56 protein-coding genes, 2 tRNA genes and 1 pseudogene (2 of these 59 only partly in view) are annotated in these 56,620 nt (G+C 67.8%); 32 read left to right on the forward strand and 27 right to left on the reverse strand.

What is annotated here, in order from left to right; genetic code table 11:
* Positions 1-431, forward strand: partial view of an ATP-binding protein gene (locus ABD331_RS47340; protein ID WP_344491015.1) — the 3' end only. It extends 2,422 nt beyond the left edge of the window; only the last 431 of its 2,853 coding nucleotides appear in the window; the start codon falls outside the window, past its left edge; it ends in the stop codon at positions 429-431.
* Here the strand turns inward: ABD331_RS47340 and ABD331_RS47345 are convergent.
* From ABD331_RS47345 to pstS, 8 genes are all read right to left on the reverse strand, one after another.
* Positions 428-997 carry a TMEM165/GDT1 family protein gene (locus ABD331_RS47345; RefSeq protein WP_344491019.1) on the reverse strand — a complete coding sequence of 190 codons (570 nt, stop codon included), beginning with the start codon at positions 995-997 and terminating at the stop codon, positions 428-430. The two genes, ABD331_RS47340 and ABD331_RS47345, sit on opposite strands and share 4 nt — an antisense overlap.
* A gap of 228 nt (positions 998-1,225) precedes the next feature.
* Entirely contained in the window at positions 1,226-2,263 is a 1,038-nt protein-coding gene (locus ABD331_RS47350; RefSeq protein ID WP_344491022.1) for a UDP-N-acetylmuramate dehydrogenase, read from the reverse strand.
* Between the two features lie 11 nt (positions 2,264-2,274).
* Positions 2,275-3,345 (reverse strand): glycosyltransferase family 2 protein, encoded by a 1,071-nt coding sequence (locus tag ABD331_RS47355; protein WP_344491025.1) that lies wholly within the window; start codon positions 3,343-3,345, stop codon positions 2,275-2,277.
* A gap of 105 nt (positions 3,346-3,450) precedes the next feature.
* Positions 3,451-3,879, reverse strand: coding sequence for a MaoC family dehydratase (locus ABD331_RS47360; protein ID WP_344491028.1), 429 nt, complete (start codon positions 3,877-3,879; stop codon positions 3,451-3,453).
* A 1-nt stretch (position 3,880) separates the two neighbouring features.
* Entirely contained in the window at positions 3,881-4,330 is a 450-nt protein-coding gene (locus ABD331_RS47365; protein ID WP_344491031.1) for a MaoC family dehydratase N-terminal domain-containing protein, read from the reverse strand.
* 220 nt (positions 4,331-4,550) lie between these two features.
* On the reverse strand, positions 4,551-4,715 hold the full coding sequence (gene rpmG / locus ABD331_RS47370) for a 50S ribosomal protein L33 (RefSeq protein WP_019632658.1): 165 nt from the start codon (positions 4,713-4,715) through the stop codon (positions 4,551-4,553).
* A gap of 71 nt (positions 4,716-4,786) precedes the next feature.
* Positions 4,787-4,860, reverse strand: a tRNA-Met gene (locus ABD331_RS47375).
* Positions 4,861-5,037: 177 nt separating this feature from the next.
* Positions 5,038-6,108 (reverse strand): phosphate ABC transporter substrate-binding protein PstS, encoded by a 1,071-nt coding sequence (gene pstS / locus ABD331_RS47380; protein ID WP_344491035.1) that lies wholly within the window; start codon positions 6,106-6,108, stop codon positions 5,038-5,040.
* 170 nt (positions 6,109-6,278) lie between these two features.
* Between pstS and ABD331_RS47385 the strand changes: the two genes are divergently transcribed.
* Positions 6,279-6,542, forward strand: a complete 264-nt coding sequence (locus tag ABD331_RS47385; RefSeq protein WP_344491038.1) for a hypothetical protein — start codon at positions 6,279-6,281, stop codon at positions 6,540-6,542.
* A 31-nt stretch (positions 6,543-6,573) separates the two neighbouring features.
* Here the strand turns inward: ABD331_RS47385 and ABD331_RS47390 are convergent, their stop codons facing one another.
* From ABD331_RS47390 to ABD331_RS47410, 5 genes are all read right to left on the reverse strand, one after another.
* Positions 6,574-7,635, reverse strand: a complete 1,062-nt coding sequence (locus ABD331_RS47390) for a WD40 repeat domain-containing protein (RefSeq protein WP_344491041.1) — start codon at positions 7,633-7,635, stop codon at positions 6,574-6,576.
* Between the two features lie 57 nt (positions 7,636-7,692).
* A tRNA-Thr gene (locus ABD331_RS47395) sits at positions 7,693-7,765 on the reverse strand.
* Positions 7,766-7,804: 39 nt separating this feature from the next.
* Positions 7,805-8,035 (reverse strand): transposase, encoded by a 231-nt coding sequence (locus tag ABD331_RS47400; RefSeq protein WP_344491044.1) that lies wholly within the window; start codon positions 8,033-8,035, stop codon positions 7,805-7,807.
* A gap of 84 nt (positions 8,036-8,119) precedes the next feature.
* Positions 8,120-8,641, reverse strand: a complete 522-nt coding sequence (locus tag ABD331_RS47405) for a C40 family peptidase (RefSeq protein WP_344491047.1) — start codon at positions 8,639-8,641, stop codon at positions 8,120-8,122.
* Between the two features lie 43 nt (positions 8,642-8,684).
* On the reverse strand, positions 8,685-9,689 hold the full coding sequence (locus tag ABD331_RS47410) for a lysozyme (protein ID WP_344491050.1): 1,005 nt from the start codon (positions 9,687-9,689) through the stop codon (positions 8,685-8,687).
* A 414-nt stretch (positions 9,690-10,103) separates the two neighbouring features.
* Between ABD331_RS47410 and ABD331_RS47415 the strand changes: the two genes are divergently transcribed.
* Genes ABD331_RS47415 through ABD331_RS47425 form a run of 3 tightly spaced genes read left to right on the forward strand, consistent with a single transcriptional unit; the run spans position 10,104 to position 12,315 of the window.
* Positions 10,104-11,045 carry an ATP-binding cassette domain-containing protein gene (locus tag ABD331_RS47415; RefSeq protein ID WP_344491053.1) on the forward strand — a complete coding sequence of 314 codons (942 nt, stop codon included), beginning with the start codon at positions 10,104-10,106 and terminating at the stop codon, positions 11,043-11,045.
* A complete protein-coding gene (locus tag ABD331_RS47420; RefSeq protein WP_344491056.1) occupies positions 11,026-11,769 on the forward strand; it encodes an ABC transporter permease in 744 nt (247 codons plus the stop codon). The genes ABD331_RS47415 and ABD331_RS47420 overlap by 20 nt, the downstream gene beginning before the upstream one ends.
* Positions 11,770-11,811: 42 nt before the next feature.
* Positions 11,812-12,315 (forward strand): NUDIX domain-containing protein, encoded by a 504-nt coding sequence (locus tag ABD331_RS47425; protein ID WP_344491059.1) that lies wholly within the window; start codon positions 11,812-11,814, stop codon positions 12,313-12,315.
* Between the two features lie 42 nt (positions 12,316-12,357).
* Here ABD331_RS47425 and ABD331_RS47430 read toward each other — a convergent pair whose 3' ends face one another.
* Entirely contained in the window at positions 12,358-13,017 is a 660-nt protein-coding gene (locus tag ABD331_RS47430; RefSeq protein WP_344491062.1) for a type 1 periplasmic-binding domain-containing protein, read from the reverse strand.
* 169 nt (positions 13,018-13,186) lie between these two features.
* Here ABD331_RS47430 and ABD331_RS47435 point away from each other — a divergent pair, with 169 nt between their 5' ends.
* The 5 genes from ABD331_RS47435 (at position 13,187) to ABD331_RS47455 (ending at position 19,562) form a co-directional block, all read left to right on the forward strand.
* On the forward strand, positions 13,187-14,386 hold the full coding sequence (locus ABD331_RS47435) for a HupE/UreJ family protein (protein WP_344491066.1): 1,200 nt from the start codon (positions 13,187-13,189) through the stop codon (positions 14,384-14,386).
* A 159-nt stretch (positions 14,387-14,545) separates the two neighbouring features.
* A complete protein-coding gene (locus ABD331_RS47440; RefSeq protein WP_344491069.1) occupies positions 14,546-16,015 on the forward strand; it encodes a purple acid phosphatase family protein in 1,470 nt (489 codons plus the stop codon).
* A gap of 73 nt (positions 16,016-16,088) precedes the next feature.
* Positions 16,089-17,024, forward strand: a complete 936-nt coding sequence (locus ABD331_RS47445) for a WxL protein peptidoglycan domain-containing protein (protein ID WP_344491072.1) — start codon at positions 16,089-16,091, stop codon at positions 17,022-17,024.
* A 93-nt stretch (positions 17,025-17,117) separates the two neighbouring features.
* Positions 17,118-19,262 (forward strand): RNA polymerase recycling motor ATPase HelR, encoded by a 2,145-nt coding sequence (gene helR, locus ABD331_RS47450; protein ID WP_344491075.1) that lies wholly within the window; start codon positions 17,118-17,120, stop codon positions 19,260-19,262.
* A gap of 3 nt (positions 19,263-19,265) precedes the next feature.
* Positions 19,266-19,562, forward strand: a complete 297-nt coding sequence (locus ABD331_RS47455) for an SCO4225 family membrane protein (RefSeq protein ID WP_344491078.1) — start codon at positions 19,266-19,268, stop codon at positions 19,560-19,562.
* Here the strand turns inward: ABD331_RS47455 and ABD331_RS47460 are convergent.
* The 3 genes from ABD331_RS47460 to ABD331_RS47470 all read right to left on the reverse strand — a co-directional run bounded on the left by ABD331_RS47460 (position 19,501) and on the right by ABD331_RS47470 (position 22,858).
* Entirely contained in the window at positions 19,501-20,562 is a 1,062-nt protein-coding gene (locus ABD331_RS47460) for a methyltransferase (protein WP_344491081.1), read from the reverse strand. The genes ABD331_RS47455 and ABD331_RS47460 overlap by 62 nt on opposite strands.
* Positions 20,563-21,088: 526 nt before the next feature.
* The gene (locus ABD331_RS47465; protein ID WP_344491084.1) at positions 21,089-22,348 is read right to left on the reverse strand and encodes a serine/threonine-protein kinase; all 1,260 of its coding nucleotides are present in this window, start codon (positions 22,346-22,348) and stop codon (positions 21,089-21,091) included.
* Positions 22,349-22,429: 81 nt separating this feature from the next.
* Positions 22,430-22,858, reverse strand: coding sequence for an HIT family protein (locus ABD331_RS47470; protein ID WP_344491087.1), 429 nt, complete (start codon positions 22,856-22,858; stop codon positions 22,430-22,432).
* 471 nt (positions 22,859-23,329) lie between these two features.
* Here ABD331_RS47470 and ABD331_RS47475 point away from each other — a divergent pair, with 471 nt between their 5' ends.
* The 6 genes from ABD331_RS47475 to ABD331_RS47500 all read left to right on the forward strand — a co-directional run bounded on the left by ABD331_RS47475 (position 23,330) and on the right by ABD331_RS47500 (position 26,872).
* On the forward strand, positions 23,330-23,728 hold the full coding sequence (locus ABD331_RS47475) for a VOC family protein (RefSeq protein ID WP_344491090.1): 399 nt from the start codon (positions 23,330-23,332) through the stop codon (positions 23,726-23,728).
* A gap of 22 nt (positions 23,729-23,750) precedes the next feature.
* Entirely contained in the window at positions 23,751-24,089 is a 339-nt protein-coding gene (locus ABD331_RS47480; protein WP_344491093.1) for a YciI family protein, read from the forward strand.
* A gap of 12 nt (positions 24,090-24,101) precedes the next feature.
* Entirely contained in the window at positions 24,102-25,346 is a 1,245-nt protein-coding gene (locus ABD331_RS47485; protein WP_344491096.1) for an RNA polymerase sigma factor, read from the forward strand.
* Between the two features lie 70 nt (positions 25,347-25,416).
* A complete protein-coding gene (locus ABD331_RS47490; protein WP_344491099.1) occupies positions 25,417-25,983 on the forward strand; it encodes a TetR/AcrR family transcriptional regulator in 567 nt (188 codons plus the stop codon).
* Positions 25,980-26,276, forward strand: coding sequence for a YciI family protein (locus ABD331_RS47495; protein ID WP_344491102.1), 297 nt, complete (start codon positions 25,980-25,982; stop codon positions 26,274-26,276). Before ABD331_RS47490 ends, ABD331_RS47495 begins: the two co-directional genes overlap by 4 nt.
* A complete protein-coding gene (locus ABD331_RS47500; protein ID WP_344491104.1) occupies positions 26,273-26,872 on the forward strand; it encodes a DNA-3-methyladenine glycosylase I in 600 nt (199 codons plus the stop codon). Before ABD331_RS47495 ends, ABD331_RS47500 begins: the two co-directional genes overlap by 4 nt.
* Positions 26,873-26,885: 13 nt before the next feature.
* Here ABD331_RS47500 and ABD331_RS47505 read toward each other — a convergent pair whose 3' ends face one another.
* On the reverse strand, positions 26,886-27,449 hold the full coding sequence (locus tag ABD331_RS47505) for a carboxymuconolactone decarboxylase family protein (protein ID WP_344491107.1): 564 nt from the start codon (positions 27,447-27,449) through the stop codon (positions 26,886-26,888).
* On the reverse strand, positions 27,449-28,048 hold the full coding sequence (locus ABD331_RS47510; RefSeq protein ID WP_344491110.1) for a TetR/AcrR family transcriptional regulator: 600 nt from the start codon (positions 28,046-28,048) through the stop codon (positions 27,449-27,451). The genes ABD331_RS47505 and ABD331_RS47510 overlap by 1 nt, the downstream gene beginning before the upstream one ends.
* Positions 28,049-28,427: 379 nt before the next feature.
* Here ABD331_RS47510 and ABD331_RS47515 point away from each other — a divergent pair, with 379 nt between their 5' ends.
* Positions 28,428-28,811, forward strand: coding sequence for a VOC family protein (locus ABD331_RS47515; protein ID WP_344491113.1), 384 nt, complete (start codon positions 28,428-28,430; stop codon positions 28,809-28,811).
* Positions 28,812-28,941: 130 nt separating this feature from the next.
* On the opposite strand, the gene ABD331_RS47520 is transcribed toward ABD331_RS47515, so the two are convergent.
* Positions 28,942-31,461 carry an FG-GAP-like repeat-containing protein gene (locus ABD331_RS47520; protein ID WP_344491116.1) on the reverse strand — a complete coding sequence of 840 codons (2,520 nt, stop codon included), beginning with the start codon at positions 31,459-31,461 and terminating at the stop codon, positions 28,942-28,944.
* A gap of 223 nt (positions 31,462-31,684) precedes the next feature.
* Between ABD331_RS47520 and ABD331_RS47525 the strand changes: the two genes are divergently transcribed.
* The 5 genes and pseudogenes from ABD331_RS47525 to ABD331_RS47545 all read left to right on the forward strand — a co-directional run bounded on the left by ABD331_RS47525 (position 31,685) and on the right by ABD331_RS47545 (position 41,889).
* Positions 31,685-35,653, forward strand: a complete 3,969-nt coding sequence (locus tag ABD331_RS47525; RefSeq protein ID WP_344491119.1) for a hypothetical protein — start codon at positions 31,685-31,687, stop codon at positions 35,651-35,653.
* Between the two features lie 262 nt (positions 35,654-35,915).
* A complete protein-coding gene (locus ABD331_RS61150) occupies positions 35,916-36,149 on the forward strand; it encodes a hypothetical protein (RefSeq protein ID WP_425566230.1) in 234 nt (77 codons plus the stop codon).
* 702 nt (positions 36,150-36,851) lie between these two features.
* Entirely contained in the window at positions 36,852-38,150 is a 1,299-nt protein-coding gene (locus ABD331_RS47530) for a 5'-nucleotidase (protein WP_344491122.1), read from the forward strand.
* A 477-nt stretch (positions 38,151-38,627) separates the two neighbouring features.
* Positions 38,628-39,409: pseudogene (locus ABD331_RS47540) on the forward strand (transposase family protein).
* A 1,115-nt stretch (positions 39,410-40,524) separates the two neighbouring features.
* On the forward strand, positions 40,525-41,889 hold the full coding sequence (locus tag ABD331_RS47545; protein ID WP_344491125.1) for an NsdA family TPR-like regulatory protein: 1,365 nt from the start codon (positions 40,525-40,527) through the stop codon (positions 41,887-41,889).
* A 64-nt stretch (positions 41,890-41,953) separates the two neighbouring features.
* Here the strand turns inward: ABD331_RS47545 and ABD331_RS47550 are convergent, their stop codons facing one another.
* Together ABD331_RS47550 and ABD331_RS47555 are read right to left on the reverse strand one after the other, a co-directional pair.
* Entirely contained in the window at positions 41,954-42,664 is a 711-nt protein-coding gene (locus ABD331_RS47550; RefSeq protein ID WP_344491221.1) for an SDR family oxidoreductase, read from the reverse strand.
* A 624-nt stretch (positions 42,665-43,288) separates the two neighbouring features.
* Positions 43,289-43,744: a GntR family transcriptional regulator gene (locus ABD331_RS47555; protein ID WP_344491128.1), complete on the reverse strand. Its 456-nt coding sequence runs from the start codon at positions 43,742-43,744 to the stop codon at positions 43,289-43,291.
* A gap of 210 nt (positions 43,745-43,954) precedes the next feature.
* On the opposite strand from ABD331_RS47555, the gene ABD331_RS47560 reads away from it, so the two are divergent.
* From ABD331_RS47560 to ABD331_RS47575, 4 genes are all read left to right on the forward strand, one after another.
* Positions 43,955-44,500 carry a winged helix-turn-helix domain-containing protein gene (locus ABD331_RS47560; protein ID WP_344491131.1) on the forward strand — a complete coding sequence of 182 codons (546 nt, stop codon included), beginning with the start codon at positions 43,955-43,957 and terminating at the stop codon, positions 44,498-44,500.
* Positions 44,410-45,036: a transposase gene (locus tag ABD331_RS47565; RefSeq protein WP_344491134.1), complete on the forward strand. Its 627-nt coding sequence runs from the start codon at positions 44,410-44,412 to the stop codon at positions 45,034-45,036. Before ABD331_RS47560 ends, ABD331_RS47565 begins: the two co-directional genes overlap by 91 nt.
* 917 nt (positions 45,037-45,953) lie before the next feature.
* A complete protein-coding gene (locus ABD331_RS47570; RefSeq protein ID WP_344491138.1) occupies positions 45,954-46,769 on the forward strand; it encodes a GntR family transcriptional regulator in 816 nt (271 codons plus the stop codon).
* A protein-coding gene (locus ABD331_RS47575) for an IS3 family transposase (protein WP_425566231.1) occupies positions 46,708-47,924 on the forward strand; the annotation gives its coding sequence in 2 pieces (ribosomal slippage) (positions 46,708-47,017 and positions 47,017-47,924; 1,218 coding nt in all). The genes ABD331_RS47570 and ABD331_RS47575 overlap by 62 nt, the downstream gene beginning before the upstream one ends.
* Here the strand turns inward: ABD331_RS47575 and ABD331_RS47580 are convergent.
* From ABD331_RS47580 to ABD331_RS47595, 4 genes are all read right to left on the reverse strand, one after another.
* Positions 47,869-48,681, reverse strand: a complete 813-nt coding sequence (locus ABD331_RS47580; protein WP_344491144.1) for a zinc-ribbon domain-containing protein — start codon at positions 48,679-48,681, stop codon at positions 47,869-47,871. The two genes, ABD331_RS47575 and ABD331_RS47580, sit on opposite strands and share 56 nt — an antisense overlap.
* 1,150 nt (positions 48,682-49,831) lie before the next feature.
* A complete protein-coding gene (locus ABD331_RS47585; protein ID WP_344491147.1) occupies positions 49,832-51,073 on the reverse strand; it encodes a GmrSD restriction endonuclease domain-containing protein in 1,242 nt (413 codons plus the stop codon).
* Entirely contained in the window at positions 51,066-51,671 is a 606-nt protein-coding gene (locus ABD331_RS47590) for a hypothetical protein (protein WP_344491150.1), read from the reverse strand. The genes ABD331_RS47585 and ABD331_RS47590 overlap by 8 nt, the downstream gene beginning before the upstream one ends.
* 137 nt (positions 51,672-51,808) lie before the next feature.
* Positions 51,809-53,098, reverse strand: coding sequence for an NsdA family TPR-like regulatory protein (locus ABD331_RS47595; RefSeq protein ID WP_344491153.1), 1,290 nt, complete (start codon positions 53,096-53,098; stop codon positions 51,809-51,811).
* Between the two features lie 346 nt (positions 53,099-53,444).
* On the opposite strand from ABD331_RS47595, the gene ABD331_RS47600 reads away from it, so the two are divergent.
* Both ABD331_RS47600 and ABD331_RS47605 read left to right on the forward strand, forming a co-directional pair.
* Positions 53,445-53,729, forward strand: a complete 285-nt coding sequence (locus ABD331_RS47600) for a hypothetical protein (RefSeq protein ID WP_344491155.1) — start codon at positions 53,445-53,447, stop codon at positions 53,727-53,729.
* Positions 53,730-53,979: 250 nt separating this feature from the next.
* On the forward strand, positions 53,980-54,714 hold the full coding sequence (locus ABD331_RS47605; protein ID WP_344491157.1) for a GntR family transcriptional regulator: 735 nt from the start codon (positions 53,980-53,982) through the stop codon (positions 54,712-54,714).
* 12 nt (positions 54,715-54,726) lie between these two features.
* Here ABD331_RS47605 and ABD331_RS47610 read toward each other — a convergent pair whose 3' ends face one another.
* Entirely contained in the window at positions 54,727-55,146 is a 420-nt protein-coding gene (locus ABD331_RS47610) for a hypothetical protein (protein ID WP_344491159.1), read from the reverse strand.
* Positions 55,147-55,312: 166 nt separating this feature from the next.
* Between ABD331_RS47610 and ABD331_RS47615 the strand changes: the two genes are divergently transcribed.
* The 4 genes from ABD331_RS47615 to ABD331_RS47630 all read left to right on the forward strand — a co-directional run.
* A complete protein-coding gene (locus ABD331_RS47615; RefSeq protein ID WP_344491163.1) occupies positions 55,313-55,732 on the forward strand; it encodes a plasmid replication, integration and excision activator in 420 nt (139 codons plus the stop codon).
* Positions 55,732-55,998, forward strand: a complete 267-nt coding sequence (locus ABD331_RS47620; protein ID WP_344491166.1) for a hypothetical protein — start codon at positions 55,732-55,734, stop codon at positions 55,996-55,998. Before ABD331_RS47615 ends, ABD331_RS47620 begins: the two co-directional genes overlap by 1 nt.
* The gene (locus ABD331_RS47625) at positions 55,995-56,309 is read left to right on the forward strand and encodes a hypothetical protein (protein ID WP_344491169.1); all 315 of its coding nucleotides are present in this window, start codon (positions 55,995-55,997) and stop codon (positions 56,307-56,309) included. Before ABD331_RS47620 ends, ABD331_RS47625 begins: the two co-directional genes overlap by 4 nt.
* A gap of 86 nt (positions 56,310-56,395) precedes the next feature.
* Positions 56,396-56,620, forward strand: partial view of an FtsK/SpoIIIE domain-containing protein gene (locus ABD331_RS47630; RefSeq protein WP_344491172.1) — the 5' end (the start) only. It continues 1,194 nt past the right edge of the window; the window shows 225 of its 1,419 coding nt (coding positions 1-225); it begins with the start codon at positions 56,396-56,398; its stop codon lies beyond the right edge, outside the window.

The raw sequence follows: 56,620 nt of genomic DNA on the forward strand, positions 1-56,620 counted from the left end.
GCGACTTCGACGCCGCGGCGGCGGCCTGGGAGCGGCTGCGACGCCCGCACAACCAGGCCAAGGCGCTGCTGCGGGCGGCCGGGGTGGCCGCCCGCGACGGTGACAGGGAGGGCGCGGCGACCCGGCTGAAGGCGGCGCTCCCGCTGGCGCAGGCGCTGCGCGCGGCCCCGCTCGTGGCCGACATCGAGGCGCTGTCGCGCCGGGTGGGCGGCCTCCAGCAGGCGCACGAGCCGTCCGAGCTGCTCACGCCGCGCGAGCTGGAGGTGCTGCGCCTGGTCACCCAGGGGCGCACCAACCGCGACATCGCGGCCGAGCTGTTCATCTCGGCGAAGACGGTGAGCGTGCACGTGTCGAACATCCTGGGCAAGCTCGGCGTCACCACGCGCGGCGAGGCGGCCGCGGCCGCCCACCGGCTCTCGCTGCTCTCCTAGAGGAACGCTTCCACGAGGAGGATCACTCCGAAGACGGCGAACGCGGCGGCGGCGCCGTACCTGATGGCCTTCTCCGGCAGGTGCTTGCCCAGCAGCCGCCCCACGAGGATGGCCAGCGCGTCGGCCGCGACCATGCCCACCGTCGAGCCGATCCACGTGCCGACCCAGTCGTCGTAGCGCGTCGCCAGCGTGATGGTCGCCAGCATCGTCTTGTCGCCCAGCTCACTCAGGAAGAACGCCACGGTCACCGCGATCAGCGCGTTCCTGGTGGTGCGCTGGGCCTTCTTCGACTCCTCCTCGGTCAGCTCGTCGCCGCGCAGCGTCCACGCCGCGAAGCCGAGGAAGGCCAGGCCCGCCACGATGGAGATCGCCGTCGTCGGCAGCCAGTCGCCGACCAGCCCGCCCAGCGCGACGCTGAGGAGGTGCACGACGGCCGTGGCGACCGTGATGCCCAGGATCACGATCCACGCCTTGAAACGGGTGGCGAACGTCATCGCCATGAGCTGGCTCTTGTCACCGAGCTCGGCCACGAAAATGGCGACGGTGCTGATCCAGAACGCTTCCAACGGTCCTCTTCCGCGCGACCGGGCCGGAAGCAGGCACCCGGGGAGATCTTCGGGCACGACTCTCGGCCCGGCAGCGTCTTCATCGCATGACTGCCAGGCCGAAGGTCTCGTCCGCCCGTCAAGGCCCGCGCGACCGGGCGCCACTCAGGGCGCCAGTGTGTCGATCACGCGATTGGGACTACTCCCCCTCGGTAATTCCAACCCACCATAACAGCCCCGCCCAGGTGCTTATTCCCCTAGCGCGCAGCCCACCAGCACCGGCTCGTTGACCAGCGTGACCCCGAACTTCTCGCGCACCCCGTCACGCACCTCCCTGGCCAGGGCCAGCAGGTCGGCGGCGGTGGCGCTGCCGGTCGGGTTGGTGAGGGCGAGCGTGTGCTTGGTGGAGATGCGCACGGGGCCGCGCGTGTAGCCCTTCGGGTAGCCCGCCTGCTCGATCAGCCACGCGGCCGGCACCTTGACCAGCCCGCCGGGCAGCTCCCAGTGCGGATGCCCAGGCGCGCGCACGGCCAGCTCCGCCGCCTGCTCCGGCGTCAGCACCGGGTTGGTGAAGAACGAGCCCGCGCTGCGCGTGTCCGGATCGTCCGGGTCCAGCACCATGCCCTTGCCCCTGCGCAGCTCCAGAACGGCCGCACGCGCCCGGTCGAGCGGCACCCGGCCACCGGCCTCGGTGCCCAGCCTGCGGGCCAGCTCCTCGTACGCCAGCGGGCCGGACAACTCGGACAGATCCAGCGCGTACGTCACCGCCAGCACCACGTACCTGGACAGGTCGCGCTTGAAGAGGCTGTCGCGGTAGGAGAAACCGCACTGCCGGGCCTCCAGGTCCACCACCTGCCGGGTGCGCCGGTCGTAGGCGCGCACGCACCTGATGGTCTGGGCGACCTCCTGGCCGTACGCCCCGACGTTCTGGATGGGCGTCGAGCCCACCAGGCCGGGCACGCCGGACATGCACTCGATGCCCGACCAGCCCTCGGCCACCGCGCGGGCCGCCAGCCGATCCCAGTCCTCGCCCGCCGCGACCACCAGCACGACCTCCTCGCCGTCGCGCGAGACGGTCACGCCCTCGGTGGCGACCTTGACGACCAGCCCGTCGAACCCCTCGTCGGCCACCACGACGTTGCTGCCCCCGCCGAGCACCAGCGTGGGGACGCCGTTCATGTCGGCCTCGGCGATCAGTGACACGAGCTGCTCCGCCGAGGTCGCCTCGGCGAAGTCACGGGCGGGGCCGCCCAGGCGCAGCGTGGTGTACGGCGCGAGCATCTCCATGAGCAACTAGCTTAGGAGGCACTCAGCATGCGCAGCACCCCGTCGTAGTTGCGCCGGGACTCCCGGTCCAGGTAGCCGGACGGCACCTCGTGCCTGCCCAGCCACTCCACGGGCGGCTGCTCGTCAGGGACGACCAGGTCGCCGCGCAGGGCCAGCGAGAGCTCCAGATCGGCGTACGCGCCGAAGCAGGCGTCCTCCGGCAGCGCCCCGATCGCCTGCGCGCGGCGCACCGCGAACAGCCCGCCGGTCAGCGCCCGCACCTTCCCCGGCCCCGCCTGCCGCCACTCCGGCCCCGCGCCGCCCGGCCCCTCCTGCCACTGCGGCATGATGCCGATACTCGTCTGCTCCGTGGCGCCGTCCGACGGCTCCAGGCCGCGCCAGCCCGCCGCCACCGCGCCCTCCACGACCGCCGCCACCAGCGGGGTCAGCGCGTCGCCGCGCAGCGCAACGTCCGTGTCCATCAGCACGTGCACCTCGGACTCGTCCAGCCGCAGCAGCTTCGCCCTGCCCTCGCCCCACGTCGCGGTGCCACCCCGCCAGTGCGGCTGCTCGGCGACGTGCCAGGCGGCGATCCGCTCCGGGTACCCCTCGGCCAGCTCGCGCAGCACGTCGCCGGCGCCGTCCACGTTCCCCAGGTCGATGGCGAAGATCCGGGCGTTCGTGTGGTCCACGAGCGACTGCAGGCACCTGCGCACGTCCTCCGGCCAGCCGTCCACGAGCAGGCCCACGCCCACCGTGACGTCCTTGGTCTCCACGCGTTGCCGCTCGGCGTCGATGCCCAGCTCGTCGAGCCGGTTGGTGGCCAGCGTGCCGTCCCAGACGCGCTGGGCGTGCAACATCTCGTCACCCGGGTCGCCGTGCTGGCCCGGATCTCCGGAGAAGCCCAGCTCGGCGGCTGGGTTCATCCTGGCGTGCTCACCCTCATTCCTGGGGCGGGGGCTGCCCGCCGTGCCGACCCCGGGGGCCCGCCCGCCGCCGCCCAGGGTCGCGCCGCCCGCCGTGTCCCGGCCTGTGCCGGTGCCGCCCGCCACCCCTCCTGGACGCGCGGGGCGCAGGTGGGCGGGCGGCTTGGCGTCGGTCACCGCGGAGACGGGGATCGATTGGATCGTCGGCCAAACCTGTCGCGCAGCATCAGTCATACCGACACGCGCTACCCGCCAGCCGCCCGCCTTATCACACCCGCCCTCTCAAGAGAGCTGCACCACGGCCCGTGCCTTGGACAGCACCTTCGCGTCCCCGGACCTCGCGGTGAGCCCCACCACCACCCTCTTGTCCTCGAGCTTCTCCTCCACGACCCCGCTCACCGAGATCGTCGCCCCGCGATCGTCGTCCGGCACGACCACCATCGACGAGAACCGCACCCCGAAATCCACCACCGCCCCCGGATCCCCCGCCCAGTCGGTGACGAACCGCCCGGCCTGCGCCATCGTGTACATGCCGTGCGCGATCACGTCGGGCAGCCCGACCATCTTGGCGAAGCGCTCGTTCCAGTGGATCTGGTTGAAGTCGCCGGACGCGCCCGCGTACATCACCAGGTTGACCCGCCGCACGTTGTACTCCGCGGCCGGCAGCTCCTGCCCGACCTCGACCTCGTCGTACCTCACCGTGGCAGTCATCTCAGCCGGCCCCTCCACGCTCGACGATCGTGTTGTACGTCACGCAGACCGGCTCGCCCTGCACCGTCCGCACGTCGCTCCTGACCGTCAGCAGCTCGTTGCGCCCGGCCGTGCGGATGTCGGTGATGGTGGACGAGATGACGAGCTCGTCGCCGGCGTGGACGGGCCGCACGTACTCGAAGCGCTGCTCGCCGTGCACCACCATGGCCAGGTTCAGACCCAGGTCGGGGTCCACCAGCGCCTCGCCGCCGCTCTGCAGGCTGAAGACGATGGGGAAGGTGGGCGGCGCGATCACGTCGGGGTACCCGGCGGCCTGGGCGGCCTCCCTGTCGCGGTAGAGGGGGTTGTTGTCGCCGATCGCGGCCGCGAACTCCTTGATCTTCACCCTGCTGACCTCGTACGGGGCACTCGGCGGATAGGTTCTGCCCACGAAGTCACGATTCAAGGCCATCGCTGCTCCCTTGCATGTCTCCGTCCCAGCGCTGATGGGGCCGACGCTAACAGAACAAGGTTCGGCTGTCGCTGGGGATGGCCTGCTTTTTGCCCGGCCCATGCGAGGGCCCAGAAGAGGCCCATAAAACACGACAAACCGGCGCCCTGCTAGGGGACGCCGGTTGTGCGATATGTCGCTAGGTATGTCTGTAGGAGGGCAGAAGCCCTGCCCGGAGGCCCTATCGGGTCTCGCGGTGCGCGCGGTGGCAGCGGCAGTTGGGGCAGTACTTCTTCAGCTCAAGCCGATCCGGGTCGTTGCGCCGGTTCTTCCGCGTGATGTAGTTGCGGTGCTTGCACTCCTGGCAGGCCAGCGTGATCTTAGGCCTAACGTCGGTGGCAGCCACTTGGGAGTGCCTTTCTACGTTCGGGACATGGACACGCCCATACCCAGGCCTGGCGACCTGGGATTGGGCAGTAGCGGAGGCCGGACTTGAACCGGCGACACAACGATTATGAGCCGTTTGCTCTGCCTGACTGAGCTACTCCGCCTTTGAGCCGGAAAGGCCCGGCCCGTAGAGGATACCCGACACGGCGAGCACATTCGTAACTCACCCGGTCAGGTGGGGTGCTCCCAGTATGCCTCAGGAACCCCGACAACCGAAATCAACCGCCCGGCAGCCCCGCCCGCCGCGGCCCTCCCCCGAGGGGTGATCAGCGTAGCAGCCTTCAGGTGGTGCTACCGAGCCGCCCGCGGACCTTGGCCAACAGGTCGTCGGGAAGCGGCGCGTAACCGTACAGGGACAGGTAGGACTGCCCGGCGTCGCTCGCCGTGTAGCCGAGGAAGGTGAGCACCAGCGGGTCCGTGTCCCGCGCGCAGATGATCTCGTACGTCGTCAGGACCAGCGGGTAGGCCCCGGAAACCATGGTCGTGTAGTCGATCCGCACCACGAGATCGTCCGCCCGCCCGGCACTCTTCGCCCCCTTCAACGCCTTGCTCGCACTCTGCGGCGACAGCGCGACGAACTGCCCCGCCGCGTTGCGAATCCTCGCCACCGTCAGCCGCGCGCTGCTCGCGAACCCGTACTCCACGTACCCGATGGAGTCCCGCGTGTGCTTGACGGCCCGCGTCATGTCACTGGAGCTCATCACCCCGCGCCCGGGCCCGTGCCACCGCCTCGACGGCGGCTGCGGCCACCGCCCGGCCGCCCGCAGGTAGGACAGGAAGTTGTAGGTGGTGCCAGAGTCGTCAGAACGGCGAAAAGTGTGAATCTTCGTATCCGGCAGCCTGCCGCCCCGGTTGTCCGCCACGATCCGCGGATCGTCCCACCTGGTGATACGCCCGCTGAAGATGCCGGTCAACGTCCCCGGCGACAACCTCAGATCCGGCACCGACGGCAGGTTGTACGCCACCGCGATCGGCCCCACCACCATCGGCAGATGCACCGCCCGACCACCACACCGCCGATCCGCCCGCACCTGCTCCTCGGGCGTCATCGGCACATCGGACCCCGCGAACGCACTCCGCCCCTCGACGAAATCCCTGATCCCGGCCCCGGACCCGTTGGCGTCATAGGTCACCCGCAACCCCGGATGCATCCGCGCGAAGTCCGCCCGCCACGCGTCCATCGCGCCCTTCTGCGCCGTCGACCCCGAACCGCGCGCCGCATCGGTGACCGGCGGCTCCCGCCGCTCACCCTGGCCGCCGAGCAGCACCATTCCGCTCGCCACGGCGACACCGATCACCACGATGATGGCGGCGACCACGGCCGCTGAGGCGATCCAGGTTGACCTTGCCATCTTTCTCAGGCTACGGACGCGGCGGCTCGGGGCCCATCAGCCTCGTCTCAAATCTCGGGCTTGATCGAACAAGGAGCACCCGCACCCCGGCCACCATGCGACGTGACGGGCGCAGCGGAACAGGACGGATCAGCCGCCCGAATAGCGGAACCGCGTGGCATGCTGAGGGCGTGGCACTGATCGAAACAGCCCGCCGGCAGACCGGAACCGCCGTGAACTGGTACGGGCAGCAAGTCGCCGCCCGCCCCGTCCTCACCCTCGCCACCAGCGGCGCCGTCGCCGGCCTGGGCATGTTCGCCATCGGAGCAGCGTTCTCCCTGCTGGTCGGCGACGACCCGATCCCGTGGGGCTGGTACGCCAAGGCGGCGATCGTCCAGGCAGCGGCCTGGTGGGTGATGGCCCTGCTCGTACGCGGTCGCCGCTCCAGCCGGTAAACGCCGCGTGCCGCACCCCTCGGCCGCCGACTCAGCCGGAAAGGCCGGCCAGGTCCCAGATCCGGACGCTGCCGTCACGCCCGCTGGAGACGGCGACCGGTTCGCCTTCGAGCGTGGTCACCGCGACCCCGCTGACGGCGCCGTGATGGCCGGAGAAGGGCGGCAGGAGCGGTTCCATCGTCCGCGGGTCCCACACGATCACCGTCCCGTCCTCGTGCCCGGTGACGAGCACGGTGCGGGATCCGGCGCGCGTGACGGCCATGGCGGTGGAGCGGAAGCTCAGGGCCTTGCCGTACGGCTCGCCCGTGGCGGCGTCCCAAAGGCGGATGCCGCCCCGGCCGGGCGCGTACTTGCGCCAGAAGAAGACGATGGTCCTGCCGTCGACCTGCCCGATCGCCAGGGCTTCCGCCTGGCCGCCGCTGGCGATCGGCTTGCCGGCCGGCTGGCCGGTGGTCCGGTCCCAGAGCCTGATCTGCGTGCCGGAGGCGGTGGCGATGAGCCGGTCGCCGAGCGCGACGGTGTCCACTTGGGACGCGTCCACCGGCCGGGCGTGGCTTCCCTCGGACAGTTCCCAGAATGCGACGTCGCCGTCCTCCGTCGTGGTGGCCACGAGGGAGCCGTTCACGGAGAGCTCACCGGGTGCGACGAGGACCTCTTTGCTGTCCACCCGCTTGCCCGTCGCCGCGTCGCGGGCCACCAGCCCGTGCTCGCCGTCCCCGTACACGATGACCGGCTTCCCTGCCCGGGTGGCCGTCGCCATGGGCGAGTACTCGACGCACGCGCAGGAGAGGGGCGGGCGGAACGGCTTGCGGGTGGCCAGGTCCCACGTGCGGATCGTGTCGTCGTTGCCGGCGGTCACGGCTATGGCCTTGCCCCGGACCTGGGTCACCGCGAGTGTCTCGACGCCCCCGCCGTAGCCGGGGAGCGGTTCGCTGCGGTGCCCGTACATGGGAGGCCCGAGATCGCGGCCTGGCTCGGGCGACGGGTAGGCGGTGATCTCCTGGATCGCAGGAGGAGATGGGGCGGGTTCGGGGGGTGGGGCCACGGTGCAGGAGGCGGCGAGGAGGAGTAACCCGAGAGCGCGGGAGGTCATCAAAAAAGCCCGACCTGAGAGATTCTCAGACCGGGCGTTCCACTTGCTCACGATGCGAGCCCCCAAACGGAATCGAACCGTTGACCTTCTCCTTACCATGGAGACGCTCTGCCGACTGAGCTATAGGGGCCTGTCCGGCGCTGCGGACAGGTGTAACCATACACGGCACTCAGCGATGATGCGAACTCGTTCCGGCCGCCATCGAGCTCTCCGCCCGCCGCCGCGCGGGCATCTCGATGACCTCGCACAGGTCGGCCAGATCAACGTGCCTGGCCACCTCGGCCACGGAGGTGCAGTCGGCGACCAGCCACCCGTTCCTGCGCACCCGGAGCACCTGCTGCCCCGCCCGCACCGCGCCGACGACCTCGTACCCGTCGAGCCCGACCCATCGCCTGTCCATAGCGGCACACACTAGCCGTGGGGTCTCTCATTTTTCGCCGCGCCACAGGCGTTACAGGCATACCGATTCGGCACAGGTCCCCGTTCAGTACCGGAAGAACCCGGCGAAGTCCTTCTTGCGGCCGATCTCGTCCACCCGCACCACGGCCCCGGTCTCGGGCGCGTTCATCATCTTGCCGCCGCCCAGGTAGATGCCGACGTGATGGGTCTTCACCGACCGTTTGGTGATCTTGCCGAAGAAGACGAGATCCCCCGGTCGGGGCGAGGAGACGCGGCGCATCTTCCGTACGTGGTCGTCGGTGTTCCCCGGCCCGAGCACGTCCTCGCCGTGCGCCAGCGCGTACACCCACCGCGCGAACCCCGAGCAGTCGAGCCCGCGCGTCCTGGCCGCCGGGCAGGGCTTGATCCGCCCCTTGTAGCCCCGGCAGGTGCCCTTGGACGGCCCGGGGGAGGCGGAGTGGCCGCCGCCCCACGAGTAGACGATCCCGCGCTGTTCGATCTCGTACGAGAGCCGCACGATCAGCGGCGGCATGGACAGCCCGAGGGGCACGGAGGCCGTGGCGGTCAGCAGGAGCAGCGTCGCTGCCAGCGCTGACCGCCGCCTCATCCTCTGCCCTCCCAAAAGCCCTGCTCTTGGGATTTATCCTGCCCTATCGAGACTTAAGAGTGAGTTTCACCGAACCAACCGTCACGTACATGCCGACGGCGCCCTTCGACTTCCTCGGCTTGGTGGTGAACGTGAAGGTCTTGTTCTGCCCGCGCGGCAGCTCGCCGATCGTGCAGCGCACCGCCGTGCCGCTGAAGTCGCAGCCCGGCGCCCGGACCACGGTCTGGCCGCCGAACGCCCTGCCGGACAGCTTGATGTCCTTGACCGGGTGCGGCCCCGTGTTCTTGATGGTGACCGTGTAGGTCTTCCTGTTCTTGGCCTGGCCCGACACGCTCACCGACGCGGGCGGGTTGGCCAGCGTGGCGAGCTGCGACTCCGTGCCGTTGAACGTGTTCCCGCCGCCGACCAGCGGCCCCTTGTCGGCCGACTGCCAGAACGTCCACCTCTTCCAGCTCTTCGGCAGCTCACCGGGGTCGCCGCCCCAGCGGGCCAGCCAGAGCGGGTTGGACTTGAACTTGGCCGAGTTCCCCGTGCATGTCTGCCACCAGCTCGTGGTGGTGTAGATGATCGCGTGCCGGCCGGTGGCGTCGCGGTACTTCTTCGTGAAGTCCTTGAGCCAGGTGACCATGTCCTCGACGGACAGCCCGTAACAGTTGTTCTTGCCGTTCGTGTCCTTGTACGGATTGTCCTCGATATCGAGCACTCCCGGCAGGGTTTGGCCGTCGCTGACCCAGTTGCCGCCGTGCTGCAGGAAATAGTCGGCCTGCGTTGTCCCATCGGTTTCGTGCGGTTGCGCAAAGTGATAGGCGCCCCGGACGAGCCCTGCCGCGGCGGCCCCGTCGTACTGAGCGGCGAAACGCGGGTTGGTGTAGTCAGCACCCTCGGTGGCCTGCACGAACGCGAATTTTCCGCCTCCGGCGGCAACGCTCGCCCAGTCGATGTCGCCCGTCCAGTTGCTGACGTCGACCCCGGGCACTCCGTCGGCCGCGTGCGCGACGCCGGTCATGCCGACCGTGGCAATTGCCGCTAATAACAAGAGACGTTTCACGCGGGAGATCATTGCGGAGCCACGCTCAATTCCGCAAGTCCAGAAATATCAATTACCTCCGAGGTGCGCACCCGATAGACGGGGCCGAGCCCCAGGGGCCGCGCCCCGGCCGGTTGCTCCACACGCGCGGCGGCACGGCCGGCGTGGTCTTGCCGGAGCCCGGCAGCCCGTTGACGAGCACGACCCGTTCGCACCTGCGCGAAATATTCGCAGAACGCGATGAAACCGCACTTCGGAGCCACGAAATTGGCCACGTCAGAGACACCGCTCCCGACGGTGTCAGCGCAGGTCAGAGCCGTTCATGAACGTCACATTCGCGTTTGCCAAATCAGCTCAAGGCTGCACAAACTGGGTTCGATCCTTGAAGCGCCCCCCGACCAGGGGTTTCTTCGCCATGCCCGGAGGAAGGCGACCATGATCCATACCCGGGAGCTCACCCGAGTGTTCACCGTCAAGAAGGAGAGCGTGCCGGCCGTCCGCGGCATCGACCTCGACGTGGAGGCCGGCCAGCTCGTCGCGTTCCTGGGGCCGAACGGCGCCGGCAAGTCCACCACGCTGCGCATGCTCACCACCCTCCTGCCGCCCACCTCCGGCACCGCCACCGTCGCCGGCCACGACGTGGCCGGGGATCCGGCGGCGGTGCGGGCCCGCATCGGGTACGTGGGGCAGCGCAACAGCGCGGGCGAGGATTGCCTCGTCCGTGACGAGCTGGTCTCCCAGGGCCGCTGCTACGGCCTGCGCCCGAGGGAGGCCGCCGCCCGTGCGGGCGAGCTGCTCGACCTGCTGGACCTGGCGCCGCTGGCCAAGCGCCTGCCCGGCACCCTGTCGGGCGGGCAGCGCCGCCGCCTCGACATCGCCCTCGGCCTGATCCACCGCCCCGACCTGCTGTTCCTCGACGAGCCCTCGACCGGCCTCGACCCGAAGAGCCGCGCGGAGATCTGGGAGCACATCCTGCGCCTGCGCGAGACGTACGGAACCACCCTGTTCCTGACCACCCACTACCTGGAGGAGGCCGACAGCATGGCCGAGCGGGTGGTGATCATCGACGGCGGCCGGATCATCGCGGACGGCACCGCCGAGCAGCTCAAGAACGACCTGGCCGGCGACCACATCGTGATCACCACCGGCACCGAGCACGACGCGGAGACGGCCGCGCAGATCGGCGGCGGCGCCGCCGACGGGCTCACCGTGCGGCTGCGGGTGGCCCAGGCCACCGCCGCGCTGCCCGGCTACCTGCGGACCCTGGACGCCGCCGGCATCAAGGTCGTCACCGCCGAGACCATCCGCCCGACCCTCGACGACGTGTTCCTCACCCTGACCGGGAGAAGCCTCACCGATGACGACGTTCCTGCGTGACACCACAACCGTTTTCTCCCGCGAGATCAGGCCCAGCCTGCGCAACCCGGCCGGGCTGCTGTTCGACATGGGGCAGCCGCTGCTGTTCCTGTTCCTGTTCGGGTCGCTGCTGGACGGGGCCGTCGGCGCGTCGTGGCAGTGGTTCGTGCCGGGCATCCTGGTCATGATGTGCCTGACCGGCCCGATGAGCGCCGGTTACACGCTGCTGGTCGAGCTGATCGGCGGCGCGATGGAGCGCCTGATGGTCACGCCGCTGAACCGGACGGCGATGCTGGTCGGCAAGAGCGTGAAGGCCGTGCTCACGCTGCTCGTGCAGGCGGTGCTGATCATCGCGCTGGCCATTCCGCTGGGCTTCGAGCTGCACCTGACGGGCGTCCTGGCGGCGCTGGTGCAGCTCGTGGTCTTCAGCGTGGGGCTGGGGGCGCTGTCGTTCGTGCTGGCCATCAAGTCGGCTCCGGGCGGCACCCTGTTCTACGTGGTCAGCCAGTCGATCATGTTCCCGCTGCTGCTGCTCTCGGGGGTGCTGCTCCCGCTGGAGACCGCGCCCGCCTGGCTGCGGACGCTCGGGCAGCTCAACCCGGTCACCTACCTCGTGGACGCCCAGCGCGCCCTGTTCGCGGGCGACCTGGCGAACCCCGCCATCCTGTACGGCACCGCCGCCGCCTGCGCCATCGCCGCGATCGGCCTCTACCTGGGCAACCGGGCGCTGCGCCGAGGTCTATGAGCCGTTTTGACATCCGTTTCCCGTCGCCACCAGAGTGAGCTGGTGACTTCTGTGGTGGCGACGCGGACGGTGCCCTGGATCCCGGTGGCGCACCGCCTCGACGTGATCCTTACCGAGACCCTTCCCCCGGCGGAGCAGACCACGTCGGCGTTCGCGTTCGTGTCGGACTCCGGCGGCCGGACGCTGATGACGTACGTGGACCGGGCGGGCCGCGGCTGGGACATCCCGGGCGGCCACCTGGAGCCGGGCGAGTCCCTGGCGCAGGCGGCGGCCAGGGAGCTGTACGAGGAGACCGGCCTGCGCCTGCCGCCGTCCGACCTGTCGATCTTCGCCTGGCAGCGCATCGAGCTGCTGGAGCCGCCGCCGGCCGGCTACCGGTACCCGTCGCTGGCGTACATGGCGATGTTCCGCGCGGTGCTGCCGGAGCCGGGCGCGCCGACGCGGCCCCCGGCGGGCTCGGAGAGCACCAGCGCCGACTGGCTGCCGCGCGAGGAGATCGAGCGCGTCTGCCCCGAACGCACCTGGCTGCCCCTCCTGAAGGGGTGACCGCCGGAGCCTCGCGCGGGGAGCCGAGCGCGCGCAAGGCCGTCAGTCGAGCCAGACGACGATGCCCGTCAGCCCGTTCAGCACCGCCGCCACCCCGGCCCTGACCGCGCGCCCCGCCCGCTCTGGCGTGAAGCTGGCCGGGTCGTACGCCGACGACATGCCCAGCCCCTCCCCCCGGAACGAAGCGCCGGTCCAGTCGGCGGCGGTGACGTTCTCCGTCGGCTCGGCCAGCTCGGCGCCGACCACCAGGAACTGCTGGTCGAGGTGGCTGGCGGAGACCAGCGCCAAGGGATCGACGAGCGCGTTCCCCGCGCTGATGACGAGGTCGGGCTTGAGCGCGATCGCGCCGCTGATGCGCTCGACGTACTCGGCGGGCGCCGCGGCGGTGACGGTCCGCAGGCTGGCGTCCTCGGCCTCCGCCCATTCCGTCACCGCGTTGACCAGCGTCTTCGTCTGGGCGTCCTGCCCGGTGGTGAGCAGGACCACCCGGTAACCGGCGGGCGGGCGGACGTCGTCCCAGGAGCCGGGGCGCGGCGTGATCGTGGCCTCGGGCGAGGGCGGGGTGGCGGGGTCGTGGAACCCGGGGCCGAGGGTGCCGGCGGCGGACGGCTTCTCGTGCGGCTCGGACCAGTCGTCGCCCGCGCCGCACCCGCTGATCAGTACGGCGACCGCGGCTGCCGCGGCCAGGAGCCGGGAGCGCATGGGGTTCCTCCAGGACGGCGGGAAGGGCGCCTAATTTCTACCTCATTGCGACCAATCAGTAGAGATGCGAGTTATTTTCGCCCTGCGTGGTTCATCGATGATTCGCGAGCGAGTCGGCATTCGTTCATCCGGGCCGAGCAGATTGCGTGGGCAACCGTAGAGGAGTCACATGTTCCACGCCGCCCGGCGTCGTCTCTGTGCCGTCGCCGCCGTAGCCGTGGCCGTCCTGCTCAGCGCCGCCCCCGCTCTCGCCCACGGGTTCACCTCGACGGTGTACGCCGACCTCACCTCGCCTGGCGCCGGGCACGTCCGTTCCGCGCTCGGGCTGGAGTACGACCTGCTCGTCGTCTCCGCAGCGGACGCCCGCAAGGACGACCCCCTCTTCCAGGACGGCACGGCGGCGTTCGAGTCAGGCGACCCCGCCCGGCAGGCCGCCGCGCTCGAAGCCCACGCCGCCTCGATCCTGGCGTACGTGACCGGCCGCTTCTCCGTCACGGCCGAGGGCAGGGCGTGCACCCCCGCACAGGACGGCGGCTTCGAGATCGAGCAGCGCGAGGGCGTCCCGTACGCGCTGCTGGTCCTCGATCACGCCTGCCCGGAGTCCGGGGCCCACGAGGTGCGCAGCGCGCTGTTCCCCGACTCGGAGGAGTACGTCCGCGACACCAAGACGGTGGTCACCTACGACCTCGACCTGACCTCGGGCAGCGCCGCGCTCGACGCCCGGCGGCCGTCGTTCTCGACGGAGCAGTCGTGGGCCGAGCGGTTCCGGGAGTTCTTCGTGCTGGGGGCCGAGCACCTGCTGACCGGGCTGGACCACCTCCTGTTCCTGCTGGCGCTCATCGCGGGCTCGCGCCGGCTGCGCGAGATCGTGCTGGCGGCGACCACGTTCACGCTGGCCCACTCGGTGACCTTCGTGCTGGCCGCGCTCGGCCTCGTCGAGGCGCCCGCCTCGGTCGTGGAGCCGGTCATCGCCCTGTCGATCGCGGTCGTGGCGGGCTGGCACCTGTGGCGGCTGTGGCGGCGGCGCTCGCACGCCACCGACCTCGACCGCGCCGGCCGCCTGAGCCTGGACCGGGCCGGCTGGACGCGGCTGGCGGTGGTGTTCTGCTTCGGCCTGGTGCACGGGCTCGGCTTCGCCGCGGCCCTGGGCATCGACCAGCCCCTGTCGTGGACGCTGCTGTGGTCGCTGGTGGTGTTCAACGTGGGCATCGAGGCGGTGCAACTGGCGATCATCGTGGCCGTCTTCCCGCTGCTCGCCGTGTTGCGGCACCGCCGGCCGGTCGCGGGGCTGTGGGCGACAGGGGCGGTCGCGGCGGGGGTGTCGGTGATGGGGCTGGTGTGGTTCGTCCAGCGCGTTCTGGGCGCTTGAACTCATCACATCTTCGGACGGAAGCCACAAGGCGTTCACTTCCAGGCCATTGACGGCCGAAACCGTGACAAAGCTCTTTAACACTCCTTAATTGGACGGAACCCGATGAAGTTCGAAAATCGGACACAGGACTTGGGTCCGGTCCGGCGACGGGTGGCCGTGGGGGCCACCGCCGCTGTCCTGGGCATCACCGCGGTGCTCGGCAGCGGCCTGGCCACCGCCGCCCACGCCGACACCGCCACGACGCTCACCGGCATCATCCTCGGCGTGGGCGCCGACGAGTCGCAGCGCGCCGTGTCCTGGTACTCCTCGACCGACACCCCGCAACTGGTCCAGGTCGTACCGACCGCCAAGCTCAAGCACGGCCAGTTCGACAAGCACGCCACCACCTTCGCGGCCACCCTCACCGCGAACACCGTCAACGGCGGCTACAACGCGCACGCCACCATCGACGGCCTCAAGAAGAAGACCGCCTACTCCTACCGGGTCGGCCACGAGGGCGCCTGGTCCGCCACGTACTCCTTCGAGACGCAGGACTTCACGGGCGACTTCGACTTCCTGTTCTTCGGCGACCCGCAGATCGGCGCCTCGGGCGACGTGGCCAAGGACGGCGCCGGCTGGGCCGACACCCTGAACGTCGCCCTCGCCGCCAACCCGGACGCCGCCCTGCTCGTCTCCGGCGGCGACCAGGTCGAGAGCGCCAACAACGAGACCCAGTGGAACGCGTTCCTCGGCTCCGACAAACTGCGCCAGTACCCGTGGGCCGCCACCATCGGCAACCACGACGTCGGCGGCAAGGCGTACGAGCAGCACTTCTGGACGCCGAACACGGACCGTTCCACGGCGTACTACAACGGCGACGCGGCCACCCGCTCGGGCGGCGACTACTGGTACGAGTACAACGACGTGCTGTTCATCGACCTGAACAGCAACGCCTACGCCAGCGGCGCCGACGCCGCGCACATCGACTACGTCACCAAGGTCATCGACGAGCACGGCGACGACGCCAAGTACACGGTGCTCGTCTACCACCACTCGATCTACTCGCCCGCCAGCCACGCGAACGACAGCGACAACATCCAGCGCCGCAAGGACTTCCCTGCGGCCTTCTCCAACCTCGGCGTGGACCTCGTCCTCCAGGGCCACGACCACGCCTACACCCGCAGCTACCTGATCAAGAACGGGCAGAAGGCGAACGCGGCCGAGAAGCCCGGCGCCGCGCAGGTCACCCAGGGCCCCGGCGGCGTCGTCTACGTGACGGCCAACTCCGCGTCCGGCTCGAAGTACTACAACCTCACCGCCCCTGACACGACCAAGGACCCGAACTACGGCCCCGACCCGCTCAACCCCAAGAGCCACTGGGCCAACTCGGTCGAGAACCAGGAGCACGTGCGCACGTACGTGAAGGTGCAGGTCCGCGACGACAAGCTGGTCGTGGAGAACCTGCGCAGCGGCACCTGCGCCGCCCCGAACGCGGCCGTCGAGCTGGGCCAGGAGGACTGGTGCGGCCCGGACAGCGGCGCCAGTGCCGCCCAGCCGGTCGGCTCCGCGGTCGACAAGGTGGTCATCCGCCCGTACGACGACAAGGGCCATCACGGCCACAAGGGCGAGTCCTCCTGGCTCCAGTAGGGGACCCGCCTCCCGGTGGGGTGGCCCCGGCCGCCCCACCACCCTCCTTCTCCACCGCAACGAGGATCATCCGATGCCGCCCGCCACCATCGCCCGCCGTCTCGTCGCCTCGGCGCTGCTCGCCGCACTCGGCCTCGCGGTGCCGTGGGCGACCCCCGCCTCCGCCGACACACCGTGGACGGTCCGCACCGCCGCCAACGACTTCGGCTCCGACCGGCCGAACTACCGCTACACCCTCGACCCGGGCGGCCGGCTCACGGACGGCCTCGTGATCACCAACCCCGGCACCGCCCCGCTCCACCTGTCGGTGTACGCCGCCGACGCCTTCACCGCCCAGGACGGCCGGCTCGACCTGCGTGCCCAGAACTCCCGGCCGACGGCGGTGGGCGCCTGGGTCCACCTGGCCACGGCCGACGTCACCGTCCCGCCCGGCGAGACCACCGAGGTGCCGTTCACGCTCACCCTCCCGCAGGACGCCGCGCCCGGCGAGTACCTGGGCGGCATCGTCACCTCGCCCCCAGGCGGCGCCGAGCGTCTCGGCATCAGGATCAGGCTGCGCGTGGGCGGCGCACTCGAACCCGGCCTGTCCGTGCGGGACCCTCAGGTGACGTACGCGGGCGGCGGCGACGCCACGGTCACGTACACGATCCACAACACCGGCAACACCGCGCTCACCGCCCGCCAGACGGTCACCGTCTCCGGCGTCCGCGCCGATCCCATCGGCGACTCGCCCCAGCTCCTGCCGGGCGACACCTGGAAGGTCTCCGTGCCGGTGCACGGCGTGCACCCCATGCTGCGCCTGACGGGAACCATCGAGCTCGTCCCGCTGCTCACGGACGCCGCGAACTCGGTCGCGCCGCTCACCGCCGTCAAGGCCACGGCCGCCGCCTGGGCTGTGCCGTGGTGGCCCGTGCTGCCGCTCGTCGCCGTGATAGGCGTGGCTGTATGGACATGGGGCAACAAAAAACGGCAAGCGGAACGTACGCCGCTTGCCACTCTTAACGTATAGCGCACCGGGGGGCTTGCGGCAAGACCCCGGTCATGGCGCAGAATCAACGGCCGTGGCCACCGCCACGTACCACCGAGATCGGAGCCGCCGACCGTGCCACCGCTGCCCACCAGCGCGTTCAACCTGCCCGAACACCTCGCCCCCAAGGCCGACCCCGCCCTGATCGGCCGCGACGAGCGGCACTTCGCGGCCATCGCGCAGAGCCTCGACCAGGCCATCGCCGAGTTGTCCGAGCGCCTCGACGCCGAGCGGAAGGCCCCTGGCGGCGCGGGCCGCCAGGCGCTCGACCGGGACCTGGAGATCCACCGCCTGACCTCCCGGCTGCGCGCGCTGCGCCGCTTCGGGCTGGACCTGTGCCTCGGGCACATGGTCGGCGAGGACGACCCCGAGCCCGTCTACGTCGGACGCCTCGGCCTCACCGACAGCGAGGGCCGCCGCCTGCTGCTCGACTGGCGCTCCCCCGCCGCCGAGCCGTTCTTCGGCGCCACCCACGGCAACCCCATGGGCCTGGCGAGCCGCCGCCGCTACCGCTGGACCCGCGGGCTGATCAGCGATTACTGGGACGAGGTGTTCACCGCGGACGGCGTCGAGGGGCACGCCGCGCTCGACGACCAGTCCGCGTTCATCGCCAGCCTGGGCAGCAGCCGCTCGCCGCGGATGCGCGACGTGCTCGCCACCATCCAGGCCGACCAGGACGCCATCATCCGCGCCGGATCGCGCGGCGCCCTCGTCGTGGACGGCGGCCCCGGCACCGGCAAGACCGTCGTCGCCCTGCACCGCTCCGCCTACCTGCTCTACTCCGACCCCCGCCTCGGTCACCGCCGCGGCGGCGTGCTGTTCGTCGGCCCGCACCAGCCGTACCTGGCCTACGTCGCCGACGTCCTGCCCAGCCTGGGCGAGGAGGGCGTGCAGACGTGCACCCTGCGCGACCTCGTCACCGAAGGGGCCGCGGCCACGGTCGAGACCGACCCTGAGGTGGCACGGCTGAAGGCCTCCGCGGACCTGGTGAAGGCGATCGAACCGGCCGTCAAGTTCTACGAGAACCCGCCCGCCAAGGGCATGACCGTCACCACCCACTTCGCCGACATCTGGCTGAGCGCCGAGGACTGGGCCGAGGCGTTCGCCGCGCCCGACCCCGGCACCCCGCACAACGAGGCGCGCGACCAGATCTGGGCGGAACTGATCACGATCCTCACCGACAAGCACGACGACGAGGACATCTCCCCCGACCTGCTCCGCAAGTCCCTCCTGCGCAACAGGGAGCTGCTGACCACGTTCAACCGCGCGTGGCCGATCATCGAGGCCGCCGACCTCGTCGGGGACCTCTGGTCCGTGCCCGCCTACCTGCGCATGTGCGCCCCCTGGCTCGCCCCGGACGACATCCGGCGCCTCCAGCGCGCGGACCCCGCCGCCTGGACCGTCTCCGACCTGCCCCTCCTGGACGCCGCCCGCCAGCGGCTCGGCGACCCGGAGACGTCCCGGCGCAGGCGCCGCCAGGAGGCCTCCATCGCCGCCGAACGCGAACGCATGTCACACGTCGTCGACAACCTCCTCGAAGCCGACGACGACGGCGAGGGCCTGGTCACCATGCTGCGCGGCGAGGACCTGCGCAACAGCCTGGTGGACGAGAACGCCCTGCCCGCCGCCGACCCCGACCGGCTCGCCGGCCCGTTCGCGCACGTCGTCGTGGACGAGGCGCAGGAGCTCACCGACGCGGAATGGCAGATGCTGCTGCAACGCTGCCCGTCCAGGAGCTTCACCATCGTCGGGGACCGGGCGCAGGCCAGGCACGGCTTCACCGAGTCGTGGGAGGACCGGCTCAAGCGGATCGGCCTCGACCAGGTCACCCTCGCCTCGCTCACCGTCAACTACCGCACCCCCGAGGAGATCATGGCGGAGGCCGAGCCCGTCATCAGGGCCGCCCTCCCGGACGCCAACGTCCCGACCTCCATCCGCGCCACCGGCGTCCCCGTCACCCACGGCTCCACCTCGGACCTGACCTCGATCCTCGGCACCTGGCTCGCCGCCCACGCCGACGGCACCGCCTGCGTCATCGGCGATCCGGCGTTCGAGGAGACGCCCCGCGTGCGGTCACTGACGCCGTCGTTGTCGAAGGGCCTCGAGTTCGACCTGGTCGTCCTCGTTGATCCGGCGTCCTTCGGCGAGGGCATCGAAGGCGCCGTCGACCGGTACGTCGCGATGACGCGCGCAACCCAGCGACTCGTTATCCTCACTTAACTCATGACGAACGACCGGAACGGGCGGCGGGTCGCGGCGACCCTCGCCATCGCGTACGCAGCCCTCGTGCTGCTCCTCGGCGCCGTCTCAGCGATCACCCTGCTCACCGTGCAGGACCCGATCCTGCTGTCCGGCGTCGCCCTCATGGTGGTCACCTTCCCCCTCGGGCCGCTCATCTGGTGGGGGTGGGACGTGGTCCCGCCCCCGCTCGACGATCCCGTGCTGCTCGTCGGGCTGCTCACGGGGGCGGGGCTGCTGCAGGCGTACGTGCTGTGGCGCTTCCTGCGCCGGCCTCGATGATCACGTGCCCGAGCGGGGTACGGCGAACACCGACCACCTCCAGCCCCGCCTCCTCCACCAGCGCCCGGTAGCCGGCCGCGCTCCGCTCGCGCCCGCCGCTCAGCACCAGCATCCGCAGACTCATCTCGGCCAGCATCGCCGGATCATCGTCCGTCTCGATCACGACCACCCGCCCGCCCGGCCCGGCCGCCTCACCACATCGGCGCAGGATCTTCAGCGCCTCTTCATCGCCCCAGTCGTGCACGACCCGTTTGAGCACGTACACGTCGCCTCCGGCGGGCAGCGGCTCGAAGAAGCTCTGCCCGGCGAACGCGCACCGCCCCTCCAGCCCCAGCCCGGCCAGATACCGCCGCCCCCGCTCCACCGTCCCGGGCAGCTCCACCAGCGTGGCCCTGACTTCGGGATGGGCCCGCAGCACCTCGGCGACGAAGACGCCGCTGCCGCCGCCGACGTCCACCACGTGCCGCACCCGCGACCAGTCGTACCCCTCGACCAGGTCGGCGACATAATCCGCGCCCGTGGCCATCATCTCGTCGAACGACGCGCTCAGCGCCGGGTTCGCGGCCAGATGATCCCAGTACGGCGCCCCGAACACCGTCTCCCACGCCGGTTCCCCGGTGCGCACGGTGTGCAGCAGCCCGGTGAACGCCAGATCCATCTGCCCGCCGAACCCGTCCAGGTCCAGCCGCCTCCGCATCTGCGAGGGATGGTCCGACGCCAGTAACGCGGCGGGCTCGTTGACGGCGAACCTTCCCGGCTCCTCCTCGACGTACACCCCGCGGCAGGCCAGCAACCTCAGCAACCGCCCCAGCGCATCCGCATCCGCCCCAGCCCGCCGGGCCAGCTCCTCCACGGCCACCACGTCACCGGCCATCAGATCGGTCAGCCGCAACGTGGCCGCCACCCGTACCGCCATGGGCGTGACCAGGTCCGTCACCGGCTCCAGCACCTTCCAGGCCTTGACCCATGCGGAGGCCCGGCTCTGCTCTTCGTGGGTCATGGCTTCGGCCCTTCCTGGCTCGTCTGGCCGGAAGCTACCACGCACCCTCTCCGCGGGGTCTTGGACAAATCTGACCCCTTGCTGTCACCATCGTCCCCATGTCTTCGATCAGAAAGGGCCATGCCGCGTAGGCGCCCTTCCGAGGTCCGTACGCGCGGGCCGGCGTGCGGCACCCACAGAGCCGTGATCCATCAGGTGCCGGGGCTCGGCCGCCGGCCGATGACAGCCGTGATCAGGCTCGAACACACCAGCATGTGGCCGGGCGCGGTGGCTTCCGCCTTGATCGCCTGGCAGGAGGCAGCGCTGCCCGGGACCGCCGAGCGTCTGCTGCGCCGGTGTGAGTGCGATGAGTGCAGCGGTGATGCGCCCCGCCGACGGCTGCAGCGGGCTCTCGCCGGCTTGGCGCCGTGGGCCAGGCCACACCTGTACGCCCTGATCCGACCCACCGACCTGTACTACTTCCGGCGAACTTCACCATCGGCACCCACATCCCCCGATGCCACCTGGGCGTGGTGGCAACGACGCGTTACTTACGGCCTTTCCCCTTCCCGGGATGAGAGACAGTGAGCCCCGGCGGGGCATGCCCGGTCTTCTTGGCCTGACCAGGCGGCAGCGAGACCGCGGAGGTCCCCGCCACCCGCGGCGCTGCCTCCCCGCCGCGACGTCGCACCACGACGGGCCGAGCCTCCAGCACACCGGCCGGCCTCGTCCGCTCCTCATCGGGCGGCGGGGCCGGCGCTCCCGTGGCAGGCGCTTCGGCGACACGATCAGGAACGTCATGAGGCCAGGCCCAGGCAACCACGGCACCGGCGACCAGCACGCCGACGAGCGTGACATGCCGGACACGCTCACGGCGGAACCACCTCGTGGCCACCGACCTCGCGGCCCCCGGCGCGCAAGCAGGCATCACACCAGGAGGAGGCGCGAAGGTGCCGGTCTGCGGTACCGCGTCGGGGACGGCGTCCACGACGCGCCGCAACCGCCGGCGTGCCTCATCGACGCCGGGACGATCGGCGGGATCCTTGCTCAGCAGGCCCGCGATGAGCGGTGCCAGAGCCCCGGCCCGCTTGGAGGGCGCCGGGTCGGTGGTGAGAACGGCGCTGATGGTGGCCAGGACCGAACCCTCCTCGAACGGAGGCCGCCCCTCGACCGCCGTGTAGAGCGTCACCCCCAGCGACCACAGGTCCGTCTGCGGGCTCGGCGGGCCGCCCCGGGCGCGCTCGGGTGCGATGTAGGCCGGGGTGCCGACCACGATGCCCGCGTCGGTGACGTCCGAGGGCCGTTCCAGGCTGGTGGCCAGCCCGAAGTCGGTCAGCACCGCGTGGCGCCGGCCATCGTCCAGCAGGATGTTGGCCGGTTTGACGTCGCGGTGCACGACGCCGGCGGCGTGCGCGGTCTTCAGCGCGTCCAGGATCTGGAGCCCGATCCGGGCCACCGTGACGGGCGGCAACGGGCCTTCGCGGTCGAGGACGTCGGCCAGGGTGGGCGCCGAGATGAGCTGCAGCACGATCCACGGCCGCCCGTCGGCTTCGACCACGTCGTACACCGTGGTGATGTTCGGGTGGCTCAACCTGCCAGCCAGCCTGGCCTCGGTCATGGTCCGGCTCAGCAGCGTCTCGCGTTCGGACTGCGGGCGCTGGTCGAGCGCGACCTCCTTGACGGCCACCGGACGATCGAGCAGCTCGTCGTGGCCCCGCCAGACCTTCCCCATGCCGCCCTGCCCGAGCTCGGCCAGCAGCCGGTACCGACCTGCCAGTAACCAGCCCTCACCACGCGAATGAGACATAACGCGCGGCTTACCCGATCATCAACGGTCCATACCGGGCGGCGGGACCCTATGTCAGATCGTGATCCGACATCACAACGCTCAGAGGTGCGGGCTGAGGCGCTCGGCGATCGCATCGGTCTCGTCGAGGCCGACGGACGGCACCTCACCCGACCGCGTGCCGCCACCGGGCAGGGTGCCCGCCACATGGAAGTGCGCATGGGGAACGTTCTGGTGCGCGGCCACCCCGTTGTTCTGCCAGACGGCGATGCCGCCGGGGTCGTACGCGGCCATGATGGCCTGGGCCGCCCGCCGCACAGCGCTCATCAGCTGCCGCTCCTCGGCCGGGGCCACGTCCATGACCGTCGGACGGTGCGCGACCGGAATCACCAGCACGTGCCCCTGTCCTCGCTGCCAGCGGGTCACCAGGATGGCGACCTGCTCCCCGCGCTCCAGGATGGTGACGGGGTGCAGTCCGGCGAGGTAGTCGCAGAAAGGGCATCGGTCCATGGACGGCATCGAGATCGGCATGTTCCCGATCTTCCCGCATTCCCCGCGCCTCGGATCGCTATCGTGCTCCTCACCCGACGACGGGAATTGAGGCTCCCATGTGGATGACTTCCTGACCGGCATTACTTGCCATTCTCCTGTATCCATCGGCCGTTCCCACGACTTCGCCCCAACACGGGTGAGCGATTAGGGGCGCCGATTCAGGTACGGGCCCAGGCTGGCACCTTGGCCGTGGGAAGCAGAAAAGACAGAACACCCATTTTCCGCGCCGGCTGCTGCGCATTCTGCGCGGTCATACCGATCCGGTGTGGACGGTGGCCATCGGCCGGCGTCGTGACGGCGCCGACATCATTTCTTTCCAGCGGCTACGACGCTTCCGTCAGGTCGTGGGGGCTCGGCCCGTACTGATGGTGTGCCGGCCATGTCGTATCGAGGGCTCGGCGGATCGTCTGTGTGGTGAGGGACAACGATCGGAATTCGAAGGAGCCCGTCATGAATCCCACCCTGAACACCATCGACATCGTGGTGTCCGACCTGAACGCCTCGATCGCCTTCTACGCCCACCTCGGCCTGGACTTCAAGCTCGACGACCACTCCCCCGACCACGCCGCCTGCGACCTCCCGAACGGCCTGCACGTCATGCTGGACACCGAAGCCTTCCGCACCCCGTTCCTCCCCGGCTGGACCGCGCCGACCGGCGGGCCGCGTACGCTGCTGTGCTTCGAGTTCGAGACCCCCGCCGAAGTGGACGCCAAGCACGCCGAACTCACGCAAGCCGGATACCGAGGGATCGCCGAGCCGTTCGACGCGTTCTGGGGCATGCGGTACGCGACGGTGGCCGACCCGGACGGGAACGGCATCGACCTGTACGCCTCGCTCCCGGCCCGCTGACCAGCAGAAGGGATTTTCCGCCATGAAGTACGTGCTGATGTTCGTCGAGACCGAGGAGTTCGCCCGGAAGCTGGAGGCGATGGGCGAGCTGGAGCAGCAGGCGGCCTACGCGGCGGTGATGCGGTGGTTCGCCGACCACGCCGACAAGATCACCCACCACACGCACCTGGCGCCGGTGCACACCGCCACCACGATGCGGCTGGGCGAGGGGGAGCCGGTGGTGACCGACGGGCCGTTCGTGGAGGGGAAGGAGGTGGTGAGCGGGTTCGCCGAGGTCGAGGTGGCCGACCTGGACGAGGTGCTGAAGATGGCCCGCTCGTGGCCGGCCTGCCCCGTCGTGGAGATCCGTCCCGTCTCGTGAGCGCTGACGTTCGTGAGCGCTCACGTGAGCCGGGAGGTGCTGGCCCGCGTGGAACGTGAGCACGACGTGAGCCAGGAGGTGCTGGCCCGCGTGGTACGCGAGCACGCGGGCCGCCTGGCCGCGTCCCTGGTGTCGTTGCTGGGCGACTTCTCCGCCGCCGAGGACCTGGTGCAGGACGCCGTGGAGATCGCGTTGCGGCGCTGGCCGTCGGAGGGCGTCCCGGAGCGGCCGGACGCGTGGCTGTTCACCGTGGCCCGGCGGCGCGGGCTGGACGTGCTGCGCCGCGAGTCGACGTACCGGAGCAAGCTCGCCCAGCTCACCTGGCAGGCGCCCGCCGCGTCCGACGACCGGCTGCGGTTGATCTTCACCTGCTGCCACCCGGCGCTGTCGCGGGCGGCGCAGATCGCGCTCACGCTGCGGGTGGTGTGCGGGCTGTCCACCGCGCAGATCGCCGCCGCGTTCCTGATGCCCGAGGCCACGGTGGCGCAGCGGATCACGCGCGCCAAGCGGAAGATCGGCGAGGCCGGGATCCCGTACCGCATGCCGGCCGAGGAGGAGCTGCCCCGGCGCGTGAACGAGGTGCTGGCGGTCATCTACCTGCTGTTCAACGAGGGCTACCTGTCCAGTACGGCCGAGCGGGCGCAGGCGCGCGACCTGGTCGACGACGCCGAATGGCTGGCCGCGCTGCTGGCGAACCTGGTGCCCAGGGAGCCGGAGGCGGCCGGGCTGCTGGCGTTGATCCGGCTGCATCGAGCCCGTGGCGCGGCCCGCTTCGATCGGGACGGCCGGCTGGTGCTGCTGCCCGACCAGGACCGCGGCCTGTGGGATCGGCAGGCCATCGCCGAGGCCACGGCGCTGCTCACGCGGGCCGCCCGCGCCCACCGGCGGCCGGGTCCGTACCAGGTGCAGGCGGCGATCGTGGCCTGCCATGCCGAGGCGGGGACGTTCGCGGAGACCGACTGGGCGCAGATCCTGGTGCTGTACGACATGCTGCTGCACCTGGCGCCCTCTCCCGTCACGCGGCTGCACCGGGCCGTCGCCCTGCGGCACGTCCAAGGCCCTGAGGCGGCCCTGGCCGAGCTGACGGATCTTGGGGACGCGCTGGAGCGGTATCCGCTCTTCCACGCCACCCGCGCCGAGTTGCTGCGCGACCTCCGCCGCGACGAGGAGGCGCGGCGGGCTGACGAGCGGGCGCTGGAGCTGACCGCCAACCCGGCTCAGCAGGCGTTGCTGGAACAGCGGCTGGGCTGGGACTGACCGCACCCTTGACGCCATTAGGACGCTTGACCTAGAGTCCCCTAGGTCAAGCGTCCTAGAGGAGAGCCCGGTGCGTGGCGCAGCAACTCGTGAGCAGATCGTCGAAGCCGCCGACCGCCTGTTCTACCAGCGCGGCTACGAGCACACCTCGTTCGCCGACATCGCCGGGACGGTCGGCCTGTCGCGCGGCAACTTCTACTACCACTTCAAGTCCAAGGACGCGATCCTGGACGCGGTGATCGAAGCCCGCCTCGCGAACACCCGCCGGACGCTGGAGCAGTGGGAGACCGAGCAGGCCACCCCCGAGGGCCGCATCCTGCGGTTCGTCGAGATCGTGCTGACCAACGGCGCCGACATCCAGCAGTACGGCTGCCCGGTGGGCACCCTGAACACCGAGCTCGCCAAGCTCGACCACGCCATGCGCGACCAGGCGCAGCAGTTGTTCACGCTGTTCCGCGACTGGCTGCGCGAGCAGTTCGCCCTGCTGGTGCCCGCCGAGCAGGCCGACGACCTGGCCATGCACGTGCTCGCCTTCAGCCAGGGCGTCGCCGTGCTGTCCCAGGCCTTCCGCGACGAGGAGTTCGTCCGGCGCGAAGTCGACCGGATGCGCGGCTGGCTGAGCGCCTACGTGAAATGAGAGATCAGATGTTCGTGGTCCTGCTTCGCCTCGCCGAGAACAAGGACGCCGCCGGCGCCCACCTGAGCGGACACCAGGAGTGGATCAGACGCGGCCTGGACGACGGCGTGTTCCTGCTGGTCGGCAGCATCAAGCCCGGTCCCGGCGGCGCGGTGCTGGCGCACGGCGTCTCGCTCGCGGAGCTGGAGAAGCGCGTGAACGACGACCCCTTCGTGGCCGGGAACGTCGTCCGCGCGGAGATCATCGAGGTCGCGCCCGGCATGGCGGACGAGCGCCTGGCCTTCCTGCTGTGACGGCTCCGTTCCCCGGCCCGGACGGCCGGCCGCGCTGCCCGTGGAGCGGCGGCGCCCCCGAGTTCCTCGCCTACCACGACGCCGAGTGGGGGTTCCCCGTCGCCGACGACAGGCGCCTGTTCGATAAGCTCAGCCTGGAAGGCTTCCAGTCAGGCCTGAGCTGGCGCACCATCCTGGCCAAACAGGAGAACTTCCGCGCCGCCTTCGCGGGCTTCTCCGCTGTCGCCCGCTTCGGCGACAACGACGTCGAACGTCTCCTGAAGGACGCAGGAATCGTCCGCCACCGGGGCAAGATCGAGGCCGTCGTCAACAACGCCCGCCGCGCCGAGGAGCTGATCGAGCGGGAGGGCAGCCTGGCGGCGTACGTCTGGCGCTACGAGCCCGACGCCGGCGAGCTGCCCTCGCCGCAGACCGTTTCGACGTCCCCTGCCTCGGTCGCGCTGTCGAAGGACCTGCGCAAGCGGGGCTGGAAGTTCGTCGGCCCGACCACCGTGTACGCGTTCCTCCAGGCGATGGGCCTGATCAACGACCACGTCAAGGAGTGCGTCATCCGGGCCGGGGCGCACGCGGCCCGCGAAGCGTTCGTCCGCCCCTGACCATGGGCGCGGATCAGCCCGCCGCCGGTTCCCGCATCCACTCCTGCCCGGCCCAGGCCGGGTCCAGCGGCGTACAAGCGAGGTGGTTGGTGTAGTTCGACAGCGTCTTCATGCCGACGCCGAGCACGACGTCCAGCACCTGACGGCGGGTGTGCCCGGCGGCCAGGAACGCCTCGACCTCGGCCTCGTCCACCCACCCGCGCCGCACCACCATCGCGCGGGTCAGGCGGCGCACCGCCTCCAGCGCCTCGTCGTCCAGCGGCCGGTCCGCCCGCAGAGCCTCGACCACCTCGGCCGGCACCCGGGCGCGCAATGCCAGGGTGGAGTGCGCGGCCACGCAGTACTCGCAACCGTTGGCCACGCTGGCCGTGATCAGCACCACCTGCTTGGCCGCCGCCCGCAACGACGACCTGCCGAACTGCTCGGCCAGCGCGTTGTAGCCGGCCAGCAGCTCCGGCGACTCGGCCATCACCCCGTTCAGCGTGGTCACGAACCCCATCCGCTGCTTCGCCGCCTCCAGCATCGGCCGCGCCGCCTCGGGCGCGTCGCTCTCGTCATAAGTACGGAAACCGCTCATCACTTCTCCTCAGTAGCGACAAAACCATCAAGAACAGCGCGAACACCTTCCATAAGGACGCCCGCCTCGGCCCCGGCCCGCGAGCGAAGATTCACCGCATAAGCCTGCAACGTCAGCGCCTCGGCGGCAGCCCCCAGCTCCAGACCGGCCCTGATCTGCCCCTTCGCCCGCGCCACCTCCAGCGCGGCACGCATCGCCGCCCGCAGCGCATCATGGTGACGGTCCAGAATCTCCCGGATCTCCGGCGACCCGCCGCCTGCCGTGGCGTGGGTGTTGGTGACCAGGCATCCCCAGCGGGCGTGTTCGCCCGAACACCGCGCCGCCACCAGCCGCTCGAAGAACGCGGCGATGGCCGGCACGCCCCGGTCGTCGGCGGCCAGCGCCTCGAAGACCGGGCGCGACTGTCGCTGCAGGTAGCGGTCCAGTGCGGCGGCGTGCAGCTGGGCCTTGCCGCCGTACGTGGCGTACAGGCTGGAGCGGCTCAGCCCTGTTGTCTGGACGATGTCGGCTATGCCGGTGGTGTCGGCCCCTCGCTGCCAGAACAGGTTCACCACCTGGTCCAGCGTCACATCGGGGTCGAAGTGTTTGACGTCGGGCATCCCGCCACCTCCTATCCTGGAACGACTATTCCAAGATAGGAGGTGGCGACGCTCCAGCGCAACCACATTCCGGCTCGTACGATCTCCCGTGCCGTTCCCGCCATCACTGCCAGGATGACTGCCGTGACGCAGCTGAACGGGAAACCTGGGACGACTGGCTCGCCACTCGTGGAGCTTCCCACCGGGCACACCGTCCACGAAGCAGACCCCGCCGGATTCTCCACAGCCGTCCGAAAATGATCGAACTGGATCTGCTGGCGGTGTGGGCCTCCTCTCCGGCCCAACCGCACCGTGAGCAACACCGCCCCGGTTTTGTTACCTCCTCCCACCGGCACTCGTCATAGGGACAACACCGAAAACGAGTGAACTGAGGGACAGAATGCTGCACAACATCATGTACGCCACGGTCTACGTCACCGACCAGGACCGCGCGCTGGAGTTCTACACCGAGGGGCTGGGCCTGGAGAAGCGAGCCGACTACTCCGGCCCTGATGGACGCTTCCTCACCGTGGGCGTTCCCGGCACCCCGGTGCAGATCCTTCTGTGGTCACATGCGCCGGCCGCCGGACAGCCGGGCAAGGAAGGCGCGCCCGGCCCGCTGATCCTCGAATCCGACGACCTGCGCAAGGACTTCGAGAGCATGCGCCGGCGCGGCGTCACCTTCGAAGAGCCCGAGCCCGTGGACTATCCGTTCGGCGTCCGCATCGAGGCGGTGGACCCGGACGGCAACCGGATCTCGCTCCGCCAGCAGCTTAAGCGGTGATCACCCGCTGGTCCGGCCACGTGGCCGAAGCGCTCGCCCCGCTCCGCCCCCGCCCCGGCCTGAGCCGGTGTCGTCAGGGTCGGCCCGCGCATGGCACGCCATCCCGGGCCGACCAGACGCCATCACCTGATCAGCCGATGGCGTTGACCGTCCACCCAGCCCCGATCTGGAACCGGCTGCCGAGACGACCACTGCCGTTGCCGGGATAGACCCACAGATTGCCACTACCGTCGAGCGCGACCAGGTCGGTCCTGCCGTCACCACTCAGATCCATGGCCGCGACCTTGTAACTGCTCCAGCCGGTACCGGACTGCGTACGAGCGGCAAGAGCAACCCCGTTCTGGCTCGTGTTGGCGTAGAACCAGAGCTCACCAGACGTATCGATCGCCATGACATCCGCGCGGTCGTCACCGCTGAAGTCGGCGGGAAAGACGCGGAAACCGGTCCACCCACTGTTGCCGATCACCGTCTTGCCACCCCCATCGGGGTAGTAGTACAGCGCGCCGTTGCCGTTGTTGACGCCGAACAGGTCAGCGGCCGGCGTGCTGTTGGCGTTCCCGGCGGCGTGCACATAGTTGCCCCACCCGGTACCGATCTGCTTCCTCCCCCCAGAAACGAGTTGTCCGTTCCGGTTGGGATACATCCACAGATCGCCCTCAGAGTCCTTCATCACGACATCGGCCAGCCCATCGGCATCCCAGTCGGTGACGATCCATTTCAGCGCCCCCCACCCACTGCCGATCTTCACCCGATTGGCGCCGCTCACGGTGGACAGTCCCGTGCCGCCCTGGCTCGGATACATCCACAGGTCCCCGGCCGCGTCGGTGATGACGACGTCGTTACGCCCGTCCCCGTCGAAGTCGTGATCGTTCGGCGTGGGCGTGACCGACAGCCGGTTCCAGGTCTGGAGAGTGGACAGGACACCCTTGAAGTGGCCGCCGAGGCCGGCGGCGCCGGTCTTGTGGGCGCCCGCGCGCAGCGCGCCTGCGGCCTTCCACTTCACTGTGTGGCGGACGCTGGCGACGTTGCGCCCGTTGACCCAGAGGATCGCGACGCCGGTGGCGGCCTTGTACGTCACGCCGACCTGCGACCAGGCGCCCGCCGGAGCGCTGCCCGCGGGTGCGACGGCGGTGTCCCAGACGGGGGCGGCCACGTCGGACCGGCTCATGGCGAAGCGCCAGGCTCCGTTCTCGGCCCAGAGTTTGAACCCGGCGGTGTTGACGCCGTCCTGCGACAGGACAGTGCCGCCGGCGGCGGCGGGTTTGGCCCAGGCACTGAGGCTGAAGTCGGCGTCGGTGACGACGGCGGGGCCGCCGGCGGAGAGGGCCGCGGTGGTGCCGTTGAGCTCGACGGCCGGGCTGCGGGTGTCGCCAGTCTTCCAGGTCGCGCCGGCGGTGGCGGTCAGCGGGAGGCCTGCCCCGGTGAAGGCGCTGTCGGCAGTGGTGCCGACAGCTGCTCCCAGGGCGGCGTCGGCCAGGGTCCAGGTGTGGTCCGCGGTGCTGCTGGTGATGGCACTGACCCAGATCGCGAGGTCGTCGGCGCGGGCGGCGGTGACGGCGCCGCCGTTCCCGGTGGTGCCGGGGCAGCCGGCCTGGCCTGCCTGGCTGAGCACGGCGGCCAGCTTGCCGCCGTTGAGCACGGGCGCGCCGGCCATCCCGCTGCACACCAGCGGGCCGGCTTCGGCGGTCAGCGTCGTGGCGGTGGCGGCGGTGAAGGTGATCCGTGCGCTCTGCTGCCGGTCGGTGGTCCAGTCGGTGTCCGTCACGGCGGTGCGGCTGTGGCCGACGGCGACCAGCTCGACCCCGGTGGGAGCGGTGGCGGCCGGCGTCAGCGGGGTGATCCCGTCGATCGGGGCGGCCAGCCGGGCGAGGACGACGTCGCGGCCGGGACGCGGGCTGAGCCAGTCGACCTTGACGGCGGACTTGCCGGGGAACGCGACATGGGTCGCGGCGGACGGCGCGCCCTCGTCCAGCAGGGGCTGACTCGGATCGGTGGCCAGGCAGCTCGCGGCGCTCAGCGCCCAGCGTGGCGCGACGAGCGTCGCGGTGCACTCGCGGCCGGCGGTGCCGAGCTTGCCGACCGCCGCGTGCTCGCCGGTGCCCGGCGCGAGGCCGCTGCCGGCGCGTAGCTGCAGCAGCATGGTCGGGGACGCCTCCGGGTCCGCGCCGAGGCCCACCTGCGTGCTGCCGTCCGGGTCCACGTCGACGGTGTGCTGCTCGCCGTCGTCGTCGCGCAGCTTGGCGGTCACCTGGTGACCGGTGCCTTCACGCTGGCCGTCGCCGCGGATCTCGAACACGCCGGGGACTTCGAGGTTCAGTACGCCGCCGGACGCGGTGACCTTGAAGCAGACCCGGCCGATCCCGTCAGCGCCGATGGCCTCGTCCGTCGTCCAGATCTTCAGCAGTCCGATGTCGCCCTGCGCCGGCGTGGCGCAGTCGGCCAGCAGGATGTGGCCGTCGCCGGAGATCAGCCTGACGTTCTGAGCCGCCAGGATCTCCGCCGCGCCGGGGTAGGGGTGGACGCCGTCGTCCACCAGCGACGGCGGCGAGATCGCGGACGCGCCGGCCGGCGTCGTCCCGGCGGCTACGGATAAGGACGCTGCCAGCGCCGCGACGACGCCGAGCGTCATCCAGCGTGGTGCGGAAATCATGATCACAAACCTCCGGTGACTCCCTAGGCCCGTGCGATCCGCGGGTACGAAGCGAGGCTAGAGAGACGCGGTATGCAGGCGGTATATCCGCCTATTTTTGGGATTGCCCGGTATTTGAGCGTCGTGTGACACTCCGCCCGTGCTGAATGGATGGCGATCTTCAGCGCTCCCCGAGGTGCTCGAACGGTGACGGAGGCTGAACGTGCGTGCATGGACACCGGTCATGAAGGGACGAACACGCCCAGGTGCGACGCGCCGCCAGGTGGTGATCGCGGCGCTCGCGGCCCTGACGCTGCTGGCCGGTCTCCTGGGGGTGCCGCCGGCACATGCCGAGCAGGCGGTCGCCGCCGATCGCTCCCATGTGGTGACGGCCTGGCAGGAGGGCGGCCCGCAGGTCCGATTAGCGGCTGAGGCGGCGCTGCTGGGCTCGGACGAGCAGGTCAGCGCGTTCCTGACCGAAGGATGGCGCCAGGCCCAGCGTCTCGACCAGCGCGACAACGTCGCGAGCGTCATCAGCAGCGGCGGTCCCGCCTTACGCGCGAAGGCTCAGGCCGCCCTGGACGCCGACGCGGCAGGCGATCAGAACGCCATCGCCACGTTCCTGGAGAGCGGGTGGCAGGGCCCGTCGGACATCGACGTGCGGGTGTCGGTGAACCAGCTGATGAGCGCCGGTGGCGACCAGGTCAAGCAGGCGGCGCAGGCCGTACTGGACTCAGGGGACACTCAGGCGCTGCGGGAGTTCCTGGAGTCGGGCTGGCAGACGCAGTGGAACACCGACCAGCGGCTGCGCGTCAACCAGGCCATCGCCACCGGTGGCCCGCAAGTCCGCGCCGCGGGCCAGAAGGCACTGGACGCCGGTACGCCGGAGGCGCTGGAGGCGTTCCTCGCCTACGGCTGGGCGGTGGCGTCGGCGCGCGACGATGAGACCGCGACGCTGGAAGAGCTGCTCGGCCAGGCGCGGGCGGCCGGTGAGCTGGCCGCGCAGGAGACCGCCGGCGCCACCAGTGAGGCCGACCGCGCCAAGGACGCCGCAGCCGCGGCGCGCCGGTCGGCGGCGGAGGCCGCCAAGGCGACCGAGGCCGCGCGTGACAACATGGCCGAGGCGAAGGCGCAGGCCAAGCGGGCGGCGACGGCTGCGCAGAAGGCGGCCGAGGCGGCGCAGGTGGCCGTCGAGGCCGCGGCGGCGGCGAACCGGGCGGCGCGAGCCGCTGCCACCGCGGCGGCACGAGCGGCGCAGATGGCGTCGAAGGCCAACCAGAAAGCCGCCGTGGCTTATCGGGCGGCAGCCGAGGCGTCCGTGGACGCCGACAAGGCGGACATCGCACGGCAGGCGGCGCAGGCAGCCAACGCGGTCGCCCAGGAGGCGCGCGACTTCGCCGGCCACGTGGAAGCGGCGGCCAAGGCACTGGAGAACGGCCAGAAAGCCATCGAATCCGCCCAGTCCGCGGCCCAGCACGCCATGGCGGCAGCGGCCGCCAATGACGACGCCGTCCGGTACGCCAACGCGGCCGGCGCGGAAGCCCAGGAGGCGGTCGCCGCAGCGGCGCGGGCGCGGGCCAACGCCGACCGGGCCGTCCGGGCGGCGCGGGCGGCCGAGAACTATCTCCGGACCGCCATCACCGCCGCGTACAACGCGCGAAACGCCGCCAACCGGGCGGCAGCCAACGCTGAGGCCGCAGCCATCGCGGCCCTTGAAGCCGCGGAGCATGCCGGCGACGCCGCGAAGGCGGCGGAACGGGCCACTGCCCACGCCGACGCCGCCACCGATGCCGCGCAAGAAGCAGTGAACGTCGCGAGCCAGGCAGCCACGGTGTTCGAGGCGGCGCGCGTGGCTGATGCCGAGCGCTTGGCGGTGGCCCGCGATCAGGGGCTGGAAACCGCCCGGGCCGCGAACGCCGAGTACGAGGCGCAGCAACGCGTCGCCGACTGGGACGCCGACCAAGCCGCCAAACGCGACACCGAGACCAACAGCCTCATCGCCGTGGCGCTGAACCCGGCCGCCGAGCGTGCCACCGCGGTCACGGCGGCCCGCAAGGTCGCGCTCAACCTGGCCGGCGGCCAAGGCGCCTGGACCAAGCAGGCGGCACTGGCCGCGCTGGGCGGCGCCGACGAACTCGCGCTGGAGTTCGTCCGCACCGGCCTCGCCGGCGCCACTGCACAGGACAACCGCCTCGCGGTGATGAACCTGGCGGTGACCGACAACACCGCCCTGGAGACAGCGGCCAAGACCGCGCTGGCCGGCAGCGACCAGACGGTCGCGACCTTCCTGCGCACCCAGAGCTATCCCGGCCGCTACAGCGCGGACCGGACGAAGGTCAACCAGATCCTCGCCGCTGCCCGGACGGCCGGCGACGTCGTCCTGGCGCAGCGGGCCCAGCAAGCCCTCGACACCGACACGCTCCAGGCGCTGCGGGACTTCCTCGACACGGGCCAGTACACCGCGGCGCTCATCGGTGAGCGGGTGCTGGTCAACCAGATCCTGGCCAGCCCGGACAGCGGGCCGGAGGTGAAGGCCGCCGCGCAGATCGCCTTGGACGGACCCCCTCCGGGTCTGCGGAAGTTCCTCAGCACCGGGCGGTTCACCGCAGCCGAGCGGGATCACGAAAGCGCGATCCACCTCGATGTGGTCGCCGGTCTGCTCAAATCGATCAGCCAGGTCGCCGAGACGGCCGTGGAAGACGCGCTGAAAGCGCAGAGCGTCGCCGCCAGTGCCCGCAACGAGGCCACGAACGCCGCCTTCTACGCCAAGGAGGCAATCGCCTCGGCGCAACGGGCCTCCGACTACGCCCGCGAGGCTCACGGCTACGCCGACCAAGCCGCCGCCTCGGTGGAGAAGGCCGCGACCGCGGTCAAGACCGCCCGCGAGGCGGCCACCCGGGCCACAGCCTCAGCTCGCAGCGCCATCCGGTCGGCCACCTGGGCGCTCTCCTCCCACCGGGTCGCCGTCGACGCCGCCAACAGGGCCAACCAGGCGGCCCGCGCCGCCTACGAGGCGGCCATGCGAGCAGACGACGACGCCCGGGCTGCCATCACGGCGGCCAACGGCGCTCTCGAAGCCTACGAATATGCCTACGGCACGGAACTCGCCAAATGCGTCAACGATTACACCGACGAAGACGCCGCCGAGTGGGACCCGTTTCTGCACAATACCGACTGGGCTGCCATCTGCGTCGAGAACATCAACGGAGACGTGGCGGACATAGCCACGCGGGCGTACATCAACTCCGGCTTCTGCGACCTGTACCCGCGAGACAGCCAGCTCTACGGAAACTGCATCAGCTCCACGTTGGACCCTTCATTCGAAGGAATGCAGAAACTCGTCTTCGTCTACCAGACGGTCGTGGGACAACTGGCCCCTAGTTTCGCCTGGTATGCGATGACCATCGGCGCCGGCTGTCTCGCCACCTGGCATGGCGCCTGCCTCGAAGCGGCCGGCGCCGTGCTCACCATCGGCCAGGTCGGCCTCGAAGTTCACCGCCTCATCAACGGCGACCAATCGCTGGCCAAGACGGTGCTCAACCTCAGCACGATCGCTCTCGAATCGCTGGTGGCCGCAGGGATCGGCAAGCTGCTCGGCGCCGGCTTCCGCGCGCTGAAGAACGCCTACAAGGCCGCCAGGCTGGGCTCGAGTGCCGTCTCGCAGGTCAAAGCGGGACTGAACTGGGTCAAGCAGGTCAAGCTCCTCCCGGATGTCTGGCGCTGGACCAGCAGCAACTTCTCATCCCCCAGGAACACCGCCTTCTTCTGGTCCGGCCGCACCGAGCTGAGGCCTGCCAGCGGATCAGATCCTGGCGAGTATCTGTACATGGGGCCCGAACAGCTCGGTGATGACGTCGCGAAGCAACTGGGCGGCACCACGCTCGAGATCCTCATGAAGAACCGCGGAATCAAGCCGGTGCCATGGGACGACGACAACAGTCTCGTGAAAAGGGCATGGAAGCAGGTGTCCTATGCCTATGCCAGTGCAGCCTCCGGCGAGGTCAGGGTGGTGCTCGGGACAAGCGTCAAGACGGATGGCGTGTGGGCGACCACGGAATGCGACGCCCTTTTCGCCAATTCGAACGTCACCCGGGTGGTCGCGCTTGTGATGACCTCGGCGACAGAATGGGTGCAGAGAGTGCTCTCGGCAGCGGACTGCAGTAAATTCCGCGCGGGGAGCTGGTCGGCTGGATTGTCGGTTCGGCTTGCGTGAGAAGCGTTGATTCCTGGCGAGCACATCGCCGGGATCCGCTGTCTTGAGTCGCACGGAACGGGTGAGTACGAGACGACCGTGCTGGCGCCCGATCCCGTTCGCGGGGTCGGGCCCGAACTGTGCACCTGCGCGGTCTCGGACGGCTGTGGTGGTCCGGCATCGGCTCCGCCGCGGCCGACGTTGACCGGCGCTGGCAGACCTTGGCGTGTATGCGCGACCTGCGACGAATGGCCACGCGGGGCGGCTCACGGCTACATGACCCATGAAACGCAAAAAGGCCCTGAAGGGCCTCTACGATAGGTCGCGCTTGCGAGGCCATACTGCCGAGGTGCTTGCCGTTCGCATCGGAAGGCAGAGCGATGGAACGCGAGTGGTCGTGTCGGGAAGCAGCGACGGGACCGTACGTGTATGGGATCTCGACTCCGGCAGGCTGATCGGAAAGCCACTGTGGTCAAAAGGATCTCGTCATGTCGGTAGCGCTTGGACGCAGTTGTGACGGGACACGCGTGATCGTGTCGTCGAGCGGGACAAGACCATACGCGTGTGGAATCAGGACACCGGCAGGCTGCTCCGCGTTCTGCGTGGTCCCACCGATTCAGTGTGGACGGTGGCCGTCGGCCGGCGCCGCGACGGCGCCGAAGCCATTCTTTCCAGCGGCTACGACGCTTCCGTCAGGTCGTGAGGGCTCGGCCCGTGCTAGACGGCCCTTCCCACGGACGCGGCATCCCATCGGCATACGCGCGCGACATGCGTACGTTGCCGCGACAAGGCCCTGACGATCACCCCTCTGGAGTCCGGGGCCTCATTCATCCCTGACGAGGGCGCCATGCGGGTGCGCGACTTCGTGATGCCGGGGCGTCGTATCGGGTTCAGACGGAGGGGACGGGACTGCCGAAGCGAGTTCTCCGACACCCGTGACACGCCGCCCCGGGGCCCATTACGGAAGCGCCCATTTCCCATTCACGGTGCACCCCATTGTTATTTTGCGGTGATAAAGCTCTGCCAGGATTCTTCAGCCAAGATCATTGAGAGGAATCCTGTGAGACTGTTGACTAAGGCCGGGCACCGGATCGGTGCGCTGGTGGCCGTTGTGGCCTTGGCTTCCGGTGCGTTCACCTCGGGTGCACAGGCCGCCCCGAAATCGATAGTTTTCGGCGCCGCTTACGCGTCGCCGAAAACACATACGGGCGCCTGCCCGGTGACCGTGACGCTGTCCACCACGGTGAAGGTGAAGGCGCCGGTCGCGCTGAAGTACCAGTGGACCTTCAGCGACGGCGACAAGAGCAAGATCAGGACGTACCGGATCGGCGGCAAGGGCGTCAAGACCATCCGGCTGTCCACGTCACTCAAGGTCAGTGGTGATGCCAAGGGCTGGGGTGCCGTCCGAGTGGCCGGCCCGGCGCAGAAGACGTCCAAGAAGGCCTCGTTCACCGTCACCTGCGACAGCGGCGACGAGAACAGCGGCGACGTCTGGGACAGCGTGAACACCTCCCTCGACTACGTCGACGCCGACTCCACGCCGACGCCCACCTCGAGCCCAAGCCCGACCTCGAGCCCGGCCTCGAGCCCGTCGCCGACTCCGACCGGGACCGAGACCCCGCTTCCGAACCTGGTACAGAAGGCCCGTATCGCCTTCGAGCGCACCACCACGTCGAAGTGCCCGCTGACCTTCAAGCTCCATGGCCGCCTGGAAGGGATCCCCGCGGGCGCGCAGTCGATCCAGTACCGCCTCGTCGGCGCCAAGGACTGGAAGACGCTCAACGTCCCGGCCGACCACGGCCCCGTCCACAACGCCGTGCTGGAGACGCTGAGCTGGGACCAGGAGTCGACCACGTACTCGGTGCAAATCGAGTTCAACCAGGCGAGCAAGCTCAAGACGAACATCATCTACTACTTCGAGTGCGCAGGCCCGAAGGGCAGCACGCAGATCGGCGTCGCCGCCGACGACATCAAGCGCGACGCCGGGGGCAGCGGCCCCATCGCCGAACTGGTGGCCGACGCCATGCTGGAATCGGTCCAGCCCGTGTCCGGCGCGCAGATCGCGCTGGTCAGCAAGTACGCGGTCCGCGCGCCGAAGGCCGAGATCAAGAAGGGCCCCGTCACGTACGAGCAGCTGTATCTCACGCAGCCGGCCGGGCTCCACGTCGACACCTGGTCCATGAACGGCTCCCAGCTCAAGTGGCTGCTGGGGCACGCCACCAAGGAGAAGGGCGTGCTGACGCCGTCCGCCGGGCTGCGCTACACGCTGACGGACGGCAAGGTCACGGAGATCACGCTGAACGGCGCGCCGGTGGTCGACACGCAGGTCATCAAGGTCGCCGCGAACTACATCCTGGCCGGCGGCTGGGAGGGATTCCCACAGTGGAAGTGGCCCAACAACAGCGTGGCCCACAACGGGCCCGATGACCGGGGGGCGCTGGCGTCGTACTTCGGCGACCACTCGCCGGTCAGCGCTCCCGAGGGAGACCGCGTCACGGTCCGGAGTTGGGCTCCTTAGCGAGCGTGCCGCTTCCGGGCGGAGGGCGTTCAGTCCAGTGAGACGGCGGGTGCACTGCTCGTGACCCCGTCGCCTCACTGGCCTCCGAGCAGAACCTGGTTCTTCTGTCCCGTGAAGTTGGGGACGCGGCCGGCGGGCGGCTGGCTGCCCGCGGTGGTGTCCGCAGTGACGGTTGTACAGCTGCAGCCAGGCCTGCAGGACGGCGCGGCGTTCGGCTTCCGAGTCAAACAGCCGGGCGTAGGCCCACTCGTCGGTCAAAGTACCGCGCCCCAAGCGGGGAACGGTAGCAGCAACTACCGTCGAAAGCCGACCCAGCGGATCACCCCACCTGCGCGGGGGGATCCGGTCCGTACAGTGAGCTCTTTCCAACCTGGCGGTCCAAGTCAGCATGGCTTCACAAGGAGCGGTGGCGGATGAGAGGAGGCTCCCGATAAGACAGCAGTCGACCAAGATCCGATGCCCCAACCGGGAGCCTCGTTGCTGTCTTACCCTGCCTCGATTCCGCTGTCCAACCACACCCTGATCCGCCTGGCCCAGCTCATCCGCACCCGGCGAGCCGAGCGCCGCTCCCGGTGGCGAAAGTTGGACCCGGCCCAGCAAGCCCTGCTGGTCCTGGCCCACCTGCGCAATGGCGACACCTATGCCCGCCTGGCCGCCGGCTTCGCCATCGGCACCACCACGGCCTGGCGCTACGTCCGCGAAGCCGTCGACCTTCTGGCCGCCCTGGCCGACGACGTGCACGCCGCCGTGGCGCGAGCGTCGCGGCTGGCCTACGCCATCCTGGACGGCACCCTCATCCCCATCGACCGCCTCGCCGACGAACGCCCGTACTACAGCGGTAAGCACAGGCAGCACGGCATGAACGTGCAGTTGCTGGCCGATCCCCTCGGGCGGCTGGTGTGGGCCTCACCCGCGCTGCCGGGTGCCACCCACGACGTGACCGCCGCTCGCACGGTCGGCCTGATCGACGCCTTGACCAGCGCCGGCGTGACCACCTTCGCAGACAAGGGCTACCAAGGCGCCCGCGGCACAATCCGCACGCCATTCAAGCGGCACCGCCACCGCCCCTGGTTGTCGCGCGGACAGCGGGACGTCAACCGCGCTCACGCCCGAATCCGGGCCATCGGCGAACGTGCCGTCGCGACCTTGAAGGCGTGGAAGGTCCTGACCCGACTGCGTTGCTGTCCGCATCGTGCGACCGCGCTCGTGCAGGCGACCTCGTGCTGCAACTCGTCGAGGAGGGCCGCTACTCAGGATGAAAAGGGCTCAGTGTCAAACGGCGCGCCCGATCGCCCTCCTCATGCACGTGGGGGTGATCCGTCGCGGAAGGCGTCGAGCGGCATCTCCGTGGCGTCCTCCCCACGCACGTGGGGTGCTCCGCCGGACCTCAGTTCCGACCGGCCGTACGCCCGTCCCACGCCTGGAAGTGAGCCGGCTGGCTGTTCACCTCGTGCCACGCTCCAGCGAGTCGCAGGCCAAGATCCAATGGGCCTCAAATGGGAACGCATTGGGAGCGATCAACCGTAGTCGGCCAGTGTCGGCCGTAGACAGCCGGACACAAGCGAGAGGCCCGTCACCGCGTTTCCGCTGGTGACGGGCCTCTTCCCGCTGGTGTGGCAGGTCCAAGGTTCGAACTTGCGTAGGCTGAGCCGACGGTTTTACAGTCCCGTCGCAACAGCGCTCCGACCTGCATACTCTCCGTATGCTAGGCCAAAGTGGCCGCACATTGGCCGCGATCAACGAGGCCGATCAGCGCATCGTACGGCGAGACCGAAGTTCGCTGTAAGCAAGCAGGCCTCAGCATCGAGCCTTCGTAGAGACGTGCATTGGCCTGCTGGTATTCAGGATGTCAGCGCAGATCTTTAGTTGAGGTGAATCCTCGTTAAGAAGTACCTGAGGATACTGGCTTTCCCTTTTTTGGTGAGCGCTCTGCATACTCGTCAGACCAAAGATCAACCCGATCCAGATCATGCCGCCCAGTATTAGCGCGGCCATGATCGAGATTGCGCGGCCGGTACGCCCGGACCTCTGCACAACGAGTCGCAGCGTCACTCCAGCCTCTTTGGCCAAAGTAGTCTTCCACGGATCGTACGTCCTAGTACTCATCAGGAGTGTCCTTTCGTTCGCTCTCCTCCCTCAATGACACTGCTTCTTGTAGGACACTGCCGCAAGATGTCACCAGTTGTCCGCGAATGTCTCGTTGGCGACTCTTGTAGTCGCGCCAGCGACTAAAGATCACAGTTCGTACTGCCCGTAGTCTTCTTGTTGTCTCTTCGATCCGGGTGTATCAATATCATGAGAACACGTGACACAGTCGGCACGGTGCAGGTGATGCCCAGCACTTCTTCACGCCCTTCCTGCACTGGAGGACATAGTGGCCAATCAGCGCAAGGATATTACTAATCATCCTTTGACTCACATAAGGCAGGAGCGGGGCTGGACTTATCAAGATCTCGTCAATGCGGTCGCCGAAGAGGCGAAAAGAATGGGCGTCCGCAACATGGCCGCCAGGCGCGAGAAGGCGTGGCGTTGGGAGACTTGGGGCGTTGAGCCCGATCTTGAGACCCAGTATGCTTTAGCGTCCGTTCTAGGTGTTTCTCAAAACGATGTCCGCAGGCTCGAATGGCCAACCTGGATCCCTACCGGCATGCAGGTCCGGACTGACACTCCTTGGAATCAGGCAGGTGCCATCCACACTCTTGAGAAGGAACTGGAGGACGTTATGCTTGATCGGCGTGGCTTTATGATCATCGCTGGGTCCACTGTTTCTGCCATCGCCTATTCTTGGACCTCGATCGAGCCAGAAAGGGTTGCCGCCGCTCTAAACGGTCGAGTGATCGACGAAGAAATAGTCACATGGATTGAGAATCGCATACCTAGTCTTCGCCGTATGGACGACAAGCTCGGTGGCGCGAAGCTTCGCGACCTTGTCGGCGCGGAGCTGCACCTAGTGTCGGAGTTGCTCGCAAACGGGACATACACTTCTCGCGTCGGCCGGCGGTTATTCGACGCGGCAGGCGAGTTAGGTCAACTTGCCGGGTGGGTATCCTTCGACACCGGATTAAATGCTGCCGCCCAAAGGTATTATTTGGCGGCACTACGAGCCGCGCATGCAGCAGACAACCGCCCCCTGGCGGCGAACATTGTAGCTTGCATGAGTTTCCAGTCGGTGATCGTGGGTGATCCACGAGACGGAGTGACGCTCGCACAAAGTGCTGTCAGCGCAGGAGGACGATCAGCCACCCCACGAGTTCGTTCGTTTCTGGCGACGAGAGAGGCGTCTGCATATGCGAGAGCCGGGGACGCGGCCGCATGCCAACGGGCTCTGTCGCGAGCCGACGCCGAACTCGACAGAGCCGACAAGGTCGACAAGGCCGACGATCCTGCCTGGATCTATTACTTCGATGAAGCAGAACTCATCGCGCAAGCAGGAGCTTGCTATCTCAATCTTGACATGCTAAAGAAAGCAGACTCCGAACTTGAGATCGCCCTGGCGAACCAAGACCCTTCCTATGTACGGGACAGAATTCTGTACCAAACAAGGCGAGCCACGACACAATTCCGGCTCGGTAATCTCGACCACGCATGTACGCTGGCCACGGAGGCTGCAGCTCTTACAAGGAAAGCCAGGTCACGCAGAAGCACCCAAGCAGTACGAGACTTCCGGCTGCTCCTTGCCAGCGCCGAAACTGAGCCATTGGTGCGCGAACTGGACTCATATATCGCCGCACTCGGGTGATCAATAAGGTTTATCTAGCACAGCAACTCCATGTTCACGATATGCCAAGAACCCCAATAAAGGGTCACCAGGGAAGCAGGACGCGATCTCCATAGAATCCACCGGTAGGACCATTTTCCGGTAGCGTCGCAAGCCAGACAGGAGTATCGGCGCCTTGCTCTACAGTACGCGGGGCATTTGGGCCGCCCAGGCGTGTCCGAACCCATCCAGGAGAAGCCGCATTGACCAGAATTCCGGTTCCTTGCACTTCTGATGCCAGCACCCGAGTCAGAGCATTAAGCGCAACTTTGGATATACGGTAAGCAGGCTCTTGCCATTGATCCATGGTCGCCATTGAGGCAAGCCTGCTACTGATATTTACTATTCTCCCGTAGCCGTTTGCCTTCATATGCGGAATCACTTCTCTCGCACACATCCAGGCGCCTAGAAGATTTACATTGAGAACCATCGAGGCCGCATCAAGATCTACGGTTGATGGCCGCTGCCAACCGTCACTGATACCTGCATTGTTGATCAGAACATCGATACGGCCGTAGTCGGAGACGATTTGCTTTACGACGATCTGTATCTGCTCAGGGCGAGTTACATCGAGGACCTTCGCCGATACCATGAGCCCCGCGAACATGTCTTCCTGAGTAGCCTCCTCACCTGCCGCAAGTGTGCGTGCTCCAATTATAACCCGCATTCCGAGAGTAGCTAGTTGACGTGCGATCTCCTGCCCTAGACCGCGATTTCCGCCAGTCACCAGGGCAATTCGTGTAGTGCTGGAGACCATCACTCACCCCACTTGACATGCTTCGACTCCAGAGCGCTTAGCGTACTGGACGAAGGCGTAGTTGTTGTACGACTAGTGTAAGCAAGGCGTGACGATACGCCTACAGGCAACGTGACTGAGCACGGGCAGATACAGGAGATCCGGTCGAGCCCTCATATAGATGATCTCGATGCGATCTCAGGCATGGGTTTCTCTGGGACCCGTCGACGTTCGCATGCCGCGGTCCTGGCAAGATCGTGGCCGACCAGACCATCGTCCCCGGCGGAAGTCGACAGGATGACATCGCTTGCTGCTCGCGCAGCCGAACTGTTCGGCCCCCATAGCCTCCAACCCGGCTGTCTCCTGCCTGACCGACCGACCTGCTCCGCGACGAGGCCAAGTTTTCCGAGCCGAGTGCGCCGCGGTACCGAGGTCAGACCGACGTGTTCGCAACCACGTCGCCGATTCCCAAAACGACCCCGAGCAACTTCTAGCCGCTTAATGTGCCCTCAGACTCGCACAATCCGCAGAATGGACGCTTCGGCGCGTTCATGCAGGCCGAGAGGGTCGTAGGATCAGTCGTGAAATGGTTGTAACCAATCAGCAGTTTGCCGCAGTATTCCGCAAGGCAGCACTCGCTGAGGATCAATCGCCGAGCGTCACTTCCTTGACGATCAACTCCACGCAGTCCCCGCGAAGGATCTTCCGGTGCTTTCGCGGCCCCGGCGCTATCTCGAACACGGGCACTCCCTCCGGCATCCCGCCGAACTCCCGCAACTCTGCAGGTGTAGCAAGCTCTCGGCGCTCATCCGGCGTCGGCATGCGCGTGATCACTCGTGCCGCAGGCGGAACAATGAACGGCTTGCGCGTCGGCTCAACAGACACCATCGATCCCCGCTTGCGAACCGTGGTGATTCGTCCCTCGGCGCGGAGGTGGGCCAGGGCGTCGCGTACGGTGTCGCGACCGACCTCGTACATCTGTGAAAGCTGCGACTCCGAGGGCAGCCATGCTCCGGGCCGGTAGCGGCCGGCCGTGATGTCGTCGCGGATCGCAGCGGCGACTTGCCGGTAGACCGGCACCCCAGAGCTGTAGTCGATCACGGCACACAAGTGTCACGCGGCCATATTGCCATGAGCCTTGTGGCCATGAGGCCCCAGCGTTAACGTGGCCAAACACCTCCTCGCGAGGATTTTCAGTGGACCAATTATCCCAAATGGTGACGGAGGACGCAATCGGACATGACTACACAGGTTGAATGCGTAGTGTCTTAGCCTCGTGACGGATCGCTTCGGGTGAGGTACGACCGGAGCATGCGGTATAGGCAAAGGGGTGGGTACACGCCCGCGGAGCAGGAGCGGCGGGAGCGTGTACGGCTGCAGGTGGCTGAGTGGTTCGAGGCCGGGGAGTCAACCAGAGCGATCGCGGCGCGGTTACGGGTGCACGAGCGGTCGGTGACGCACTGGCGCAAGGCCTGGAGCGAAGGCGGTGGCGCAGAGGCGCTGTTGTCGAAGGGGCCGGTCTCAAGGGAGAAACTGTCGGCCGAGCAGTGGCAGCGGCTGGATGTCGAGCTCAAGCGGGGGCCGCTGGCCTGGGGCTACGTCGAGGATCAGTGCTGGACGCTGGGCCGGGTCAAGACGCTGATCGGGCGGTTGTTTCACATCGGCTACACCATCGAGGGGGTGGGCAAGCTGCTGCATCGGCATGGCTGGTCGGTGCAGGTGCCGGCCCGGCGGGCGATCGAGCGGGACGAGGAGGCCATCGCGCTATGGAAGGCCGAGGTGTGGCCGGCGGCAAAACCACCGCGGCGGACCTGGGTGCCTACCTCTGCTTCGAAGACGAGGCCGGGCAGGGACTGAGGCCGCCGAAAGGACGCACCTGGGCGCCGGTCGGCACCCGGCCGGTGGTGACGGTCCGCGGCCGAGGCTCCGGCCGCGTCAACATGGCCGGCGTCGTCTGCTTCCGCGACGGTGAACGGCCGCATCTGTTCTACAAGCTGCACGTCTACCACGGCCGCAAGGGCGAGCCGAAGACGTTCTCCTGGCTCGACTACCGGGACTTGATCGTGGCCACCCACCAGCAGTTGGGTGCACCCTTGGTGTGGTGCTGGGACAACCTCAACGTGCACCTGGACGGCCAGCTGGCCGAGTTCGCCGCCGAGCACGCCGACTGGCTGCGCATCGTCCGGCTCCCCACCTACGCGCCCGAGCTGAACCCGGCCGAGGGCGTGTGGTCACTGCTCCGCCGTTCCCTGGCCAACTTCGCCGTCACCGACCTAACCGGCCTCGCGCGGATCATCAAACGCAAGCTGAAGAAGATCCAGTACCGTCCTCACCTGCTCACCGGCTGCCTGACCCAGACCGGGCTCACCCTCGACACCCGGACAAAACCATGACCGACTCTACGAATTTAATCTGTGTACCGCCCTCGAAGCTCAGCCCAGTCATGGTCTGCGTGGCGCGTTCAGGCGGTACTACGTCCGGAGCGACACCGCCGGCAGGTGGGACGCACGGCCACTCCCCAAGCTCACCAGCGACGAAATCGCCTACGGCATCCTCCTGGAGCTGGTCGCCGACTCGCCCCTGCAGCTCGCCTACAGATGCACGTGGCAGCGCAGCCGCCGCAACGTCCACCGCTACCTCCAGAAGTACGCCGAGAGGAGCGCGACCCTTGAGTCAGCCTCCTGAAGTGCCAGGAGTGCGGTGGGAGCCGTACCAGCGTCCGCCCAAGGACTGCATCCGGATCACGGAGACCTCGTGCTGTGCCGCTTACGAGTGGGCCGCTCAAGGCGGGCACTTCCTCATCCTGCGCCCCACGTACGAACCCGGCCGCTACGAGGAAACGGCCAGAGGCCGGTCTCGACAAGCGCGGGAGGTCTGGGCGGCGCTACTTGCAGCTCATGACCTGCGCCACCAGAACGAGGAAGCCGCTCGTGCCGCCACCGAGCGGAAGGAGCGCACCCGTGGATCTCGCGGTAAGCGAGCTGCATGATTCACGTCGGCGGCCCTGCGGCGTCCTGACCATCACCACCACTGATCACAATCTGCGGCTTTCTGCGGCATAGCGCGGGGTCGTTGGCAGTGCTCACCTGAGCCACGCGTGGGCAGGCTCGAACGCCTCCAGCGGGTTCTGCGGATAGCGCGGCGGTACAGCCAAGATCGCTGCTCACCAAGACGAGGAACAACCTGGTGTCACCTCGCGTCCGACACGCTGGTGATGGGAAAGGGTTAGGGGGACGTGAGGCCGCGAAACTCCGCCGGTCACGCGTGCCCGCCCTACCCTAGAGACACTGTGCCTCGGCGAGGGAGCGCGATGAGCAAGGCGACGGATGCCCCTACCTACGTTCGGATAGCTGAGGACATCCGCAGCCGCATCACGCAAGGCGACCCCCCGGCCGGCGCCATGCTTCCCTCCGAGGCCGCTCTCGCCCGCACATACGGCGTGGCCAGGGGAACGGTACGCCAGGCGGTCGCCGAGCTGGAGCGGTCCGGGCTGGTAGCCAGCGAGGCCGGCCGCGGTCGTCGCGTGATGGGCGGCGATCCGGCCGCGGCCAACCGCGCAGCCGCCACACAGTACGAGACGATCGCCGAGACGCTCCGCAAGCGCATCACCAGCGGCGATCTCGTGGCCGGCCAGCAGCTGCCAGGCGAGGCCGCCATCGCCGAGGAGTTCGCGGTGTCGAAGGGCACGGCCCGACAGGCGCTGCAGATGTTGGCCGGCGAACGGCTGATCGCGGCCATCCACGGCAAAGGGTGGTTTGTAGGCGGCCCTGAGCACGCGCAGACCCGCGCCGACGTGGTCGCTGATGAGTTCCGGAAGGACATAGACACGGGCAAGCTCGCCGTCGGGTCCGTCCTGCCTGGAGAGAATGCACTCGCCCAAGAGCACGGCGTCGGGCGCATCACCATCCGACGCGCCTTCGCGCTCCTGGAGGCGGAAGGAGTCATCGAGAAGAGGCCCGGCAAGGGCCGCGTCGTCAAATCACGATCCAAAGGTGGGGCCTTGCCCCCGAGGTGTGGACACCTTGAGTACCGGATGATGGAGATCCGGAGACAAGGAGTTCCACGTGGCGATGAAGTCGTATCCGCCGGAGTTCAAGGCGGACGCCGTCGCGTTGTACCTGTCTGATCCGGCGCGGACGTACGCGTCGGTGGCCCGGGACTTGGGCATCAACCGCGAGACGCTGCGTCTGTGGGTGAAGGAGGCCCGTGTGAACGGCACGGCTGGGGCGAAGAAGGCGGCCCCGGCCAAGCGGCCGATGGCTGGCCCGCTATCGTCCGACGACGTGCTGGAAGAGGAGAACAAGCAGCTCAAGGCCCGGATTCGGGAGCTGGAGCTGGAGCGCGACATTCTGCGCCGGGCGGCCAAATATTTCGCCGGAGAGACGAACTGGTGAGCCGCTTCGCGTTCGTTGACGACCATCGCGACGCCTTCGGCGTCAAGCGGCTGTGCCGGGTGTTGAGGGTGTCCCGCTCGGGGTTCTACCGGTGGCTCAAGGCCGTGCCGGACCGGGCGGCGCGGGCCGCGGCCGATGCCGCGCTGGCGGAAGAGATCAGGCAGATCCACGGCGAGTTCGACGGCACCTACGGCAGTCCTCGGGTCACCGCCGAGCTGCGGGCCCGGGGCCGCCGGGTCAACCACAAGCGGGTCGCGCGGGTGATGCGCCGCTGCGGCATCGTCGGGCTGCACCTGCGCAAGAAGGTGCGCACCACGGTGCCCGAGCCGTCGCATCAGAAGGTGCCGGACCTGATTCGGCGGGACTTCACCGCCGAGGCGCCGAACCGGCGCTATGTCGGAGATATCACGTACCTGCCCGTCGGGCAGGGCCGGTTCCTGTATCTGGCGACCGTGCTGGACCTGGGCTCCCGCCGGCTGGCGGGCTGGTCGATCGCTGATCACATGCGCACCGAGCTGGTGAGCGACGCGCTGCGGGCCGCCGCCGCGACACGGGGCAGCCTGGACGGCGCGATCTTTCACTCCGATCACGGGGCCCAGTACACCTCGGCCGGGTTCGCCGCCGTCTGCGCCGAGCTCGGGGTGCGCCAATCCATGGGAGCCGTCGGGTCCAGCGCCGACAACGCCGCGGCGGAGGCGTTCAACGCCAGCCTCAAACGCGAGACGCTGCAGGGCGCCAAGCGCTGGTCCTCAGCCCGTGAGGCCCGCCTGACCGTCTTCAAGTGGATCACCCGCTACAACACCCAAAGGAGACACTCCACCCTCGGTTACCTCAGCCCGAATGACTACGAGCAGCAGACCATCGATAGGGTGCTGCTCGCCGCATAACGACCGGTGTCCACACTTCGGGGCGAGCCCCCACCCTTCGTGAGGCATTGTGCCTGCTGGTGGGCAAGGTTGCCGGGTCTATGCTCTCGTCATCCAGCTCGGCAGCGATTTCAGGAAACCAGCTCTCTAGGGAATTGGAATCGTCAATCACATACCCCGCGCAGACGAGGCAGGCATCGCCTTGCAGCGACCGCTCCTTTATAACAGCACTGAAGCGGTGCGTCACCTTGCGCCACTGACCTGTGGCGGGAACAACCGCCCAGGTGTAACACTCCCACTCGACGAGATCATGCGAGGCGAACGCGATCTCTTTCGGGGGCAGGGCTCCTCGATATTGCTCAGCCAGTGCAGGGATATCGGCAAGCGAGAGCGGGTGCCGGCACTGTGGACATGCAGTCCCCGCCTGCACGCGGTCCTTCGGCCATGCTGGCCACGACGGGTGACCCTGGTTCAACGGACATAGCCAGCGGAAGGGTGACGCCTCTCCCCTTCTGCCCTGGTGACTCGCCAGCACCTGATGTGGAGTGCCGGGATTTGCTGGATGCCACTGCGCGGCCACCTCCGGGATATCTGCGACTGTAACCGAGCCCCTGCCGGGCGGCCTGGCCTTCCACTGTTCCTGCACCACGACCTTATGATGGTTCCAATAGGCGATGATCTCGTCCCGCCGCTGTCGAGCACTGGCGACTTGCGCCGCTACACGCCGACGGCGCTGAGCCGAGATGTCGTCCCAGAACAGGCGCATCTCCTGAAGCATCCGCAGTCGATCCTTGTGAGATGCACCAGTGGTCAAGGGCGAGGGCCTGGGCGGCCACGATTCTGCCAAGGATCTTCTCCGAGCCAACGCTCACTTCGAGGACTGAGCCATTGTCAGCCATCCTGAGCCGGAGCGTCCAGAATCGTCAGCTATGGAAGCCAGCCAACTACCGGAGGGCTCAGCACGGCAAGAGCAGCTGCTGAACCTGGGCAGCAGACGATCATTCAGGCTGACCCTGCGCACGGATCGTGATCCAGATGATCAACGGCAAGGCTGTGGACGGATCACTGGCTCCGGCGCCTCCGGACGGCACCCCCATGCTTCGGAAAGTTGGCCGCGTATTGGCCGTGGAGAACCGTAGGGCACCGGTGATCACCGTGGACAGCCGGACACAACGCGAGAGGCCCGTCACCGCGTTTCCGCTGGTGACGGGCCTCTTCCCGCTGGTGTGGCAGGTGCAAGGTTCGAACTTGCGTAGGCTGAGCCGACGGTTTTACAGGGCGCCACCCGTTCTGATGCCCGACAGCCGCTGACCTGCGGTGCAGCCGTGCGGCGAACGGCCTACCTCAGAGATCATTCCGCGCATTCTCCGGATCATGGGAGACGGCATCTCTCCTGCTGATTCGGGGGCCTCGACATGGAGCTGGACCGCAACAACCCCATTCAAAGAGCCGTGCTGAGGAACGAAGCACGGATCGTCGATCGCCCCCAGCAATCTACGACGGCCAGCCATGCAGTGGCGATCGTAGGGCTGCACCTGTGCGGCGGCGTGGCAACCCCCGGTCGGAGCGTTCGGTCCGTACGGCGGGTCGGCGTGCAGTGGCCGGCCCGGTGCCCCGCCGCCGTCCGGGACCGGCCCCCAGGCCGCACGCCCGGACGGCGGGCGGGCGGAGGGCCGGGGTACGGCGGCGCGCCGCGCCGCTTGATTCCTATAAGGTCATTTCGGCAAAGCTGATGTATCAAAGGCAGCGGGTGGATCTGCCTCACGCGTGAATGCCTTATTTCATACGATGATGACGGCAAGTTGCTTGCGGATATTACACAGCCACACGGAGACATTGCCAGGCGTATGCATAATCACGCGCTATAAACGCAACGGGGCATCTAGCCCATATTGGCCTCCTAAGCACAAGTGCAGCTAGGTCATATGCTAGCTATCCTCCATCAGCACCTCTCGCGCGTGCGCTCGTTCCTCTTCTCCAGGCGCCTGATCATCATCTAGGTCGTTTTCAGTGAAGGCGGCGCGCCATTCAGAATCGGATCCCGAGAGCTCTGTTGCCTCCCCGCTTTCTAGCACGGGAACAAGGACAACAGAGAGCGAATCTTCTCGTCGAACACGATTTAGACGATCACTTGCTGCACGTTCTACTGCTCGCAGATACTTAACGGCCGCTGAACCGAGCTCATCGCCAACGATGCTATCTATGGATTCTCCGTTGGCTTCCACTTTCTTGATCTCGTTCACCCTTGCCGAGAACTCCTTTATGGATCGCAGAAGTTCCTCATCTACTCCCTGCGACAATGACAGTAGTTCGGCCCTCTTCGCAAGAAGGACGAAGAGGGAGTAGAAGTCCGATTTGTTTCGGAATCGAGTTCGCCGCAGCTGGCTGGCGACGGGCTCCAGAATAGACAGTACGCGTCCGAACCGTCGCTCTACGTCTTCTATTACTCCGACAGGGACACCCTGTCGCTCGTATGTAAGGAATAGCTCATCCAAACCTTCTTTTTTGTTTGGATAGGCCCTAGAGACAACCGCGTATGCAATTTCCGCAATGAACTCGTCGTTCCTTCTGCGGAGAATATCCTTCGCCGAGAAAACTCCCAGCTCTTGCAAAACGCTTGCTTGAGCAGCCGATTCCACGAGCCGCATAAAGGGACCATTGTATGCGGCGTGCCTCAACTCTTGCGGCTCCAAAGGCTCGACGGTCTTGTTGAGCCTACGGAAGATCTCACGAAGAACCGAGTCTTCAACGTTTGGCAGTTTACGGGCGATCAACTCATAGCTTCGGAACTTGCGGCGCAGATCTTCGCTGAGTTCTGAAAACACTCGATTTTTCCATCGAGGATCGAGTTCATCATCCCCAATTAGTCGCAGTCGGTCGTCGATGAAATTGATGCACGCCGAAAGCCGCTGTTGCCCATCAACGATGATCGTACGTTCATCACCTTCCGCCGAAGTCTCCGTCTGCACGTAGATCTCCGGAACTGGTAGGCCACGCAGTATTGAGTCAACCAGGAAGCTCTGCTGTTCTACATTCCACACCAAATTCCGCTGAAATGGCGGACGCAGAATTAGCACGTCATCAAAGTGTTGCTTGTAGAAATGATTGATCGTCAGGTTCGATGGCGTCGAGGCTAGCTGGGTGTCGAAGATCGGTGTAGTGTCAGGCATTATTCAGCATTCCTCTTCTGCATTTAACCATTCCATCAGATACGTAGTTGCGCAAGCTCCAATAGTCCCGATATATCCACAGACCGAGAGTTACCTCTCGATCAAGTAAGCGACATACGTGTTCCTCGATACGCACAAGCGCAGGACTCCATTCCGACCCGAAGGACAAAGCCGGAAGCAGCTTATTTGCAAGAATAGCTCCGTCGAAGAAACGCTTCTTCTGCCATTTGATATTTTCTTTGACGATCGTGTCCATGTAGTCAACTGTGGGCTGCGACGCTTTACGTAAATCCCGCCATGCTGTTTCGAAATAGACTTCAGAAATGACTGCGATATCAATGTCCGAATCGGAGTCATATTTCTTTAGCCCATCGGCAGATCGCTTTGCAGGATTGAGTGAAAGCCCAATTGCCCCTGACCCGATACAAAAAATACCGTTACGGTCAACGTCCAACTCCAGGGCAATCACGGCAGCAGTTGATCGAAACCCATCAGGAACATCTTTGAAAGCATATGGGTCGCCCCGAAGAAAGTGATCGTCAATCCACTCAAGCACAGCATCACATCGCAGAATATCCTCCTCTGACGGATAATCCACGATGCCGCTCCTGATCTCTCTCTATGCAAACAGATCAGGAAGTATAGTAGAGCGTCCATCCAGGATGGAAGGAATCAGGCTAACTTGTCGATTAAGATTGGCTAGACTGCTGCGGTATTGCCTACGATCTATCTGGCCTAGTCGAGTAGGTCGGGCTGCCGGTTCGCGAGAGCGCGACGCGCGGTAACGAACCTCTCGTGAAATTCACCGGCAAGTGCTTCTCGCCGGTAGCGTTGCCGTAGGACACGATCAAGGTCTCCCGCGCGGTTGACGAGGTCGGTGAGGGAGCGTCGATCGATGTCGAATGCGGTCATGCCTGCTTCCACTGCAGCATCGAGATCGCCACGTCGAGCGTTGATGACGCCGAGGTCTATGTGGGCGTCCGCGACTCGCATGGGAGCGTTAGAGGTGCCGTCTGGGCGGGTGTGCATCTGGATCGTTTCGCGGGCGTGTTCTTCGGCGCGGTCGTCGTCGGCGAGCCAGGTGTAGCAGGTGGCGGCGTAGAAGACCCACTTGGCGTGGTCGAAGACGAAGTGGTGGTCGGGGTGGTCCGGCATGGGCAGGCTGCCGAGGACTTCGGCTCCGCGGGTGAGGGCGCGGTCGGCTTCGCGGCGGTCGCCGATGCGGGCCAGGCCGCGTGCTTCTTGGAGGGTGAGTTGGACCATGGCGCTGCTGGTGCCGGCGACGGCTTGGCCCATGCGGGCGGAGGTGACGACGTCTTCGTAGCGGCCTTCGACGAGGGCGAACCAGGCTGACATTTCGTGTGCCCAGCCCATGAGTTCGCCGTGTCCGACCTGGCGGCCCATTTCGAACGCTGCGCGTCGGGCCGTTTCGGCCTCTTCCCTCTCGCCTAGGTCGTAGTGGACGCAGCCCAGCAGAGCGGTAAGCCAGCCGGTGGTCACGAGCAGTTCGCGGTGCTGGTCCAGGGTGAGGCGTCCGGCGAGCAGGTGGTTGATCTGCGCCAGTCTCTTTTGCGTTCGGTCTCGTAGGGTGCTCGCGGGCACGACGGGGTAGGCGCGGCACAGGAGATCGACGGCCTCGGCAAGGGCCTCCAGGGTTCCAGTCCCGACGTCAGATGCCTGAAGCTGCTGGGCGAGTTCCATGGTTCCGTACAGGTCGGCCTCGGCTCGGAGGGCGTCGGCCGGGATGACGTGGGCCTCGATGAGGCGGCTTTCGTTCTGCTTCCCCTGGGAGAATCCGAGATCTTCCGGTTCTTTCCCGGTGAGTTGAGTCAGCGCGAGTCGGTATTCGGTGCGTGGCCATTTGACTTCGCCTGCTTCCCAGCGCCGGATTCGCTCCTCGTCGCAGGTCAGCCTTTGCGCGAGTCCGATGGGAGTGGTGTTGATCTTTTCTGCCATCTGGGCGCGGTTGAGGTTCTCCTGGTTGCGCCAGGCACGTAGGCGCACGTTGGGGACGTAGTCGGGCATCTTCGGGTCTTCCTCCCGGCTGGGGGCTCGAAAGGGGAAATGAGGGGGGCCGTTCAGGGGTCCTGCTCAGACTCGGTTGCCGGTGGACTTGTCATCAAGCAACCACGGTACGTCACGCGGCCTCCCGCCACAGGGAACGCCGGATGAACGAGGAGATGGCGACGGTGATCCGGCCAGACGAGACAAGCAAGACGTCGCCGTGCCCCGGCTGCCGGGGACGCGGGAACAAGCTGCGCGACTCGCGCCGTGCGCTCCTCATCGGCGACTGCGATCCAGATCAGAGCCCTAGTGAGGAGCGAGAGTGTCTCGACTGCCTCGGAGGCGGCCAGGCCGAAGGGAACGGGAAATGAACTCGATCATGCAGGCGGTGGCGAACGGCTTCCCGTCGAACCAGGAAGAGGGCGACATGCTCGTCCGGCTGCGCGACCAGCTCACGAACCTCGGTGTCAACGCCGAACTGCGGGACAACAACACCGCGCTCATGGTGCACAAGCGGGAGCCGGGGATGCCGGTGTGGGTGTTCGTCGGGTTCGGCGGGGCCTACTACTCCTGGCAGTGCGCCGAGCAGCGGCACCCGATCAGCGATCCAGAGGGTGCGGCGAAGCTCCTGGCTGAGTACATCGCCAGGTGATGACCGGCGCGGCGAGACAAGCGCGCTCCCGGCCGGAGGGGGTAGGGATCGCCGCCGCCTTGTCTCGCCGCGCCTCTCCCGGCAGGCAGTTGCAGTGGGGACTCCGTGGCGTTCTTCCCCGCCCGGTCACTGCGTTGCCTGCCGGGCCTTCTCTGTGTCCAGGCCCCGCTTGCGCCAACTACGTGGACAGGCAAGGGCTCGCCGGATATTCTCAAACTTGGTAAAACAACCTGTCGGCTGTTGGACGGTCATGATGTCGCTTGAGTCCGTGCCTCCGAAATATGCGCAGCTTGTGGCGACTCTGCAGCGGCGCATCGAGTCGGGGGACTATCCGCCGGGCACGCTTTTGCCCAGCGAGAATCAGCTCATCCAGGAGTTCAGCGTCTCCCGTCCGACCGTGGTGGCTGCCCTTCGGGTCCTGCGGGAGCAGGGATGGATCGAGTCTCAGCAGGGCAAGGGACGCTTCGTGCGTGGCCGTCCGGCCATGGCCTCCGTTGAGCAGAAGCGGCCGGGACAGGCGTACCTGACCAAGCCCGAGACCGACACTGCGGGCGAGGTTGTCGAAGTGGGCGCGGTGGCCGCGCCGAACCGGGTTGGTGTGCTGCTCGACGTGCAGCCCAAGAGCAAGGTGTTCGTCCGCCGTCGGCTCATCGTGCGGGATGGCGAGCCGACCGAGTTGGTGTCGCTCTGGCTGCCATTGGAGCTTTCCGAAGGTACGAATCTAACCAGCGGTGAGCCGTTGCGGCATGGGTTCCGGGAGCATCTCCAGGCGCGCAAGGGCGTCCGGTTCGATCACATCGTGGAGCAGATCACCGCGCGCATGCCCTCGACCGACGAGGCCAAGCAACTGGGCATGCCCAAGAACACTCCGCTCCTGGCCGTCTTCGGCGCGGTCCGCGACGCCTCCGGCCGGCCTTTGGCCGTCGTAGAGGTTCTGCTGCCCGCTGATCGTCACGAGTTGGAAGACGCCTACCCGATCAGGTGATCCTGCTGCCGTCTATGTGCAGCGGATGTCCCAATCGCTGGGGGTGATGTCGCCGAACCCTACGGTGACTTCCATGTCGTCTCCTGTGTCGTCACCGAAGCGCAGAGAGATCTGCGCTTTTTCTTTGTTGTCGGCTCCACCAATATGGGCTTCTTCGTAGTAGGTGCGGATCTCACCCTGAGACAGGCTGGTCCGTAGCACCAGTTGAACGCGGTACTCACAGTAGTCGCCGTTCCCGCCCGAGATCTTGCCGAAGCTGGCGTCACCATCGCCCTTGCTCTGGGTCTTGGGCGGTAGTGGATAGGCGAGCACTCGCTCACGGAAGTCGTCGAAGCGGGCATCGTCCCGCCACACCGGCATCATGATCAGCAAGAACAGACAGACCAGCGGGACGATCAAGACCACGGCTAAGCAGCCCCACAGGACTCGCACCAGTTCCTCCTCAGATGTCGGGGTCATCGGCTTGGGCGACTGTCTATCGCACTGGTGACACGCCCGTCACCTCACACCTAGTCACTTGACCTAGCAAGCTACGGAGAGTTATCGTTTAGCTACTTGATAGGTCGAGTGCCTGTCATCCAAGAGAGGAACCAACGTCATGGCTCTGCAAGGCCCCATCCCCGTCACCTTCGCCATGGTCTTCCCGCACGGCTGCTACATCGTCGGAGAGGTCGAGCCCGTCAAGGACTTCGACGCCTCCGCCGGCGGCCGATTCGTGCAGGCCCGCGACAAGCAGACCGCAGAGCTGGTCTGGCAGGTCGCGGTCATGGACGGTGACCCGACCCTCAAGCCCGCCCAGAAGACGGTGGCGGTCAAGATCCTCGCGCCGGTCCAGCCGGTGCCGCCGCAGCCCATGCCGGGGCTGCCGTTCACGCCGGTCGAGTTCGACGGCATGTCCGTCACCCCGTACGTAAACGCGGCCGGACGTCTCGCCTACTCGATCAAGGTTCAGCAGATGCACGCTCCCCGCCAGACCGCCCAGCCCGCTCAGGCCAAGGCCGGAAAGGAAGCCGCCTGATGACCCGACGCCGTACCCCGCGCAACAGCGTGATCCGGCTGACCACCGGGCACGCCGCCCGCACCATGAACCACCCGTTCGCCCGCCGTGAGCCCATCCTGGCGCTCGACTTCGGCGCCACCTCCGTCCTGGTCACCACGAACGGTCCCGTGACGGCGGAAGACCTGGAGTTCGCCCGCCAGCTCGCCCACGCGGCCCACCGCTTCGCCCGCTCCGTGGAACGCAGCTTCTACGGCCTCCCGGACGGCAAGGGAGTGGCGGCGTGAGCGAACACCGGCCCTACACCTACGTCACCTTGTCCCTGCAACCCGACACCGCGCCGCACGTCGGCGTCTCCTTCCACACGCCGCGCCTCAAGGTCCGGGCCGGAATCCTGCTCAGCAACCCCCGCCCTTACCTCGACTTCGCCTCCCACGAGGCGAACGTGCACATCTCCACTACGGGAGCCGGAACGGTCACCGACGCCGACCTGACCCTCGCCCGCGAGATCTTCAACGCCGCCGCTCGCTACCTGGCCGACTGCGAGCAGTTGCACGCCGAACAGTCGGCCGGGGACGCCACCGACACGGCGGCCTGACACATGAGGCGGGGCCGCTGGAAGCGGCAACTTCCGGCGGCCCCTCGGTTCTCCCCTGAATCCACATCACGAGAGGTACCCAGCTTATGTTCAAGCGGCTGCCTGGCGACGAGGCGCGCAACCTTGTCTCCACCACGCCCGATACGGCCGTCGTCTTCCGGCCGGCCGTCGTCAAGACACCCGCCATCCTCACCTTCCTCATCTACGGCTGGCGCTTCCTGTCCGCCCTCGCCCGCACCACCTGGCGGCACCCGGTCGCCGTCGCCGTCCCGGTCGCCCTGGGCGTCGTCTGGTACTGCTACGGCTGGCCC

The organism is Nonomuraea monospora (genome assembly GCF_039531895.1).
GTDB lineage: Bacteria > Actinomycetota > Actinomycetes > Streptosporangiales > Streptosporangiaceae > Nonomuraea > Nonomuraea monospora.

Bases quoted from the DNA above. Each gene is read 5' to 3' on its own strand.
- ABD331_RS47350 (WP_344491022.1), bottom strand. From the start codon at position 2,263: ATGGAGATGCTCGCGCCGTACACCACGCTGCGCCTGGGCGGCCCCGCC.
- ABD331_RS47360 (WP_344491028.1), bottom strand. From the start codon at position 3,879: ATGACTGCCACGGTGAGGTACGACGAGGTCGAGGTCGGGCAGGAGCTG.
- ABD331_RS47365 (WP_344491031.1), bottom strand. From the start codon at position 4,330: ATGGCCTTGAATCGTGACTTCGTGGGCAGAACCTATCCGCCGAGTGCC.
- pstS (WP_344491035.1), bottom strand. From the start codon at position 6,108: ATGGCAAGGTCAACCTGGATCGCCTCAGCGGCCGTGGTCGCCGCCATC.
- ABD331_RS47390 (WP_344491041.1), bottom strand. From the start codon at position 7,635: ATGACCTCCCGCGCTCTCGGGTTACTCCTCCTCGCCGCCTCCTGCACC.
- ABD331_RS47400 (WP_344491044.1), bottom strand. From the start codon at position 8,035: ATGGACAGGCGATGGGTCGGGCTCGACGGGTACGAGGTCGTCGGCGCG.
- ABD331_RS47405 (WP_344491047.1), bottom strand. From the start codon at position 8,641: ATGAGGCGGCGGTCAGCGCTGGCAGCGACGCTGCTCCTGCTGACCGCC.
- ABD331_RS47415 (WP_344491053.1), top strand. From the start codon at position 10,104: ATGATCCATACCCGGGAGCTCACCCGAGTGTTCACCGTCAAGAAGGAG.
- ABD331_RS47420 (WP_344491056.1), top strand. From the start codon at position 11,026: ATGACGACGTTCCTGCGTGACACCACAACCGTTTTCTCCCGCGAGATC.
- ABD331_RS47430 (WP_344491062.1), bottom strand. From the start codon at position 13,017: ATGCGCTCCCGGCTCCTGGCCGCGGCAGCCGCGGTCGCCGTACTGATC.
- ABD331_RS47435 (WP_344491066.1), top strand. From the start codon at position 13,187: ATGTTCCACGCCGCCCGGCGTCGTCTCTGTGCCGTCGCCGCCGTAGCC.
- ABD331_RS47445 (WP_344491072.1), top strand. From the start codon at position 16,089: ATGCCGCCCGCCACCATCGCCCGCCGTCTCGTCGCCTCGGCGCTGCTC.
- ABD331_RS47455 (WP_344491078.1), top strand. From the start codon at position 19,266: ATGACGAACGACCGGAACGGGCGGCGGGTCGCGGCGACCCTCGCCATC.
- ABD331_RS47460 (WP_344491081.1), bottom strand. From the start codon at position 20,562: ATGACCCACGAAGAGCAGAGCCGGGCCTCCGCATGGGTCAAGGCCTGG.
- ABD331_RS47465 (WP_344491084.1), bottom strand. From the start codon at position 22,348: ATGTCTCATTCGCGTGGTGAGGGCTGGTTACTGGCAGGTCGGTACCGG.
- ABD331_RS47470 (WP_344491087.1), bottom strand. From the start codon at position 22,858: ATGCCGATCTCGATGCCGTCCATGGACCGATGCCCTTTCTGCGACTAC.
- ABD331_RS47475 (WP_344491090.1), top strand. From the start codon at position 23,330: ATGAATCCCACCCTGAACACCATCGACATCGTGGTGTCCGACCTGAAC.
- ABD331_RS47480 (WP_344491093.1), top strand. From the start codon at position 23,751: ATGAAGTACGTGCTGATGTTCGTCGAGACCGAGGAGTTCGCCCGGAAG.
- ABD331_RS47495 (WP_344491102.1), top strand. From the start codon at position 25,980: ATGAGAGATCAGATGTTCGTGGTCCTGCTTCGCCTCGCCGAGAACAAG.
- ABD331_RS47505 (WP_344491107.1), bottom strand. From the start codon at position 27,449: ATGAGCGGTTTCCGTACTTATGACGAGAGCGACGCGCCCGAGGCGGCG.
- ABD331_RS47510 (WP_344491110.1), bottom strand. From the start codon at position 28,048: ATGCCCGACGTCAAACACTTCGACCCCGATGTGACGCTGGACCAGGTG.
- ABD331_RS47515 (WP_344491113.1), top strand. From the start codon at position 28,428: ATGCTGCACAACATCATGTACGCCACGGTCTACGTCACCGACCAGGAC.
- ABD331_RS47520 (WP_344491116.1), bottom strand. From the start codon at position 31,461: ATGATTTCCGCACCACGCTGGATGACGCTCGGCGTCGTCGCGGCGCTG.
- ABD331_RS47525 (WP_344491119.1), top strand. From the start codon at position 31,685: ATGAAGGGACGAACACGCCCAGGTGCGACGCGCCGCCAGGTGGTGATC.
- ABD331_RS61150 (WP_425566230.1), top strand. From the start codon at position 35,916: ATGAAACGCAAAAAGGCCCTGAAGGGCCTCTACGATAGGTCGCGCTTG.
- ABD331_RS47550 (WP_344491221.1), bottom strand. From the start codon at position 42,664: ATGGTCTCCAGCACTACACGAATTGCCCTGGTGACTGGCGGAAATCGC.
- ABD331_RS47560 (WP_344491131.1), top strand. From the start codon at position 43,955: ATGCGGTATAGGCAAAGGGGTGGGTACACGCCCGCGGAGCAGGAGCGG.
- ABD331_RS47565 (WP_344491134.1), top strand. From the start codon at position 44,410: ATGGAAGGCCGAGGTGTGGCCGGCGGCAAAACCACCGCGGCGGACCTG.
- ABD331_RS47570 (WP_344491138.1), top strand. From the start codon at position 45,954: ATGAGCAAGGCGACGGATGCCCCTACCTACGTTCGGATAGCTGAGGAC.
- ABD331_RS47580 (WP_344491144.1), bottom strand. From the start codon at position 48,681: ATGCTTCAGGAGATGCGCCTGTTCTGGGACGACATCTCGGCTCAGCGC.
- ABD331_RS47585 (WP_344491147.1), bottom strand. From the start codon at position 51,073: ATGCCTGACACTACACCGATCTTCGACACCCAGCTAGCCTCGACGCCA.
- ABD331_RS47595 (WP_344491153.1), bottom strand. From the start codon at position 53,098: ATGCCCGACTACGTCCCCAACGTGCGCCTACGTGCCTGGCGCAACCAG.
- ABD331_RS47600 (WP_344491155.1), top strand. From the start codon at position 53,445: ATGAACTCGATCATGCAGGCGGTGGCGAACGGCTTCCCGTCGAACCAG.
- ABD331_RS47605 (WP_344491157.1), top strand. From the start codon at position 53,980: ATGATGTCGCTTGAGTCCGTGCCTCCGAAATATGCGCAGCTTGTGGCG.
- ABD331_RS47615 (WP_344491163.1), top strand. From the start codon at position 55,313: ATGGCTCTGCAAGGCCCCATCCCCGTCACCTTCGCCATGGTCTTCCCG.
- ABD331_RS47620 (WP_344491166.1), top strand. From the start codon at position 55,732: ATGACCCGACGCCGTACCCCGCGCAACAGCGTGATCCGGCTGACCACC.